The organism is Arthrobacter sp. KKT183 (assembly GCF_055657625.1).
On the sequence record NZ_CM145770.1, the window covers coordinates 2796047 to 2852372 of the forward strand.

Below are 56326 nucleotides of genomic sequence, written 5' to 3' on the forward strand. Positions count from 1 at the left end.
GAACGACGAGGGCACGGCCAGCGACGGCAAGACCGCCTAGGCCGGTACGTAGGCGGTCTTGCGTAGCGCTCAGGCAAAGCCTTGTGGGCTACCTGACACGGCTGCGGGTTGATGTTCCCTGACAGCCGCGGCACAGTGTTCCCGAGATGGTGTCCCGTTTCCACTTCCATGTCACCTATTTGACGGTCTGTGCAAAGATTTGCACAACAGCCCTTGGTCTGGATAGTCAGAATGACTACGCTGAATGAAATCCTTCCGACAATAGTGGTCAATCTGACCAGCCCCCACCTGGAGAGCTCCGCAGACCGATGAACAAGGAACCGCGCCACACCAGAGATGCCATTGACCGGGCTGTGCTCGAGGCACTCGACGCCGAGCCTCGGATGACCATTCTCGCGATCGCCCAGCGGACGGGCCTGGCCCGAGGCACCGTCCAGGCCCGCCTCGACCGATTCGAGCGTGAAAGAGTCCTCAGGCCGCACAACGTACGGATTGATCCGGAGGCACTGGGCATGGGAATTTCCGCGCATGTCGCTGCCGAGCTGGATCAGCACCGCATAGACCTCGCTGTTGAGGGACTGCGCGCCATTCCAGAGGTCATCGAATGCCTTGCGCCTGCCGGCGAGACAGACCTGCTGTGCCGCGTGGTGGCCCGGGACCCTGACGATCTCTACCGGGTGTCCGAGGAAATCCGCCTGTGTCCGGGAATCCTGCGGACCAGGACCAGCATGTTCCTGCGCCAACCGATTCCCTACCGGATGGCGCCCCTGCTGAGGGCGATCGCGGGTTAGCAGGCATCCTCCCGCCATTGTGCGGTAAACACTCCGCGGGCAGTGGGCGCCGGCCTCCGCAATCGTCGGTCAACCATTCGGTTGATGTCGCTGTCGCCCGGCGCGGCTAGGGTTGCTGTATGCGAGACCCCGCGAGCACGGCCGGATACATGGCCGCTCCAACCGTCCTGCGGATGCTCCGGATCACCCTTCACGCCGGTTTCCTGGCACTGCTTCTGGTGGGAGTGGCGGCGACCGCAAGTTCCGAACCCGGCCCGGCAGTCGTGTATCCGGTTCTTCTCTTCTCCCTGTGCCTCGGCGGACTGTACCTGGCCGGAACCATCAGCGAGAAGCGGGCCGCCAAGCGGCAGGTGGTGCCGCCGTCGTCGTCGCATGGAACCCGCTACGCCCGGTTCTGGCTGGCCGGAGTCACCGGGCTCTGGATTGTCCTCATGGTGCTCAGTGCCGACTTCTCCTGGCTGGCATTCGCCCTCTTCTTCCTGCACCTGCACCTGCTCAGCACCAGGCATGCAGTGGTTGCGATCGTCCTCCTGACCGGCGTCGTCATTGCGGCCCAGTGGAGCCGCGAGGGAGAGCTCCAGGCGCCGATGATCCTCGGTCCGACGTTCGGTGCGGTCTTCGCGGTAGTCATGACGATCGTCTACCAGAGCCTCTACCTGGAGGGCGTCAACCAGCGGCAGGCGCTCGAGGAGCTCCGGCGCACCCGTTCTGAGCTTGCACGGACGCAGCACCAGGCCGGAGTGCTCACTGAACGGGAGCGTCTGGCCCGGGAAATCCATGACACGCTGGCGCAGGGCCTGTCCAGCATTGTCCTCATCTCACGTGCAGCCGAAGCCTCACTCGAAGCCGGGGCAACGGATACGACGCGGGAACGCATTCGCACGGTGCAGCAGGCGGCGTCCGACAATCTTGCGGACGCGCGCCGCTTTGTGCGCGGGTTGAGTGCGGCTGAAGGTGATCCCGAATTCCTCGTCGGCAGCCTGCGCAGAACCTGCGCAAGCGTCGAACAGCAGGCAGCAGCCCAGGGCACCAGCCTGCGTTGCCGGTTTGAGATTGACGGCACACCCGTCCGGATGCCGGCTCCGTACGAGGTTGCTCTCCTGCGTGCCGCGCAATCGGCTCTGTCCAACGCCCTGCAGCACTCAGGGGCGGGCACCGCCGTCGTCACGCTCACCTTCGTGGGCTCAGAGGTAACGCTCGACATCTACGACAACGGCAGGGGGTTCAATGTGGATGGTGCACTTGAGTCTGCGATGAAGCGGACAGATGGAACCGGATTCGGGCTGAGGGCCCTGCGGGAGCGGATCAGCGCCTTGGGCGGAGTTCTTGACATCGAATCCGAGGCAGGTGAGGGCACCGTCGTCGGCATCCGTTTGCCCCTGCTGCCGTTTGATGACGGGACAGCGGATGACTGAGATCCGCGTACTTCTGGTGGACGACCATCCGGTTGTCCGGGCCGGCCTGAGGGCAATGCTCAACGACTTCGACGGCGTCTTCGTGGCCGGAGATGTGGCTGACGGCGCTGCCGCCCTGGCAGAAGTACAAAAACGCGCGGCCCTCGGTCACCCGGTGGATGTTGTCCTCATGGACCTCCAGATGGGCGAAGGCATGGACGGAGTCACGGCGACGCGGAGCATCCGCGCGCTGGCTGACCCGCCGCAGGTGCTGATCCTGACCACTTATGACACCGACGCGGACATCATCGCTGCTGTGGAGGCCGGAGCCGGCGGATATCTGCTGAAAGACGCTCCGCCGGAAGAAATCCGTCGAGCGGTGCAGTCCGCGGCCCGCGGACAGACAGCGCTCGCACCGGAAGTAGCCGCGCGTCTGATGGGCCGCATCTCAAGCCCGACGACGTCCCTGAGCGCCCGCGAGATCCAGCTGTTGGAACTCCTTGCCACCGGCATGCCGAACCGGCGTATTGCCAAAGAGCTGTTCATCAGCGAGGCAACCGTGAAGACGCATCTGGTCCATATCTACGACAAGCTCGGCGTGGACAACCGCACCGCCGCCATATCAACGGCGAGGCAGCAACGCATCATCAGGAGCTGAAGGCGTAACTTCGCGTTGGATCAGACTCCGGCGTAGCTGTGCAGTCCCGAGAAGTAGATGTTGACGATCGTGAAGTTGAAGACGATGCACAGGTAGCCGACAATCGAGAGCCAGGCCGCCCTTGTCCCGGTCCAGCCACGGGTTGCCCGGGCGTGGAGGTAACCGGCGTAGACCACCCAGATCACAAAGGTCCAGACTTCCTTGGTGTCCCAGCCCCAGTACCGGCCCCAGGCCTTCTCCGCCCAGATTGCGCCCGCCATGAGGGTGAAGGTCCACAGCACGAACGCGATCGCGTTGATCCGGTAGGAGAGATTCTCCAGGCTCAGCGCGGAGGGAACCAGCCGCATGAACGGCAGCCGGTCTTCACCGCCGGAGGCGAGACGTGCAACCCGGCTGGCCTGGATCAGCTGAAGTACGGACATCGCGAAGGTCAGGGTGAAAAGGGCGGAGGCAGCAACGGCCACGGACACGTGGATGATGAGCCAGTAGCTCTGCAGCGCAGGCACCAGGTTAGCCACCGGCGTCGGAAATCCAATGGTGGCCGCGCACAGCATGACTACCACGAGGCCAATCACGAAGGTTCCGAGGAAGCGCAGGTCCTTGCGGGTGAGCACCAACAGGAAGACGACGGCGACCACCAGCCCGCCGGTGGTGCAGAACTCGTACATATTGCCCCACGGCACGCGGCCAGCGGCAACGCCGCGGGTGACAACAGCTACTGCATGGATCACCGCAGCAACGATGGTGAGCGCGACGGCGATGCGGGCGGCGGAGCGTCGCTCTCCCTGATAGTCCATGGCGTCGTCGGCGGTTGAGCCCGTTGGAGCGCCGTCAGCGGATGCCTTTCCGCGCTTGCCTCCGGCCACGGCGCCAGCAAGCACCAGCTCCCGGTCCTTGGCGGATTCCGCGAGACCGGCTTCAATCTCGCGGATGCGCCGGCTGCTCTTGACGAGGTCCCAGGTGAACGCGAGGAATCCCACTGTGTACGCCAGGGCAGCGAGCAGCATGAAGAGCTCGCTGTACTGTCCCAGGGTCTGGTTTATGTTCTGCATCAGTTGTCCTTACCGCTTCCGGGCGCTGACGCCCCCGCGTGCGCTGTCTCATTCTCGTCGTCTTCGGTGCTGTCTGCCAGCCAGCGTTGCCGGAGCAGTTTTTCGATCGCTGCCCCTTCGCCCGCCAGACGGTGGTCTTCACCGCGCGCCAGCAAGCCGTACTCGACCGTGATGCTGCCGTCAGTGCGTGTGCCGGTGGCAATCCAGACCCTGCGTCGGCCGATGAACAGGGACGCGCTGAGCCCGGCAAGCGCAAGCGAGGAAAACACCAGGGCGCCCAGCTCAGCCGGGTCATGCGTGATGTCCAGGGCTGCATAGCGGCGCAGCCCGTCGAAGGTGATGGAGCCCTTGCCATCGGGCAGTTCGAACGTTTCCCCGGCGTCGAGCACAATGCCGCCCGCCTCGCTGTTCCGGCTGTTCAGCTCGGTCAGGGTGTCCGTGTCCAGAACGTAGACGTTCTGCGGATTTCCGTCGTCGAGTCCGAGGTCACCGTAGTAGGAATTGAGGTTCAGCTGCGGAAGGAAGGGGTCCGGGTCGCGGGAGAAGGAGACGCCGTTCTCGTCTACTGCTGCGGTGGGCAGGAAGAACCCGACAAAACCGAGCTGGTTCGGCTGTGCGTCCGGTACTTTCAGCACGATGAGGGAGGTGAAGAGTCCGTCCTGTGGAATGGACACAACAGGTCCCTGGTGCGCAATGTTGCCCTCGCCGTCACGCACCGTAATGACGGGGGCGTAGCCATTGCCTACCAGGTACACGCTGGTGCCGCCGATGGTCAGCGGTTCATTGACCTTCAGGATCTGCTCTTCCGGTTCAGCCCCCGGAGCGGTCCTGGTGGTCATGGTGGCGGTGAAGTCGATGGGCTGGCCGTAATGCGTGAGCTGCCGGTCAAACTGCACCTCGAAGTCCTCGAGCGTGATCGAATACGGGTCCAGGTTGTCTTCGGAGAAGTTGGTGCCCGGCGTGAAGGAGTCATAACCCACCAGCGTGTTCACGAAGGTCTCACCCTCGATCAGGATTTTCTGCCCCCGGTATCCGAACAGCCCGCCAACGGCAACGGAAACCAGCACGCCGATGAGGGACACGTGGAACACCAAGTTCCCGAGCTCCTTCAGGAATCCCCGCTCTGCGCCGACGGAGGGTCGCGCACTGTTTTCATCTCGCACATCCACCCGGTAGCCGCGCTTCTTCAGCACAGCTGCGGCGTCGACGACGGCGGCACCCGCCGAGACGGGCCGCTCCCCTCCCTGGCCGCTGGGCTGGGACTGTTGCGCGGCCGGCAGGACGAATGTCCCGTGAGCGGGCATCCGCGAGAGCCTGCTCGGAGTCCGGGGCGGCTTCGACCGCCAGGCACGGCCGTGGACCATCGCGCGCGGGATGACGCACCCGATCAGTGAGATGAACAGGAGCAGGTAGATCGCTGAGAACCAGACGGACGAGTAGACATCGAACAACTGGAACCAGTCCAGAATGGGTCCGGTCTCCGGATTGTCCTGAATGTACTGGGTGACGACTGCCGGGTTTGCCGGGCGTTGCGGGAAGAGCGAACCGGGCACGGCGGCGACCGCCAGCAGGAGCAGCAGGAAGAGGGCTGTACGCATACTCGTCAGCTGAGTCCACATCCAGCGCACGGTGCCGAGGAATCCAAGAGCGGGCAGCGCGACGCCGTCTTCTCGCTCCTTCGTTGCCATGGAGTCTTCCTTTGGTTTAGCCATCAGTTGTTCAGATCGGTAACGTCACGCCGCCGAGCCACTGCTGAAGCTCGTTGATCCACAGGTTCCAGACACCGGACGCCATGAGCACGCCGACCAGTATCAACATTCCGCCGCCGGTTCGCTGCAGCAGCAGCCGGTGGCGTCGGAAGAATTTCATGGCTCCCATCCCCCGCCGCAGTCCGAGCGCGATCAGCAGGAAGGGCAGTCCCAGGCCCAGGCAGTACACGAAGGTGAGGAGCGCGCCTTTGGCGGCACTGGCGCCGTCGTTGGAGAAAGCCAGCAGTTGCACGGCTGAGAGCGTGGGCCCGATGCAGGGCGCCCAGCCAAGACCGAAGGTGAGGCCCAGCAGCGGCGCACCCCAGAGGCCGCTCGGTACGCGGGCGTGGAGCTTCCGGTCCTGTTGGAACCAGGAGAATCCGCCCATGAAGACGATGCCGAGCACAATCACCACGAGTCCGAAGATCCGGATCAGCCACTCCTGCGAGCCTGCCAGCCAGGCTCCCAGCTGACCGAAAAGCGCTCCGTACGCCATGAACACTGCGGAGAACCCGACGACGAACAGCCCGATTCCCGCGACCATCCGTCCACGCTTCTGCTGCTCCAGATCCACACCGGTGAGTCCGCTGACGTAGCCGAGGTAGCCGGGCACCAGCGGCAGCACACACGGTGATACGAAGGACACCAGGCCTGCGAGCAGCGCCACGGGCAGAGCAAGGAGCATTGAACCGTTCAGGACCGTATCGGCAAAGGCATTCCCGGCCGGCGCGAGGGCCATAGCGGCACCGAGTGGGAGGGAAGCGGACACAGCCACTACTCGGCCAGCGCGGAGTCAATGAGTGCGCTGAGGGTTCCCTTGTCGGCCAGGCCCAGTATGCGGGCCGAAACGCGGCCCTCCTTGTCAAGCACGAGAGTTGTCGGCACAGCCTGCGGCGGGACGTGGCTGGTCATCGCCAGGAGGACCCCGCCGTCGGAATCGTTGAAGCTGGGGTAGGGAATGCCGAAGTTGCGCTCGAAGGCCTCGGCGTTCTCCTTGCTGTCCCTGATGTTGACGCCGTAGAACTGCACATCCTCCGACTGGTACTCCTCATGCAGCGCAACGAGGTCCGGAGCCTCTTCCCGGCAGGGTGCGCACGCTGCGTACCAGAAGTTCAGTACCGTCACCTCTCCTGGCCACGCGGATGAGGAAACAGTTTCGCCGTTGTAGAGGGTCCCCTCGATCTGGACGGGTTCACCGCGTTCGGCAACGGCGTACTCGGTGACGGAACCGTCGCCGGCAATGTAATTCTTGTTGCTGCCCTCGGCCGCTTGCTGGGCCAGCGGGTCCTGTGCAGCACAGCCAGAAAGGACAACGACGGCGGCAATCGCCGACGCGGCAAGGCACATCAGTGCGCGGCCTGGCCGGCGGCGCGGGGCGGCTTCAGTTTGAGTCACAACGGCTTCCACGAGTTCTACAACGTGTAGTAATTGTATTACGCTCCCGGGATGTTCTTCGCGCGCGGCAATAGATCAGCACAGGGCTCCTCATACCGCACGCCAGTGAGCTGGTCGCCGTCGAAATAGAGGGAGGTTACGGAGCTCAACGTGCATTTACGCTGGCGCGGATCATGCCACAACCGCCGGTTCTCGGCTGCCAGCCGCGCAACCCAGATGGGCAGCTGATGGCTGACCATGATCGCCTCGGCGTCCTTGCCGCCGGAAGCTTCCAACGCCGCGCGCCGCGCATCATGGACAGCGGACATGACGCGCTCAACCTGGGCACTGTACGGCTCACCCCAGGATGGAGTGAACGGGTTTCGCAGGGACTTCCAGTGCCGGGGGTGCTTGATCTGCTGGGCGACCTGCGCCATCCCCTCGAACCGGTTCTCCGCCTCGATGATGCGCTCATCGGTTACAACGGTGAGGCCGAGCTCACGAGCTGTCGGTTCAGCGGTCTCCTGTGCGCGCGTGAGGGGTGAGGCGACGAGATGCACGATGTCGGCGCCGTCGTTCCTGCGCTCCGCAAAGTAGCCCGCAACCCGCTCGGCCATCTCACGACCGAGCTCTGACAGATGGAACTCGGGCAGGCGGCCATAGAGGATCCCGTCCGGGTTGTGGACTTCGCCGTGGCGCACGAGGTGAACGGTGGCTGAGGGCATGTCATCAAGTTTCGCATCCCTCGCGCCAGAGGGCTAAATCGGCCGGCGACTGGTTGTCGGAAGAGGCGGTAGAGAAAAATATTTGAAGATTGAAGCAATCTCTGGAATAAAAGATGCAAATGCATGTTTATTAGAGGTACACGCTCGTTCGGTCGCCTCGGCCGCACACCAACCCAAAGCACGACAGATCAGGAGAAACATCATGGCTATCCCCACCGGACTCACTCAGGGCACCTGGAACTTCGACGGCTCGCACAGCGAAGTGGGCTTCAGCGTCCGCCACGCCGGGATCAGCAAGGTACGCGGGAACTTCGACACCGTCGACGCCACCCTGCAGGTTGGATCCTCACTCGAGGATTCGCAGGTCACCGCAACCATCAAGACCGAATCCTTCAACTCGAACGATGAGAACCGCGACGCCCACGTTCGCGGCGGCGACTTCTTCGACGCTGAGCAGTTCCCCGAGATGACTTTCGTGTCCAAGCGGGTCGAAGGCGCCGGCGAGACCTACAAGCTGATCGGCGACCTGACCATCCGCGGGATCACCAAGGAAGTTTCCATCGATACCGAGTTCAACGGTGTTGCTGTTGACCCCTTCGGTGCCACCCGCGCTGGATTCTCCGGCCAAACGGTCATCTCCCGCAAGGAATTCGGCCTGACCTGGAACGCAGCTCTTGAGGCCGGCGGTGTTTTGGTGGGCGACAAGGTGACCATCAACCTTGACGCCGCTTTCGTGGCACCCTCGGCCAACTAGGCTCTTTGCTCACGAATCCCTTCGAGGGGGCGTGCCGGCTTTCCGGCACGCCCCCTCGTTTCTTCTGTCCTGAAAGCCCGACGGCGAAAGCTTGACGGCGGTACGCTGAGCGCATGAGTACGCCATCACACGATCCTTCAGAACGCGATCCGCACCAGCTCTCCGGAACTGAGTCACTCAATCCCAATGAGCCCGGACCAACACAGAACTCCGGTGCGGGCCTCTCCCCCGAACCGCAGAAACCTGCATCTCCATACTCCTACCAGTCGGCCCAGCCCGCAGGGTATGCCTACCCGAGTGCAGCCCGCATGCCTGAACAGGCGCGGCCGCCCCTCCCCAAGGAAGTCAATCTGGCTTTTTGGCTGATCATCGCCGCTGGGGTTCTCAACTTCATCACCACCCTGATGGGATCAGGCACCACGGGTGGGCCGGCGGGAGCAGCTGCAATCGGTGTCGGCATCGGGATCGTTGTCGGCATCCTTACCACCGGCGTATACGTACTGCTGGCCGTCTTCATCCGCAAGGGACACAACTGGGCACGCATAACCGCCACTGTTCTTGCGGGTATTTCGGTTCTGCTCATGATCATGAGTTGGGTGACGCTCGCCGCGCTGCAGGGCAACGCTGAAGTCCAGGCGCAGCTGGGTGGGGAAAGCCTGCAGCCAAGCGGATTCTCCATCGCGCTGAACGTGCTCGTGGTGCTGCTTGGCGTCGCCGGAGTTGTGCTGTGCTGGCTCAAGCCGTCCAACGCCTACTTCAAGCGGCAGCAAATCACGCACTAGCGCGCAGAAGCTTGCTGGACCGGCCCTACTGGGCCGCGCGGGCGCTGGAACCGGCATCAAGATCCGGATCCTGCGCCCGCTGTGCGTGGTAAGCGAGGATCTGCAGCTCCGTGGCCATGTCCACCTTGCGCAGCTGCACCCGGTCAGGAACCTGCAGCACTACCGGCGCGAAACTCAGGATGCTTGTCACCCCGGCCGCAACAAGTTCATCGCACAACTGCTGTGCAACGCCCGCTGGTACCGCGAGAACAGCCATATTGGCGCGCGTCCTGTGAAGCACGGTTGCCAGATCCTCCACTGGGCTGACGCGCAGCCAGCCGACCTCCGTACCGACGATCATCTGATCTGCGTCGAACAGCGCGACCACCTCGAAGCCCCGCGACTGGAACCCCGAGTACCCGGCGAGCGCACGCCCGAGGTTTCCGGCTCCGACGATGGCCACCCGCCAGTCCTGGGTCAGTCCCAGGGCTGTGGAGATCTGGCTGTTCAGGTACTGGACGTCGTAGCCGACACCCCGCGTGCCGTAGGAACCCAGGTAGGAGAGGTCCTTGCGGAGCATGGGCGAATTCACGCCCGCCGCGTCTGCCAGTTCCTCCGAAGACACTCGTTCAATCCCCTCCGCCAGAAGGGAGTTGAGGGCGCGCAGATAAATGGTCAGGCGGGCGAGCGATGCAGGCGGAATTTGCCTGCCCTGCTGATCGCTCGCGGCGGACCGTAATCCGGGAAGCTCCGACATGGTCACTGGTTCATCTCTCCGTTATTTGTTCGCCGGCGGCCTGAACTGCTCCGCCCGCCCGCCGGAGGATGACGGCGGGATAGTCCCACTTTAGGTCCCTGGTGGAAGCCCTCAAAGTCAGGAGGGCGCTGAGCACAACGGCTCAGATGAGTAGCCTGCGCAGGCGCGCTTCGTCGATTGTCCAGAAGTCCCGCTGGACCCCGTCGAGAAGCAGAACCGGCACCTCTTCCGAGAATCGTTCCAGCAGATCGGCGTGATCGGCAATCGACTCTTCCCGCCAAAGCACGCCCAGTTCGGCAGCCACGCGGCTCACTGTCTCCCGGGCGGCGTGACAGAGGTGGCAGTCCGGCCTCGTCACCAACACGAGGCCCGTGCTCCATTCCGCGACAGGCGGTTGGGTCTGCTGAGTCATGGTCCACAAGCTTACTGGCCGCGGGCTCCGTGCAGGTCGCCATTACGGAACGCCCTCGAAGCGTGAAAAATCGGCTGGTTGCTGTGGGTGTCCGCGGACACGCTGAACGCCAACCAGTGATTAGACTCGTGCTATGTCCGCAGCCAGCCTCCGACCCGCAGTCGAGCCCGGGTCTTCCACGGAGACTGTGCCTGCCGAATCTTCTCCGCTGGGCGGACCGGCCGGGGAAGCAGCATTTTTCGACGTCGACAACACGATGATGCGCGGCGCCAGTCTCTTCCATGTGGCGCGCAAGATGTACCAGCGGCGGGCTTTCACGCTTCGTTTTGCCGCAGGGCTGGCCTGGAAACAGCTGCGCTTCGTGATGCGCGGCGAGAACATGACCGACATCCATGCTGTCCGTGATGCCGCTCTTGCCTTCGCTATCGGCATTGCGCATGAAGATGTGCTGGCCCTTGGCGAAGAAGTCTATGACGAAATGATCGCGTCGAAGATCTGGCCGGGAGCGCGTGCCCTCGCGGAACAGCACCTCCGCAACGGGCGCCGCGTCTGGTTGGTCACGGGCACTCCCGTCGAAGTGGCCAGCGTGATCGCCAACCGGCTTGGGCTCACGGGTGCACTCGGCACTGTGGGAGAGGTCTCTGAGGGCTTCTACACAGGCAAGCTCGTGGGTGAGTTCCTCCACGGGCCGGCAAAGGCCACGGCCGTCAACGAACTTGCCGGGAAAGAGGGCCTGGACCTGTCCCGCTGCTGGGCGTACAGCGATTCCTACAACGATGTGCCACTGCTCAGCATTGTTGGCCACCCGGTCGCTATCAACCCTGACCATCGCCTTCGCAAGCACGCCCGTGACTCCAACTGGCCAATCTATGATTTTCGAAGCGGCCGCCGTGCGGCAACATTGGGGCTCAAGGCAGCAACGGGAGCCGGTGCGATCTACGGCCTGTGGCGCGGCTTCACCCGCATGAGAGGCTAGTCCTTAAATGCAAAACCGGTCCGCCTCACTGGCGGACCGGATGCGATGCTACTTCTTGTTGCGGCGCTGGTGGCGGGTCTTGCGAAGCAGTTTGCGGTGCTTCTTCTTCGCCATCCGCTTGCGGCGCTTCTTGATTACTGAACCCATAGAGTCCTCACAAACTATTCATTCCGGTTCCGGACAACCTCTACCGCATGAACTGCGGCAGGGGCGTTCGAATCTGACAAAAGACGCACATCGCGGTGACGTACATCATGCGGCCGCACATACGACCGTCTACGCAAAACGCTTCTTAACAGAGTACCCGCTCAGACCGGTCTTCCTGACCGGCACCATCCGCGACCCTAGCCTGTACCCGACTCACCCTCCACGGATGCGGAGCGCAGATACTGTTGCACAGCGGATTCGGGCACCCGGTAGGAACGCCCGAACTGAACCGCCGGCATGTCCCCTGAGTGCACCAGCCGGTATACGGTCATCTTCGATACCCGCATCACTTCGGCAACTTCCGCAACTGTCAGGAAGCGCACGTCGGAGAAGTTGCTGCCGCTCGCCATCTCACCACTGTCCTTTTCTCTGGAGCTAACCCTGAGATGGGCGCCCACCGCACTTGATGGAACGCCGGACGGCGTGTCGCCTTGAGACCTGAGGATTATCCGTCTAAGGAGATACTCTAGTGGTTCCTGTGACCAAAGTGAAAGCACGCCACGGTCACGAAACGCCACCCTGACGACGACGGCGCGAACCTCTCGCGAGATCGCCAAGCACCGATGCCGTAACACCCCAGCCCATGCAGGCGTCGGTCACGCTCTGGCCGTAGGCAAGTCTGCCTCCAGCTGTCACATCAAGTTTCTGCGCGCCCTCTACGAGGAAACTTTCCAGCATGACGCCGGCTATGGTGCCGGAACCGGATACTGCATCCGCAAGTTCCCGGGCGACGTCCGCCTGCCGCCGATGGTCCTTGCCACTATTCGCATGGCTGGCATCCACGATAAGGCGCTGGTTCTGACCTGCCGCAGCAAGCGCGGCAGAGGCGTGCGCAATGTGGGCGGGGCTGTAGTTCGGGCCGTCGGATCCGCCGCGAAGGATCAAATGGGTGTCCGGGTTTCCGGTGGTCGAGACGAGGGCTGCGCGTCCGCCCTCATCGACCCCCAGGAAGGTCTGCGGTGCACCTGCGGCAGCGCAGGCGTCGAGTGCCACCCTGACGCCACCGTCGGTTCCGTTCTTGAACCCCACGGGCATGGACAGGCCGGAGGACAGCTGGCGGTGGATCTGGCTCTCGGTGGTCCGGGCGCCGATTGCACCCCAGCTGATCAGGTCCGCAATGTATTGGGGGCTGATCGGCTCGAGGAACTCGGTGCCAAGTGGAAGTCCCAGGGCGGCAACCTCTTGAAGGAACCTACGGGCCGTTCGCAGGCCGGCGGCAATATCATGGCTCCCATCCAGGTGCGGGTCATTGATCAACCCTTTCCAACCCACCGTGGTGCGGGGCTTTTCGAAGTATGCCCGCATAACCACCAGCAAATCTTCGCGGTGCATTTGCGCGGCGTCAGCCAGCATGCGCGCGTACTCGATACCGGCGTCGGGGTCATGGATTGAGCAGGGACCGACGATGACGAGCAGGCGATCATCCACGCCATTGAGGACTGCCCGGATTTCTTCGCGCGAGCGGCGGATTGATGCTGCAACGTCGGAACTGACAGGGAGTTCAGCGAGAACTGCGGCGGGCGTGGGCAGCGGATCAATGCTGCGGACATTGAGATTGGAAGAGGCTGAAGTAAGGGTTTTCATGGTCCCAGCTTTCGAAGGTGGTTCTCCGGCGGGGCTGTCCTACAGAACCCGCCGTGGAAACGACGAAGGGCAGGAAACGTGTCCTGCCCTATTGGCTCTGAAGGTGTTGGTCAGCGTGTCAGGCCGCAGGCTCCTCCAGAGCCAACGCAAAATACGCATACCAACGGGTTGTCATGAAACGAGGTTAGACGGCGCCAGCTGAATTGTGAACTTTGGTATCGGTATGTGACGGCTGACGCTGAAAGTTCTCCAACGCTGAAAGTTTCCCACATCCCCTTTCTTTCGAAAATATATTCTAATAGAATGAAGTATGAGCCTGACAGCCGCACTCGACGCCCTCCCCGGCGAACGGCTGCGCGCTCTCCCAGCCTTCGGATTCGATGATCCGGCCGGTTGCTCCGAACCTTCGATCAGCGAGCTGAAGCAGCTCCTTGCCGCGTACACCTCGCGTTTGGTGGCCGAGTTCGCGGGAATGGGACAGGATAAACTCGCCGAGCATTTGACCGGAATCGAGGATCTGTCCCGGACGGTCGAGTACCTTCAGCTCGTTGCGGCAACGGCAGTGGATCGCAGCAGCGCCGCAGCGGGCGGCAAGCCCACCGACACCAACAACACCACGACCGACGACGACGGGACCCCCACCGGTGGTGGTGTCGGTTTCGCGTTCGGTTTGTCCGGTCAGTCCGGTGGGCGTTCGGCCTACCGGTGCACCGCCGGATACCTGCAGGACCGGCTACGGATCAGCAGAAGCGAAGCCAACCGCCGGCTCCGCCTCGGCGCGAAACTCATCCCCCGCACCACACTCACCGGAGAACCCCTACCCGCCGCCTGTGCACACCTCGCAGCGGCGGTCTCAGCCGGAGTGGTGTCCGGCAAAGCAGCCACCATGATCAGCAGCGCACTGGACCGCGCACAGTTCACCACCGAACCAGCCGTGCTCAACACGATCGAAGCCCAACTCACCGCCAGCGCCACCCGCTTCGATCCCGATTTCCTCACCAAACTCATCGGCCGCGTCGAAGCACACCTGGACCCCGGCGGACCGGAACCGAGCGAGAAGGAACTCACCGCCCGCCAAGGCGTATTCCTCCGCGGCAAAAAACGCGGCCTCCACCTACTCGACATCGCCGCCACCGATGAACAATACGAATACCTCACCACCATCATGAACACCGCCACCAACCCCCGAACCACCAACCCCGGAGACAGCGGAAGCGACGCCAGCACCAGCGGCGGAGCGGGTGGCGACGGCCACACCAGCGACAGCAGCACCAACGGCGAAGCGGGCGGCGAACAGTCCGAAGCACCCGCCGAGACCAGGACACGGGCACAGCTGCTCCTGGACGGACTCGTCGGAGTCTGCCAGATAGCCTTGGCCACCGACAAGCTACCCGCCACCGGCGGGCAGCGGCCGCAGGTACTCGTGACCATCGACTACCAAACACTCCTCGGCGGCCTCGAAACCCGCACCGGAGTGTTTTCCCCCGCCACCGGTACGTCCACCGGCACTTCTGCTGGCCCATCCGCCACCGGACCGTCGACCGGCGCCTCTTTCTCCTCAGCCGGCGGCGCTTCGCTCGCCTACACCGGGCCCGTCAACGCACGCACAGCCCGCAAAATCGCCTGCGACGCCGACATCATCCCGGTCGTCCTCGGCGGACAAGGCGAAATCCTCGACCTCGGCCGCACACAACGGCTCTTCACAGCCAAACAACGCAAAGCCCTCATCGCCCGAGACCAAGGCTGCGCCTTCCCCACCTGCACCATGCCCGCCCACTGGACCGAAGCCCACCACATCCAACCCTGGTCACACGGCGGAACCACCAGCACCGACAACGGAATACTTCTGTGCAGCCACCACCACCATCTGATCCATCAAAACGAATGGACCATCCAGATACGGGACCGCCTCCCCTGGTTCATCCCACCCCCACACCTCGACCCACACCAACAACCCCAACGCAACCACTACTGGACACTCTGCTGAACAAATCGCGCGCACTTAGCCGGACGTCTCAGGCAGCAGGGACAGCTGAAACGACTAGTGCCGGCGAGCCCAAATCCCCGCGCCCTGAACAGTCAGCAGGTAAGCAGAAGGCCGTGGGCACGGAGCACCCACGGCGGCTACTCCTTGCGGCGGCGCAGCTTCGGAAACTGGGACAGAAGGTCGGCAGCGCGTTCGGCAGCTCTGCCGACGGTCCGCCCGAACGGTTGAGCGCCATCGATGGGAGTAACGCCCGGCCCTACTGAGACCAGCGCATCGAGTTCCGGTTCCAGGACGGCTGGCGGGAGCGAGGAGTTGACCTTCTGAGCGGGCAACTGGAACTCGGCAAGCCAGGAGGCAACGGTGAGCAATGGCTCCGGCTCGAGTGAATAAAAGCGCTTCTGGCCCTGCGCCCGCATGGTGACAAGCCCTGCTTCCCGCAGAACTTTGAGGTGCTTCGAAACTGTGGGCTGGCTCACTTCAAGCTCTAGCACCAACTCACCCACCGCTTTGTCCCCGTCCCGCAATGAGCCCAGAATCTGGCGGCGGGTGGCTTCGGCGATGACCCCGAACACATCATCCATGACCATCCCATTACCATATCCGTATATGTCGAAAGCGGCATCCCTCGGTTTCCCACAGGGGTTGCTGGCAGCAGCCGTGCGTCAGCCAACACCATCCAGAGGGTCAATCGAACCAGGTCAATCGAACCAGGGATCCAGCCCGTGAAGCGGAAATACGGCTTTGCGTGTTGCCATGATCGACCGGTCCAAATTCTCGTTTGGGTCAAACCCGGCTTCCCACGACTGCCACCAGGTGTCAGAGCCATCACCCATTAAGGAAGGTGCTTCGCGACCAAAGCGCTCGGCGACATACGTCCGCCACGGGGCGGGTACCGGCGTCGTCAGTGTGATGTCGGCACCGGCTGCCACCGCCGTAAGGAGGGTCCACGAGCGCGGCACAACCGAAGTGATGTTGTACCCGCCGCCACCGGTCGCGATCCAACGGCCGTCACAGTGCTGCGAGGCGAGATCGCGAACCGCTACCGCTGCGGCATGCTGGGCATCGACGGTGATGCGCAGGTTGGTGAGGGGATCGTCCACGTGACCGTCGCAACCGTGCTGACTGACGATCACCTCAGGCGCGAATGCGGCGGCCAGCTGCGGCACAACGGCATGGAACGCCCGCAGGAATCCGGAATCCCCGGTGGTAGTGGGCAGCGCGACATTGACCGCGTACCCGGAAGCCGACGCACCGCCGATCTCGTTTGGGAATCCCGTTCCCGGAAAAAGGCTCATGCCGGTCTCGTGAAGCGAGATGGTCATGACGCGTTTGTCATCCCAGAAAATCTCCTGGGTCCCATCTCCATGATGAGCATCGACGTCGATATAGAGCACGCGTTTCACACCGGCATCCAGCAGCCGTTGGACCGCTGCAGCGGCATCGTTGTAAATGCAGAACCCGCTTGCCCGGGCCCGGCCGGCATGATGCATTCCCCCGCCGAAGTTCACGGCATGCTGAACGGTGCCGGACAGGACTGCATCAGCTGCAGCAAGAGAACCGCCAACCAATCGGGCACTGGCGGAATGCATTCCGGCGAAGGCAGGAGTGTCGTCAGTTCCAAACCCCGATGTGCCATCGCAGGCCTCGGGATCCTCGTCCGCCGCCTTGACGGCTTGCACATACGAGGCGTCATGGACCGTCCGTAGACTGGCTTCATCGGCCACATCCGGAACCTCCACGGAAACCTGCGGAAGGTCGAACAAACCCAGCTCGCGAATGAGTCGGGCAGTCAGCTCAAGCCGCTGCGGATTCATGGGGTGATGGGCACCGAAGTTGTACGCGAGCATGGATTCGTCCCACACCACTCTCGTTGCAACGGCGGGAACGGAGCTACTGGCCACTCAAGCAGGCTACGCGATCCGGACCCGTCCTGCCCACGGCGCAGGAGTGGAAGTGATTTACTACTCGAAGGACTCAGCAGGAGAAACGGAGCGGATCAGCAAGCATGGCACGAACACACCCCTCCTGGTTAGGAGGGGAAGACCAGGTTCATCTGCAGCTGCTTGGCCGGGCACGCGACTTCATCGACAGCGTAGTAAACAGTTCACCGGCACGCGTTGCGCTGTTGGTCTTTGCCCTGGTTGTCCTCATTTTCACCGGATTACTCAGCCTCCCGTTCGCCAGCAGCACCGGCGAAGTCACTCCCCTGCACGACGCCATGTTTACAGCGGTCTCCGCAGTGTGCGTAGTGGGACTGACTGTGGTGTCCACGGCAGCCCACTGGTCGTTCTTCGGTCAGTTGATCATCCTCATCGGCATCTTCGTCGGCGGGCTCGGAACCCTCACCCTCGCCTCGCTCCTGGCACTGGTGGTCAGCAAGCGGCTCGGCGTCCGCGGCAAGTTACTCGCGCAATCCGCATTGAACAACGCCAGCCGCCTCGGTGAAGTGGGCACACTGCTGCGAATCGTCATCACCACCTCCGTCGTGGTGGAACTGGTGCTTGCGCTGGCCCTGATCCCGCGCTTCATAATCCTCGGCGAACCGTTCTGGCTAGCAGTCTGGCACGGATTCTTCTACGCCATCTCGGCTTTCAACAACGCCGGATTCACTCCGCACTCGGACGGCCTGGTGCCCTACGAAACCGATCTCTGGATCCTCATTCCGCTGATGATCGGTGTGTTCGTCGGAAGCCTCGGATTCCCGGTCATCCTCATCCTCGTCCAGTTCCGCCACCACGTCCGGAAGTGGAGCCTGCACACCAAGCTCACCATCAACGTGTCCCTCATCCTCGTGTTCGCCGGTATGGTGCTGTGGGGGCTGATGGAATGGTCCAATAGCCGAACCATCGGCGACCTGAGCGGCAGCGACAAGGTGATCAACGCGCTCTTTGCCTCGATTATGACCCGCTCCGGCGGCTTCAACCTGGTCGATCAGGGACAGATGGAGCCGACAACGATGCTCCTGACTGACGCCCTCATGTTTGCCGGAGGCGGGTCGGCCTCCACGGCTGGCGGCATCAAGGTCACAACCATCGCCGTCATGTTCCTCGCGATCCTCGCCGAAGCCCGCGGCGACTCGGACGTCAGCGCTTACGGACGGAAGATTCCGCAGGGCGCCATGAGGGTGGCCATCTCTGTCATCTTCACCGGCGCAACGATCGTGCTCATCGGCACGGGCCTGATCCTGTGGATCTCCGGAGAGGAGCTGAACCGGGTCCTCTTCGAGGTCATTTCTGCTTTCGCAACCTGCGGGCTCAGCACCAACCTCAGCGCCGAACTTCCACCGGAAGGAAAGTACGTGCTCTCGGCCCTCATGTTCGCCGGACGCCTCGGAACGATTACCGTTGCTTCTGCGCTTGCCCTGCGGCAGCGCAGCACGCTCTACCACTACCCCGAAGAGAGGCCGATCATTGGCTGACAGACCAGCACACAATGCGCCCGTACTCGTGATCGGGCTGGGACGATTCGGCTCAGCCACGGCGGAACAGTTGGTGAAGCAGGGCCGTGAGGTCCTTGCGATCGAGAAAGACCAGCAACTGGTTCAGAAGTGGTCGGGCACACTAACCCACGTGGTGGAGGCCGACGCCACCAATATCGACGCGCTTCGCCAGCTCGGCGCACAGGAGTTTCCCGCCGCCGTCGTCGGTGTGGGAACCTCCATTGAGGCAAGCGTCCTCATCACCGCCAATCTGGTGGACCTCAATATTGACAACCTCTGGGTCAAGGCCATCACACCCTCACACGGCAAGATACTGAAGCGCATCGGCGCCAATCACGTGATATACCCCGAAGCCGACGCCGGGCAGCGGGCCGCTCACCTCGTGGGCGGGCGGATGCTCGACTTCATCGAGTTCGACGACGGCTTTGCCATCGTGAAGATGTACCCGCCGAAAGAAACGCAGGGCTTCACCCTTGGCGAATCGGCGGTGCGCTCAAAGTACGGGATCACTGTGGTCGGTGTGAAGTCACCCGGTGAGGACTTCACCTACGCCCGGCCGGAAACTAAAGTGACCAGCCGCGACATGCTGATCGTCTCGGGACACGTGGACCTCCTCGAGCGCTTCGCCGCCCGCCCCTGAGTGCCTGCCTACCGCCCGTCCGGCTACCGCTGAACGATCAACCGCCGAGTTCACGGGTGATGGCAGCGGCACGCTCAGCTGCCGCCCGGGCGCCCGCAGCCACGATATCCGGCAGGCCCTGCTCATCGAAGGTGGCAATCGCGCGCTCCGTTGTTCCGTTCGGGCTGGTCACTGCCGTGCGTAGTGCCGTTGCGTCAGCACCCTCCTCCGCAAGCATGAATCCGGCACCGGCCACGGTCTCGGTAGCGAGCAGCTTCGCGAGTTCCTCATCGAGGCCGAGCTTGACCCCGGCGGCCGCCATTGCCTCGGCAAGGTAGAACGCGTACGCCGGCCCGGAGCCGCTCACCGCAGAAAGGGCATCGACCTGCTCTTCCGGGATCTCGACGACGGTGCCCGCGGCTCCCAGGACGGTGCGCGCCTGCTCCATGAGCTCGGGCGTCGCGCTGGTGCCGGCGGAAATGGACAGCACGCCGCGACCAAGACTCGACGGCGTGTTGGGCATGCTCCTGATGACCGGCTGGCCCTCCGGCAAAGCCGCCTCAAGCATGGCGAGGGAGATAGCAGCGGCAACACTGATCACCACCGTGCCCGGCTTCAGTGCCGGTGAGATTTCCCGTGCCAGGTCAAGGATGCCAACTGGCTTCACCCCCAGCAGTACGACGTCGGCCTTGGCCGCCGCTGTGCGGTTGGCATCCGGGTCCTTCACTGATGACAGAACGGACACGCCGTTCCTTCGGGAGAGATCGGCCGCCTTCTCAGGATTTCGTACAGTGGCGGTCACCTGCGCCGGAGAAAGCCCGGCGGCAAGCAAGCCCGCCAGAATTGCGCCATTCATGGAGCCGCAGCCTAGAAAGGAAATGTGCTGTGGGATGTTGATAGCCATCGGCCCATCGTGTCATGAGGAAGTGATTCCCAGCATCCTCACAGCCTGCATGGGGCTGAATATCCAGAAATAGCAGTACAGTCGTTATTACCTCATAAAGGTGCGAGTGATGAGACCGGGCTCTCCCTGGCTCGGTCTGTGCCGGTGAGCCGCAGCAGTGTTTCCCCCAATCACGCTGCGGCTCACCGGCACACTTTTTTGCTCACTCGACCGGCCCCGCGTTAATGTACTTGCGCTCAATGGGTCCCCAAACGCACATGGCCAACCCCAACAGAGGGCATGGGTTCATCCGCTTCAAACATGAGAGTGTCGAAGCGGCGGAGGATCAGGCCTTCCCTCAGCGCCCAGGGGCAGATATCCATCTCGGACACATTGAAGATTTCAAACGCTGCCTCAGCCACAAGCGCACCGGCAAGAACCTGTCGGGCCCGCAGCTCGGACACCCCGTCCAGGTTTGTCCGGTCCGCCGCTGACATTGCTTCCAGACGCTTCGCCCACAGTGCAAGATCCTGCAGACGCAGGGTACGGCGAACAAAGGGTCCGGCCGCCGACGGCGCAGCCCCGGCGATGCGGGCCAGGGATCGAAAGGTTTTCGACGTCCCGGCAACCAGATGCGGTGTACCGAGACGGGCGAAGCTGGCCGCCGGTTCCTTGAGGGTCTGCCGGATGTGCCTGCGCAGATTTTTGACGTCGAGGGGCGCAGGCGGGTCACCGGGCAGCCACTCACGTGTAAGGCGCCCCGCACCAAGTGGGACCGAGCGGGCAACTTCAGGAAGTTCGTCGCGGCCCATCGCCATTTCAAATGAACCCCCGCCGATGTCCAGGTTGAGGAGCGACCCAGTACTCCAGCCATACCAGCGCCGCACCGCCTGGAAGGTCATGGCCGCTTCCTGGTCACCGGAAAGCTCCTGCAGGACCACGGAGGTCTCCGCCTCAACGCGACGAAGCACGTCCTCGCCGTTCCCCGACTCGCGGATGGCCGAGGTGCAGAACGCGAGAAAATCCTCTGCGCGATGATCGGTTGCAAACGCACGAGCCTCGCGAATGAAACCGACCAGTTCCGCTTGCCCTTCGTCGCTGATCAGTCCCTCTGCGTCGAGGTAGCTCACCAACTGGAGCGGACGTTTGTGGGATGCATAGGGCACGGGCCGCGCCCCCGGATGAGCATCCACGAGAAGTAGATGCACTGTATTGGACCCGATATCGAGGACGCCTAGCCGCATACCCCCATTATGTCGCGCGCCGGTTCCGCCGGCTCAACCGTCAGCCGAGCCGGCGTCGGAGATTGGAACTACTTGCGTGCGGTGGCCTTGCGCTTCGCGGGTGCGCGGCCGCCGGACTTGCGCGGCGCCGGTCCCTTTGCCCGCTTCTCTGCCAGCAACGCCACAGCAGTTTCCCGGGTCAGCTCCTCGATGGCAGTGGACCTCGGCACGGTGATGTTCGTGACGCCGTCCGTAATGTACGGGCCGAACCGGCCTTCCTTGACGACAATGGGCTTCTCCGACACGGGATCATCGCCGAATTCGGCCAGCGGCGGCGTCGCAGTGCGCCCGCCGCGCTGCTTCGGCTGGGAGTAGATTTCAAGCGCCTGCTCCAGCGTGATCGTGAAGATTTCCTCTTCCGAACCGATCGACCGGGAGTCCGAACCCTTTTTCAGATAGGGCCCGAAGCGTCCGTTCTGGACGGTGACCTCATGACCTTCAGCATCCTTACCGAGGACGCGGGGAAGATTCATCAGCTTCAGCGCTTCCTCAAGAGTGACCGTCTCAACGGTCATCGACTTGAAGAGCGATCCGGTGCGCGGCTTCACCTTGACGGGCTTCTTGGGTGGCTTGGGCTTGCCGTTCTTGTAGTATTCCACCGGCTGGTTGGCCAGGTCCTCGGCAGTGGGCTCGGGAATGAGCTCGATTACGTAGGGGCCGTAGCGACCGTCACGCGCCACGATGGTGCGCCCGGTTTCGGGGTCCGTGCCAAGGACGCGTTCCTCGGACGCTGGAGTGTTCATCAGCTCAACGGCCTTCTCCGCCGTCAGCTCATCCGGAGCGAGGTCCTCGGGCACGTTGGCCCGCTGCGGCTCGGTGCCCTCGGGCGCATCAGCGGGCAGTGGCTTCTCCAGGTACGGGCCGAACTTGCCCACGCGCAGGATGATGCCCTCGGCAATTTCGACCGAGTTGATGCGGCGTGCATCGATTTCCCCGAGGTCGTTCACGATCGTGCTTAGCCCGGTGTCCTTGCGGTCCCCGTAGTAAAAGGAGTTGAGCCACTGGACGCGGCTCTCCTCGCCACGCGCGATGCGGTCGAGGTCTTCCTCCAGTGCAGCAGTGAAGTCATAATCCACATAGTCGTGGAAGTGCTCCTCGAGCAGGCGGACCACGGAGAACGCGATCCAGCTCGGCACCAACGCCTGTCCGCGCGTTCGGACGTATCCGCGGTCCATGATGGTGGAAATTGTTGCCGCATAGGTGGAGGGTCTGCCAATACCGCGTTCCTCCATCAATTTCACCAGCGACGCTTCTGTGTAGCGCGGCGGCGGGGAGGTTTCGTGACCGATGGGCTGGATAGCTTCGGCGCCGAGGGCATCGCCCGTGGTGAGGTTCGGCAACCGGCCGCCCTGTCCGGACTGATCGGTCCCGCCTGTTGCGTCATCCTCGTCCCGAGAAGCGTCCCTGCCCTCCTCATAGGCGGCCATGAAGCCGCGGAAGGTGATGACGGTACCGGAGGCCGAGAATTCCGCGTCCTTGCCATCGGGCGTATGGGCCCCCAGGCGTACCGACGCCGTCGAACCCTTTGCATCCGCCATCTGGGAAGCGACGGTGCGCTTCCAGATCAGCTCATAGAGTTTGAACTCGTCACCGTGCAGTTCCTTGGCCACCTGGGCGGGTGTGCGGAAGGAGTCACCGGCCGGACGGATGGCCTCGTGGGCTTCCTGCGCACTCTTGGACTTTCCCTTGTAGACGCGGCGAGCATCAGGCACGAACTCGGGACCGTAAAGCTCCGAGGCCTGCCGTCGCGCGGCGTTGATCGCCTGATCGCTCAGCGCCGCAGAGTCCGTACGCATATAGGTGATGTAACCGTTCTCGTACAGGCGCTGGGCAACCTGCATGGTGACCCGTGATGAGTAGCGAAGCTTGCGTGCGGCTTCCTGCTGCAGCGTCGAGGTGGTGAAGGGCGCGGCGGGGCGGCGCGTGTACGGCTTGGTGTCAACCGAGCGAACCTCGAATGCGGCCTGCTCAAGCCCTTCGGCAAGGGCGGTAGCGGCTGCCTCGTTCAACACAGTGACGTTCTGCGACTTCAGTTGACCGAGGTCACTGAAGTCCTTGCCTGTGGCAACCCGGGTGCCGTCCACGGAGATGAGTTTCGCGCTGAAGGACTCGCCCTTCGAAGTGTCTTCCGGCGAGAACGTACCCGTGAGATCCCAGTACGACGCCGCACGGAATGCCATACGCTCACGTTCACGCTCGACCACCAGACGGGTGACTACCGATTGAACGCGCCCAGCAGACAAGCCGCGCGCAACCTTGCGCCACAGCACCGGGGAGATTTCATAGCCATAGAGCCGGTCAAGAATTCGACGCGTTTCCTGGGCATCAACCATTGGAATGTCGAGATCGCGCAGCTCCTCCATGGCACGCTGGATGGCCTCACGCGTGATTTCCGGAAAGGTGAGCCGGTACACGGGGACCTTCGGCTTCAGTACCTCGAGCAGGTGCCAGGCGATAGCCTCGCCTTCCCTGTCACCGTCAGTTGCGAGGTACAGCTCGGTGGCGTCCTTCAGAGCCGCCTTCAACTCGGCGACGCGCTTCTTCTTGTCTGCCGATACTACGTAGTACGGCTCGAAGTCCTTCTCGAGGTCCACCGCAAACTTGCCGAGCGAGCTCTTCTTCAGCTCCGCGGGCAAGTCCGACGGTTGGGGCAGGTCCCGGATGTGTCCCATCGATGCTGCGACTTCGAAGCCCTCGCCGAGGTAGCCGGCAATCGTCTTGACCTTGGTTGGAGACTCGACGATGACGAGCTTCTTGCCGGGCTTTTTGTCCGTTGCCTTAGCTGGCACTTCACTCCTCGATACAGGTGCTTCTTAAACAGCAGAACAACCGCTCATTGCGAGCTGAATATTCGAATTGGTGGGCGTCCTGCCCTTCTCAGTATGCGGTACGCCTACCTGCACTAGGGTAACGGCTTGGCTGGAGACACCGGTTCGGGGACGAGGAAGCCGTCCGCAACCAGGTTGCGCACCTCGTCCAGCAGTGCAGCAGCGAAGGCGTCGTCGTCGCGGTCCAACAGCGAAGCAAGGGCGCCGATGATCTGGCCGGCGGTGAGGTCGCCGTCGCACGCTGACACGAAACCGGCCAGCTCCGTGCTGAGCAGCGTGGTGCGTCTGAAGCCCGCGCCCTGCCGCAGCAGGATCACGCCGGGATGCTCAGCGCCCGGACGCTGGTGCCGCTCTTCCGTGACGTCCCCGGCGACGAGCAGGTGCTCGTCGACAAGGTCGCGGCAGTTTCCGAGCCAGTCATGCCGTTCAACCGCTGCGACGAGATGCGGTCCGATGGGCTGTTCGAGCTCGTGAGTGATTTCCTCGAACCGGCGGAGCGTCGCCGGTCCTCCGGCGTTCCGCAGCCACACCATGCCAAAGCCGATGTGCTCGACGGAACGGGAGGCGAAGTCGGCGAGGTAGTCGCTGAAGCGGTCGGCGAAGCGGGTCGGGTTCCGGTTCTCGGCAGCATCGCGCAGCCACGTCTCGGCGTAATGGGTGGGCGTGAGCTGTTCCCGCTGAACAATCCAGGCGTCTGCGGTTTCCGGCAGCCATCCCGCTAACCGGCTCTGCCAGGTGAAACCGTCCGGGATCTCCCAGTTTCCCAGGAGCTGCGCCGATCCGCCCGGGATCAGAACGGATGGAAGGTCGCGGATCAGGGAGGAGACGATGTCGTCACCAGCGAGGCCGCCGTCCCGGTAAGTGAATTGCTCATCCCTGGTTTCGCCGGAGTGGCGCGGTGTAATGACAAACGGCGGGTTGGATACCACCTGGTCGAACGTCTCGCCGCTCACCGGCTCCAGCAGACTGCCCCGCCGAAGCGAAACCCGGGCCTCCAGGTTTTCCGGATCGATCCCCAGTGCCGCAGCGTTGAGCAGCAAGTTGAATCGCGTGACTGCGAGCGCGCGTTCCGAGACGTCAGTCGCTGTGACGTGCTCCGCGTGCGCCAGGAGGTGGAAGGTCTGAATTCCACAGCCGGTGCCGAGGTCCAGCGCGCGTTCGACCGGCGCGCGTGTTGCGAACTGGGCGAGCGTCAGCGACGCCCGGCCGATCCCGAGCACATGGTCGGTCCGCAGGACCCCGGGCCGGACGTGGGAGCCGAGGTCCGAGGCTACCCAGATTCCGCCTCCGGTGTCTGACGAGTAGGGGCGCAGGTCGATCAGGGCGCGGAGACCGCCGTCGTACTCTTCAACCAGTCCCAGCGAGCGCAACCCGCCCGCACCAATTGACGGAAGTGCGCCGTCCAGGACGGCCGTGGGCAGCGCCTCGCCGAGCAGGAAAACCAGTACGACGGCGGCAAGCCGGCTTTCTGTGCTGTCCGGTCTTCCGGCGCTGTCCTCCCCTTCGCTGCGCTGGGCGGCGCGTGCGGCCAGGAGAGCGGGAACCGTTTGGTCCCGCTCCAGCGCGGCGTAGGCATCAGTGCCCACGAGGTCTGCCACGCCGTCGACCGTGTAGTTCGCCGCGGTCAGGTCCGCTGCGAGACTGTTCAGCAGACTCTGGTCATCGCTGCGCGGGGTCTGAGGTACTGCGGCAATGATCGACACGGAGCAAGCCTATTGGGCCGGACCCTTCCATGCTGTTTACTGAGCGCATGGGAACTCAACCGCGGCGGGTAGCGCTCGCAGTCTCCGGCCTTTTCGTTGCCCTGATGACCAGCGCCTGCACGGCGGCCGAACCGGAGGTTGATCCGTCCTCGGTGGACCTGGAGTCCTGGTCACAGTCAATGTTGGGGACGGAGCGCGGAATGTCCTTCGCCGGCGGGCACCAGGGGGACGCGGCGAGCGGCGGATCCTTCTATGACGTCGAACCAGGGTGGTACGAGTTGACCATGGCGTGTGCGGGCGGGGACGCGATGGCCCTGGAACTACTTGCAGACGGAACAACTATCAGCAATGGCACCACGAGCTGCGACAGCCCGGCAGTGACAGCGCATCTTGAGCTTCGTGCGGCGGCGGACGAGCTCACCCTCCGCGTGACCAACTCCGGTGCGGAAATGGTGTGGACCGCGGGGCTGATCCCCGGCGGGAAGCCGGCAGAAGCGCCGTAGCGTTCCGCAACATCTGTCCGTCGCGTACCATTGCTCCATGCTTACCAGCCAGCGATTTACCAGCCCCCGGCCGCCTGTCGGCCGTGAGGGCTATCCGCTGTACGTCTTCTAGCAGCCAGGTCCGCACGGTGTCCGCGGCCGGGGGTTTCCTCCACCCCCTCCTTAGACACTTCCCGAAGGACCGACCATGTACCTTTCCATCCCCCAGCTCACCGCCGCCCTGTCCATCCGTGACCTCACCGATCCGGAACAGGGACCTCACGCGCTGCAGGACCTGCTCGACGGCGTCATCACTTCGTTGACGCGGGCCTGGAGCATTCCCGCCGAGCTGCAGCGAACCACTGGCCTCGTTGCCACGACGGACAACTACGACCGGTTGGGCTACGCCCCCGACGACGTCACGCGGGACGCCCGGTACTCACGCCATGCCAGCCCAACGGTGATGCTCCGAAGCCATACGTCCGCCGGGATCCCCGCCGTTCTTGACTCCCTCGCGGACATCGAGCAGCCGTACGATCGGCTCCATGTCCTTCCGGGCCTGGTTTACCGCCGCGACGCCGTCGACCGCACGCACGTAGGCACACCGCACCAGGTTGACCTATGGCGCTTGAACGCGCGTGGGCTGCTGGGTGAGGCTGACCTGCGTAGTATGGCCGCCGCCGTTGTCGAGGCAGTCCTGCCCGGGGCTCGCTGGCGAACCGTTCCCGCCAACCATTCCTATACGTCGCACGGCCTGCAGATCGACGTAGAGACGCCCGCCGGCTGGCTCGAACTGGCTGAGTGCGGCCTCGTGCGGGCAGGGATCCTCCGCAACTCGGGACTGGATCCGCGTCGCTGGAGCGGCCTCGCGCTCGGAATGGGACTGGACCGGGCGCTCATGCTGCGAAAGGGCGTGGATGACATCCGGCTGCTGCGCTCACCCGACCCCCGTATCGCCGCTCAGATGCTGGATCTTCAACCATGGCGCCCCGTCTCCCTCATGCCGGCTGTCCGCCGCGATCTTTCGATTCTCTGCTGTCCAGACGCAGACGAGGAAACGCTGGGAGATGCGGCCCGGGAAGCGCTCGGTCCGGAGGCGGAGGTCCTGGAGTCGCTGGTGATCCGCGCCCGCACGCCGGTGGAGCAGCTTCCGGCTGCCGCCGTCGTCCGTCTTGACGCCCAGCCGGGGCAGGTGAACCTGCTGATTCGCCTGACGCTGCAGGCACTGGACCGGACACTCACCGATACCGAAGCTAACGCCCTACGGGATCGCGTGTACCTCGCGCTCCACGAGGGACACGTGCTTGAGCTGGCGGCCGGGTGAGAGCTGGGGAAAGCCGGCTCAGCTCAGGCGGCGCCCACTGCGGTGGCTTCCGCCTCGTCCGTTTCGCACCCCTGCGGGCAGCGAAGCGTGGCGGGGTCGGAGGCACACTGGGAGCAGTACAGGGTCAGGTTCCGGCAGCTCAGGTTGGAACAGTTCTCGAACTTGTTGGTGGGCGCGGAGCAGCGAACGCACTTGCCGATCGTCTTGGCATCCTTGCTGAACTCTACGTGCATGCGCTTGTCGAAGACGTACAGCGAGCCTTCCCAGAGACCCGCGTCCCCGTACGTCTCTCCGTAGCGCACAATGCCGCCCTGAAGCTGGTAGACCTCGCTGAATCCGCGGTTGACCATCAGGCTGGAAAGCACCTCACAGCGGATGCCCCCGGTGCAGTATGTGACCACCGGTTTGTCCTTGAGGTGGTCGTACTTCCCGGAATCGAGTTCGCGCACGAAGTCATGGGTGGTGTTCACCTCCGGGACAATCGCGTTCCGGAACTTGCCGATCTGCGCTTCGAGGGCATTGCGGCCGTCAAAGAAGACGACGTCGTCGCCGCGTTCGCTGACCAGCTGATGCACCTGCTCCGGCTTGAGATGGGTGCCGCCGCCCACCACGCCGTTTTCATCCACCTTCAACTCCCCCGGCGCGCCGAAGGACACGATCTCCTCGCGGACCTTGATGCTGAGCCGGGGGAAGTCTTCCGCCCCGCCCTCGGACCATTTGATGTCCATCTTTTTGAACGCCGGGTACTCGCGGGTTGCCTTCACGTACTGCTTGACGGCGTTCAGTTCCCCGCCGACGGTGCCGTTGATGCCGTCCTTGGAGATGAGGACGCGGCCGCGGAGTCCCAATTTTTCACACAGGGCGCGCTGCCAAAGCCGCACCGCTTCGGGATCGGACAGCGGAGTGAACGCGTAATACAGGACAATCCGGTTCATTGACACGCATTCAAGGGTACCGGCAGGCCGCCCGCGAGGTCTCAAATCGGCAACCTCTTTCCCGGGCTATGTCTTTACGGTCTGGTCCCCACTATCGTTCAGGCATGGGAGCCGCTCTTTCCGATCAACTTGTCCGCACCTGGGTTTTCGGCTGGGCAAAATGCCGAGGCTACACGCCGCAGGAGAACGGGAGCAGCCTGTCCGTTCTGCTCACGGACCAACAGAACCACCTCGAAACCATCGTCTATGAGCCCACGATCGGAGAATTGCTCGAGCTCGCCGGAGAGACCCGCGAAGATCCGCTTCGTGTGCTGACCGTCGTCACCAACCGCGCGCAGGAACTCCTCGAAGCCGCGGCTCCGCTCGGTCTTCGGGTCACGGACCGCCAGCAGGCTCTGATGTGCGCAGAGATGGACGGCCAGGATGTCGAAGCCCCCCGGCCACCGGACGACGAGTTCAAACTCGAGCACATTCGCGAGGATGACTGCAGGCGTGTTTCGGTGACCGTGAACGGTGAGGAGGCTGCCCGGGGTTCGGTGGCCAAGCAGGATGAACACGCAGTCTACGACCGCATCATCACGTCTCCGCAGCACCGGCGGCGGGGCCTTGGCAGCTTTGTCATGCGCGCGCTGACCGCCGACATCCTGGAAGACGATGTTGAAACCGGCCTGCTGATGGCATCCGAGGAGGGACGCCAGCTGTACCAGTATCTGGGGTGGACGCACCTGGCTGATGCTTTTGTGATCCGCCGCTGATTTGTGCCGGGGTGACAAACTGGGCAAGTGGCTGCCCATGATTCCCTGATTCCGCTGCTCGGCGGAGTTGATCCTGAGCAGCTCGTTTCTGTCAGGGAACTTCCTGCCCGCGACGCAGTGCACAGCCCGTGGCCGGCATGGGTGCACCCTGAGGTGGTGGAGGCCTATCAGGCCGGGGGAATAGTAGAGCCCTGGAAGCATCAGAGTGCTGCGGCGGATGCCGCCCATGCGGGGTCCCACGTCGTCATTGCCACGGGTACTGCCTCGGGCAAGTCTCTGAGCTATCAACTGCCGGTCCTTGACGCCATCCACCGTTCGGCACTTGAGGAGAGAGTGTCGCTTGAGCCGACCGGCGCCGTCGCGCTGTATCTTTCGCCGACAAAAGCGCTGGCCGCTGACCAACTCTCAGCCATCTCCTCTCTGGGGCTGGCTACGGTCCGCGCAGATACGTACGACGGCGACACCGACTCCGGTGCGCGTCGCTGGATCCGCGACCACGCAAACCTGGTTCTGGCGAACCCGGACATGCTTCACTACGGCATCCTGCCGAATCACACCTGGTGGGCAAGGTTTTTCCGGCGCCTTACCTACGTGATCGTGGACGAAGCGCATAGCTACCGCGGTGTTTTCGGTTCCCACGTCGCCAACCTGTTACGCAGGTTGCGACGCGTCTGTGCCTACTACGGCGCGGACCCCGTGTTCATCGGGGCCTCGGCGACATCGGCTGCCCCCGCGGAGTCCTTCGGCAAGCTGATCGGCACTCCAGTTCAGGCGTTCACCGAGGACACGTCGCCACACGGGTCGACGACGGTGGCTTTCTGGGAACCGCAGCTGACCGATCTTCGGGGCGAGAACGGCGCCCGGCAGCGCAGGACCGTCATTGCGGAAACCTCCGATCTACTGGCCAATCTGGTTTCTGCGCAGGTTCGGACCATTGCCTTCATCAAGTCCCGCCGAGGTGCCGAGAGTATCGCGGCAAATACCAAACGGCTGCTGAGCGAAGTGGATCCCACGCTGCCGGCGCGCGTCGCGGCCTATCGGTCAGGGTATCTGCCCGAGGAGCGCCGTCAGTTGGAGGGTGCGCTGCGGTCCGGCCGGTTGCTCGGTGTGGCGAGCACGTCCGCGCTGGAGCTGGGGATCGACATAACAGGTCTGGATGCCGTCCTCGTGGCGGGCTGGCCGGGGACCCGTGCGTCCCTGCTGCAGCAGATCGGGCGGGCCGGGCGGTCAGGTCAGGACGCGCTCGCCGCCTTCGTGGCCAGCGACGATCCGCTGGACACCTATCTGGTGCACCATCCCGAAGCGGTGTTCGACGTTGGTGTGGAGGCAACGGTCTTCGACCCCGCCAACCCCTATGTGCTGGGACCGCACCTCTGTGCAGCAGCGGCGGAACTGCCGCTGACGGTTGAGGACCTTCCCCTCTTCGGGGAAACGGCTCCTGCCCTGCTGGCTCAGTTGGTGGATCAGGGGCTGCTGCGCAACCGTCCGGCAGGGTGGTTCTGGACGCACCCGCAGAGTGCTGCCGGCATGGTGAACCTGCGGGCGGACGGCGGCGGCCCGATCAATATCATCGAGAGCGAAACCGGCACCGTTCTTGGAACCATGGATTCACCGCAGAGCCACTATCAGGCTCACACGGGCGCCGTCTATGTTCATCAGGGCCAGAGCTACGTGGTGGAGGAACTGAACGAACAGGATCACTGCGCCATAGTGACCCGTTCCAATCCCGACTACTACACACAGGCCCGGGACGTCACGCAGATTGAGGTGATTTCCGAGCTGCGCAACACCTCGTGGGGCCCCATCCGGGTGTGCTTCGGGGAGGTCAAGGTAACCACCCAGGTGATCTCCTTCCAGCGCAAGGCCTTTGTTTCGAACGAGATCCTCGGGGAGGAACCGCTGGAGCTCGGTGCGCGGGATCTCTTCACGAAGAGCGTCTGGTTCGAGTGCGATAACCGCCTGCTTGAGAGCAGTGGGATCAGCGCGGCTGACCTGCCGGGCGCTCTTCATGCCGCTGAGCATGCCGCGATCGGTCTGCTGCCGCTGGTCGCCTCGAGTGACCGATGGGACATCGGCGGAGTGTCCACTGCGCTCCATGCTGATACCGGGCTCCCCACCATTTTTGTGTACGACGGCCATCCGGGCGGCGCGGGCTTTGCTGAACGGGGTTTTGAGGCGGCGAAGACCTGGCTCGGTGCTACCGCTGAGGCCATCCGCTCGTGTGAGTGCCACACCGGTTGCCCCTCGTGTGTTCAGTCTCCCAAGTGCGGCAACCGCAACAACCCGCTGAGTAAGCACGGTGCACTCACCCTGCTCAGCATGCTGCTGGCGCAGGCCCCGGACGGGGAGCCTGCGCCAGGCAAGGACATGTCGGGCGGGCAATCCTCCTTCCACTAGGGATCTGATGACGGTGGACCGGCTCGGGCACGCCCCGATGCCGGGGGAAGCGCGGGAATGGAATCGACCTCGGTGGAAATCCGCACGATGTGTCCTGATTCTCCCTCGATCACGCATCCCGTCAGCCGGGCGTCCTGGAGGGAAGCTACTTCGGCGGCTACCGCGCACGGGTTCCCGTCTCGGAGCCCGCGCGCAGCATCAGCCCCCGCAAGCGCTGACAGGTCCGCGGCCGTAGCTGCCCTCGAGCCCGCCACTGACGCCTGCGCAAACAGGACTACAACTGAGAGCAGCAGCAGGGCAGCCAAGGCGACGCCGGTCATCAGGACGGTGCCGGATCCAGCTTCCTTGCCTGCACGAAGACCCATCATTCCTGCTCCGGCAGTGCAACTGCGCGGGCTGAGAGACTAACGTCGAGCAACTCCAATACAGGCACATCCACCGCGGTGTTGACGGTGACGGTGCTGGTGGAGCCGTTGGACTGGACCGCGATATCCGCCTGCTCACCGGCAATCCGCCGGACTGTTCCCTCGACGACGTCCGAAGACTCGCCGCGCATGATCTCGCGGGCCCCGGCCCTCGCCGCTTCCTCAATCCGCAACTGGGACAAGCCGAGTGCCGCAGCACCGAGCACGACGGCCAGCAGAACCACCACAGCCGGAAGTGCTACTGCCACTTCCGCCGTAACGGCCCCTGCTTCTTTGGGCTGCGCTACCCGCGGTCCAGTCCGTTCCACGCCGGTCAGCCGAAGCTGAGGGCGTTGGTGATCAGCGACATGAGCATGCCGCGGATTTCCCCGCTGGAAAGGACTGCGACCAGGAGCGCCGCGAACCCCACGGCGGCGAGGGTGGCGATCGCGTACTCGGCGGTTGCCAACCCTGCCTCGGACCGCATCAGCGCACGCCGTGTACGGCGGTTGGCCGTGACGGGCTCGGGCCGCAGTGACGTCACTGTGGCAAGTGGCCTCGCTCCGCCGGGGAATTTCTGCGGGCCGCTGGTCCGGGTTGTTGCTGCGCTGTGGGCTGTTGCTGCGGTGGGGGCTGTTGCTGCGGTGGGAGCTGTTGCTGCGGTGGTGGAACGTGTCATGACGACTCCTTGGTTGACGGATTCCGGTTTGATCCTGGCTGGCGATTCAGCGGCTGCTGAACCGTCCGGACCGCTTCAGCGGCTGATTCGAGTCTTTCGCGCTGCCCGTCGGCAGGCCCACCGAGATACCGGTAAGTGGAAAAGTGCAGCACTTCCCTTCGGTTGTGGAGCACGACACCAGCGGCACGGCAGCGGCAGCTGCGGCGATGGTGGTGGGCACTGCGGCGGGAGGGCAACGGTGGTAAGCGATGCTCGTGGCCGCGGCGATGTGGCGACCGCCGCTACGTGAAGGCCGGAAAGAGGCCGACCAGGATGGGAATGACGCCGAGGCAGACGAACGCGGGCAGGGAGCAGAGACCCAGGGGCACAACGAGCCGCACGCCGAGAGCAGCAGCGCGCTGCTCTGCTTCCCGGTTCCTTCTCCGTCTGAACTGTGTTGCGTGGGCGGTGACCACCGCAGCCGACGGCGCCCCCGTGGTTCCGGCGAACCGCAGGGCATTTCCCAGTTCTTGGGCCGCCCTGACGTCCTTTGTGTGCGGAACCGCCGCCCACGCGACGTCCCAGGAGGCTCCGAGGTCCAGTGCCGTCTTGACGGAGGTCAGGGCAGCGCCTGCCGGTGCTGATGCTGACCGGGCGAGGACGTCGAGACCGCGCTCCAGGGATGAGCCGACCGCAAGCATGGACGCCATCAGGTCCATCATCAGCGCTGGATCATCCAGCCCATCATCCCGAAGCCTCCCCGCACCACCCGGTAGCGGACTTGCCGGATAGGCGCTGAGGGGCGGGGATCGATGCAGGACCCAACAGGCAACGAAGAGCGCAGCGGCGATGAGTGCACCGGTCATATGGGATCGCCTTCGGCTGTCCGCACCAGCCTGCTCGACCAGAGCCGGCCCATGATGGTGAGCACGCATCCTGCACTGAGTGCTGCGACGCCCGGCACCGAACCGAGAAGGACAGCGAGGGGATCCACTCCAATGAGGTAGCCCACCGCGAACCCGAACAGCGGAAGCCAGGAAAGTAAGCGGACCGTGGCTCTGGGTCCGGCGAGCGCCGTATCGCGGGCAGCATCAGAGTCCAGCTGCGATTCGCGTTGCACTGCGTAGCGGGCAAGTACGGCCGCGAGGGGCGCTCCACTGCGCTCGGCCACCTCGAGACAGGCCGCCAGGTCCTTCCACAGTGTCCGCAGCGCCGTGTCCCTGCTGCGGGTGGCTGCCTCCCGCAAAACCTCCGGAACACTGAGTCCGAGCTGGGCAGCCTGATGGGCTGACCACAGCGCGGGTTTCACCGCGGACGAGAAGGCCGTTCCGGTACTGCCGCCATGGACGCTGAGTGCATCTCCCCACAACTGGGAAGGCGTCCGTCCAGCCTGAAGCAGGCCGGTCAACTGATGGATGAACAAGGGGATTTCGTGTGGATCAGTCTTCAGCGGACGCCCCCGAGAGAGAGGCCGCAGAAGCGCACCCACCTTCCTGCGCCCCCGGCCCTCGTTGCGCGGGGAGCGGCGGGGAAACGCCAGGACCCCGCACGCTGCGAAGAGCAGGCAGGCAATCAGTACTCCGCTCATTGTCAGCGGCCCCGCTCGAGCTTCAGAGCCAGCGCCTCCCACGCCGGCCCACGCTCCGATACCGCTCCCCGTCGCGCGAGCGCAGTTCTGACCACCAGATCACCGCCGGCGGTCCTCTCGAGGACGCCGACCTCCGAGACGGTGCGGCCGCTGCCTGCCCGGACGACGTGGACGATGACGTCGAGGGCGTTAGCCGCCTGCTGCGCCAGGGGCTGCGCTTCCATCCCGGCCAGGGCTGCGAGCGCGGAAAGCCGGGCAGGAACGCTCGCCGCAGAATTTGCATGAATTGTTCCACCGGCGCCGTCGTGCCCCGTGTTCATGGCTGCCAGAAGTTCGCGGACCTCGGCGCCGCGGCACTCGCCGACAATCAGTCTGTCCGGCCGCATCCGCAGCGCCTGACGTACCAGTTCAGCCAGATCCACGGATCCGCTGCCCTCAAGGTTCCCGTGCCTGCTTTGGAGTCCGATGGCATGGGGATGTGCAGGACTGAGTTCAGCGGAATCCTCGACCGTGACCAGGCGTTCATTGGACCCGCTGAGCGACAGCAGGGCAGCGAGCAGGGTTGTCTTCCCCGTACCCGTAGCGCCGCTGATCAGGAAGTTCAAACGCTTGCTCACGATCCCTCGCAGTACCGAGGCCATCTGAGCATCCAACGCCCCGGAGGACACGAGCTCGTCGAAGGAATAGTGCCTCTGCCGTTGGATACGGATGGAGAGTAGTGTCCCCGTTGTGGAAAGCGGCGGGAGGACGGCGTGCACCCGGAACCGGTCCAGCCGCACATCAACGCAGGGGTTGCCGTCATCAAGCCTGCGACCGCCCGCTGCAACCAGGCGTGTGGCAAGTGCGCGCACATCAGCATCGCTGGAGAAGGTGAGATCCCTGCGCTGCAAACCGCCGCCGCTGTCAACCCAGACTGCGCCTGGACCGTTGACCAGGATGTCCGTGACTTCCGGGTCCTCCGCGAGCCGCTGTAGTGGTCCCAGCCCCTGCAACTCAGCGCGGACGCGGTCGAGGGTCCGGAATGCGCCCTCGGACCCCAGTAGGCGCCCGGTCGACTGGACTGCGGCAGCGAGCCGGGCTCCGGTGACGGGCTCTGCTTCATTGAGCACGGCGTCCCGTACCTGCGCAACCATGGCGGCGTCTGCCGGCAGGGCATCAGGGCGGACACGGCGGGCTCTGACCTGCTGATTCATGCGATGGCCTTGTTCGCCCCGGGAAGCACCGTGTCGAGGACTGAGCGGGCGCAAGCCCGCACGGCGCGATGCCTTGCCAGATCCAGTACCCTCCCCTGGTTTTCGCTGCCGACGGCGGCACGAAAGTAAGGCAGATACCCGGCGTTCGGCACACCGATGGCATCTGCCACCCGATCCGGGTCGAGGTCCGGGCCCAGCGGACCGCGGACGAGGGCCCGGACGGGCAACGGCTGCAGCTGCGCGACGAGCGCGCGGGCAGCCGAAATAGCGCGGACACGGCCGGGTACAACGATGAGGACGCTGTCACAGTACGGAAGCAGTGATCCGTCAGCCGACCATCCTCGCGCAACGTCTACCACCGTCAGATTGAACGCTCCCCGCGCCGCCTCCATAATGGGAGGTACTGCTGCTGATGCGAGAATTCCCGGAGCGGGCGGCTCGGTGCCCATGGACAGCAGCGAGAAGCCGCCGAGCGACGGCAGCGCATGAATCAGCTGTTCCGGGTTCAACGTTCCGCGGACTTCGCCAAGATCCGGCCACCGTACGCCCGGCACGGATTCACCGCCGAGAGAGAGCTCGAGCCCACCACCGAAGGGATCACCGTCCACAAGGAGCGGGTGCAGTTCCCGTGAGACCGCGGACGCAGCCAACCAAACACTGATTGTGCTGGCACCTACCCCGCCGACGGCCCCCAACACACCGACGACCGTTCCCTCATCACGGACGCGCTGCAGCATGCCCAGATGCTCAGCCAGCCAGCCGGCAGCCTGCGGAAGGATAGCCACGCGATCGGCATTGCACCGCGAGGCAGCCGTCCACGCTGCCGCCTCATCACTGTCAAGACCAACGACGATCACCGCGCAGCCCGAGACAGCATGCCGCGCACTGTTGCAGTCCAACAGCACGACGGCGGGACGTAGCGCCAGCGCCTCGCCCACCGTTGAAACACTTGTGAGGGCAAGCCCCGCAGCAACCGCCACGCGCGCCACCTCATCGCGGACGCGTTGTGAGGAGGTGACCAGCACGACGGCGGCCGATTCAGCTGCTGGGATCCACGAAGACATACGGCCAGCCTGCCCTCCAGAGTGCACCGGGTCATGCCCGTGGCGGCGTATGTGGATATCTTCAGCAGAAGTGGAGGAACTGTGGGCAACGGCCGGAGCCTCCTGGTGGCCGCCAACGAAACCGCGGGCGAAAAGGTGGGCAACAATAGGAGGCGTGTATATCGTCCTTGCACCGCCGTCTGGCGGGCAGCGCCTGAGCGGAGTGGACGATGCCCAGGCAGCGTTTGTACCGGTGGACTCAGCTGGAGCGCCCACGGCAGACGCCGTCGTCGTTCCTGCAATGAACATCGAGGAGACCGTCCGGGAACTGGAGCGGCCGGGAATCCGCTGGGTGTGGGACAGCACACGCACCTGGTACCCGCGCATGCTCGCCGCAGGCGTCACCGTTGAGCGTTGCCACGACGTCGCACTCAGCAGGGAGATACTGCGCCACTCCCCCTCCTGCGCAGGAACGGAGTACGGCAACCGCCTGCAGTCCCGCCCCGATGAAGCCGAGGACGCGAACCCCGCCCGGGTGCTGCCGCCCGTGGCAGCGTCGCCTCTCCAGGGCAGCCTGTTCGAGGCGGCACAGCCTGCCGGCGGCGCAGACGCACTTCAGGTAGCGGCGGAATTCGCTGAGCAACAGCAAGCGCTCAAAAACAGCGACCGACCAGCACAGCTGGCCCTGCTGGTCGCAGCTGAGTCCGCCGGCGCACTCATCGCCGCCGAGATGGAGTTTCACGGCATTCCGTGGCGCGCAGACCTCCACGACGAGCTGCTCACCTCCCAGCTCGGGCCCCGCCCGCGGGAAGGCCATCGACCTGCAGAGCTTGAGCGCCTGGCGGCTGAACTGCGCGGGGCTCTAAACAATCCCCGGTTCAACCCGGATTCTCCGCAGGAACTACTGCGCGCGCTGCACCGGGCGGGCATCGAAGTGTCTTCGACAAGGTCCTGGGAACTCCAACGCCACACACATCCCGCCATTGCGCCGCTGCTGCAGTACAAGAAGCTTTCCCGCCTCCTCACCGCCAATGGCTGGACCTGGCTGGACACCTGGGTACATGGCGGCAGGTTCCGTCCCGAGTACATTGTCGGAGGGAGCATGTCGGGGCGCTGGGCGTCCAATGGCGGCGGTGCCCTGCAGATTCCGCGGCAGGTACGTGATGCCGTCCGCCCGGACCCGGGCCATGTGCTGATTGTCGCTGATGCCGCGCAACTTGAACCACGGGTACTTGCTGCGCTCGGCAAGGATTCCGCACTGGCGACGGCCGGCCGCGGGCTGGACCTGTACCAGGGCATTGCAGACCAGGGCTTCGGCGGCGACCGCGCCAAGGCCAAACTTGCGATGCTCGGAGCTATGTATGGCGCCACCACCGGTGAATCCGGCCGTCTGATGCCCCAGTTGACCCGCACCTACCCTCAAGCAATCTCCGTGGTTGAGGCAGCAGCACGAACCGGCGAGGCGGGCGGCGTCGTCGCAAGTTTCCTCGGCAGGGGCTGCCCTCCGCCGTCGGAACGGTGGCTCGCCGCTCAGCGCACCAGCAGCGCCGCCGAGCAGCAACGCGCTGATTCCCTCGCTCGATCGCGCGGCCGCTTCACACGCAACTTCGTGGTCCAGGCCACTGCCGCGGAGTGGGCACTGTGCTGGCTGGCGGAATTACGACGACGGCTACGGGCCGGAGCTGCCGACTTCAACAGTGCGCACATCGTCTTCTTCCTGCATGACGAGGTGATGCTGCATGTCCCGGCCGAGCTGGTCGACCGGGTATCGGCGATGGTCACCGAGGCTGCTCGGTCCGCCGCGCACCTGATGTTCGGCCACATCCCGGTGGAGTTCCCGGTGAACGTTGTGGTGGTGAACTCCTACGCCGATGCGAAGTAGCTGGACGGCAAAGTAGCGGCGAAATAACTGGATGACCGCCAGCTAGAGAGGCGCGTCCCGCTCCCGGGTCTCGTCCCAGGGCTGGGCCCAGCCCAGTCCGTCAAAGAGCCGTGACAGCAGGAGCCCGGTGAAGCCCCAGATGGTGATGCCGTCGATGGTGAAAGCAGGCGTGCTGTGCTTGCGCCCGTTACGCCTGACCACCGCCGTGAAGCGCACCTCGTCCGACAGCAGGTCCGCTACCGGCGCGCGGAACACATGTGATGATTCCGCGTGGTCCACCACGCGCACCGGGGTGGGAGACGCCCACCATCCGAGCACCGGCGTCACTAGATAGTTGCTGACGGGCAGGCCGACTACCGGCAGCGCGCCCAGGATTTCCACACCTACGGGATCCAACCCGGTCTCTTCCTCAGCCTCACGCAGGGCTGCGGCGGCGGGACTGGCGTCGTCGTCGTCGATTTTCCCGCCGGGGAACGCCACCTGGCCGGGATGGCTGCGTAAGGTTCCCGCGCGCGTCACGAACAGGACATCAAGATCGTCGGGGACGGCAGCGGAGTGGGTCCTGGCGGGTCTGTCGTCGAGGTGTCCAAAGAGGATAAGGACCGCGGCAGGCCTCGCGGTTCCCAGGTCGATCCCGCGGAGCTGCCAGGACTCGGTGGTTTCCGCGCCCGGGCCGATGGGGGCTGCCCGTTCGGCGAAAGCTTTCAACTCAGCGTAAGCGCTCATGCGCTCAACGTGTGCCCGGCAGCCAGCAGCTCGGCGCGGGACGCGCCCTCCAGCATGCGGCGGTGAAGCTCCTCGCGACCGGGGGCCAGCTCATACTTGAGCAACTTCCGTGCCTTCTCCGGATCCACCTCGCCTTCTCCGTAGGAGGGGCAGAGCGATGCCACCGGGCACGCACCGCACGCCGGCTTCTTGGCGTGACAGATGCGGCGGCCGTGGAAAATCACCCGATGGGAGAGCATGGTCCAGTCCTTCCGCTCGAAGAGCGCGGCGACCTCGGACTCCACTTTCACCGGGTCATCCTCCGTGGTCCAGCCGAATCGCCGGGACAGCCGGCCAAAATGGGTATCGACCGAGATCCCCGGAATCCCGAAGGCGTTCGCGAGGACCACATTGGCGGTCTTGCGGCCCACACCCGGAAGCGTGACGAGGTCTTCGAGACGGCCGGGCACGTCTCCGTCGAATTCATCAACGATTCTGGTGGCGAGAGCGAGAAGGCTCCTCGACTTGGCCCGGAAGAACCCTGTGGGACGGATCATGTCCTGGAGCTCATCTTCAGCGGCTTCAGCGAGGCTGCGTGCGTCGGGGTAGCGGGCCAACAGCGCCGGTGTGGTCAGATTGACACGGACATCCGTGGTCTGGGCGGACAGGACCGTTGCAACCAGCAGCTCGAACGGGTTGCGGAAGTCCAGTTCCGCAACGGCGTAAGGGTAGGTTTCGGCCAGAATCCGATGAATCTTTCGTGCGCGGCGCTTCAGTGCAATTGGAGATACGTCCACGCCGACCCGTCCTTCCTCGTAGTTCCTACCGGCCCGTTGCTATCCCTCGGTGGGGGCCCGCTCGATGTTCCGCAGATCCCTCATGACGCCAACACGGCCGGTGCGCTTGTCCTGAACGAGGAACTCGTGTCCGCGGTCCTCGATGCCGACTTCCCAGTCGCCGGGCTGAAGTACGAACAGCGGCGCGCCCGTCTGCTCGTCAACCACTGAACGGGGTGTCCCAACGGCGAACCAGAAAGCCTCAAGCATGGGCTCGTCCTCATCAGCGTCACGGGTAGCCGAGATGGATTCCGTACGGCGATGAGAGGAGTGCTCATCCCCAGTGTCGTTAGAGCGCTGCGCAACGGGGTGAGCCGCCGTTCTGTCCGGCGTGGTTCCCTCGATCCTGGGTTGCGCGGCGGTAGCTGCCGGCGCGGCGGACTCCGTTGGCGCGACAGAGGCAGCGAGTGCAGAAGACGCAGCGGATCCAGCGGTACCCGCGGACTCCGCGTGCGTCCCGGAAGGAGCGGTCGCTGCGGACGTCGCCAAATCCTCAGCGCCGGAATCTGCCGGCACGGCCGGGGCGGGAGCGGCGCCGGACTGCGCTGCTGGTTCCGTGGCTTCAGGAGACGCCGCTGCAGACGTCTCAGCGTGCGCTGCAGAGCCCGCGGTCTGACGTGCTGAATCTTGCACCGGATCCTGCTGCGCGGAAGGTTCCTGTCCGGAAGGTTCCTGCACCGAGGGACTTTGGGCGGCACCCGATCCCTGGCCAGCTGCATATCCCGCGACGGCGTAACCGGCACTGTATCCGGCGCTGCTCGGGCCACTCGCAGTTGATTCCCCTGAGGAGGACGGGCTGTGCCAGCCGCTGACCTTCTCCGCCGGGACCGGCTTGGGCGGGCGCTGCTTCGCGGGCAGCGCTTCCCTGGCAATGGGATGAGCGGACGACGACGGACGGCCGGCGAAATCGGGCCTGAACAGGCCAATATGCGGGCCGCCGACGGTGGCCACAAGGAATCCGACCGATCCGAGCAGAGCAATCAGCGCACCGATCTCGAACGTCGTGACCGTCTGAAGGAAGAAAAACGCTGCGGCAAAGGCCGCCGCAACCGAAGCGAACTGGTCAACGGAGAGAGAACCGACGCGCAGCCGCTTGCTGCCCTGGCGGCGGGCCACCAGCAGCGCCAGGGCAGCGACGGGCAGGAGAATGCCGATACCCAGGAAGAAGAGGGAGAACGTGCGCCACAGGTTGACGCCGTCAACGAACGGCAGGATGGTTCCGACAAACATCACCAGCACGGAGACACCGATGACGGTTTCACGCAGGGTGAAGGGGCCGGCTACCGCCTCGGGTCCGTGTTCGGTAGGTCCGGCGGACGGCGAAACATCAGCAGGGGTTTCGGACCTGCCGGATTGCTGCACCGGCGAGCTGTGCGCGGTGTCTGCGCCGCCGTCGTACTGGCGCTGTTCGGTCATGTCTGGATTCTCCGTTTCAATAACGGCGGTGGGTGCCGCAGTCGAAGGTGCCGAAGGCGTTGAGCCGGATTCGGATTTCTTTGACAACCCTAGTCAACGCCCACTTCCTTTCCTACCAATGATGGGACATGTCGGGTCCGCGCGCCCACCGCTCACCGCAGAATCCGTGCCTTTCGCATCTGCTGTGTGACCGGTGGCACACGGTTTGGGGGAGGTCGCCACTACTGTGGAACACAGCACATTCGCGGGCCGACTGAGTCTGTTCAAGCCCGCCTGAAGTACCGATTGGCCGAAGGGGCTCACAATGTCTGAAGACACCCGGATTTCCACTGGTGACGCGTTTGAAAATCTGCTTCACGAGGAACGACGCTTCCCGCCGAGCGAGCATTTCGCTGCCCATGCCATTGCCACGGCCGAACTGTATGAGCAGGGCAAGGAAGGCCCTGGATTCTGGGCACGCCAGGCTCGGGAACTACTGACCTGGCATGAGGATTTCTCGCAGGCCCTGGACTGGTCTGAGGCTCCCTTCGCCAAATGGTTCGTCGGCGGGAAGGTCAACGCCGCCTACAACGCGCTTGACCGCCATGTTGAGCAGGGCCGCGGGGACCGCGTTGCCATCCACTTCGAAGGTGAGCCGGGTGACACCCGCACGTACACCTACGCTGAGCTCACCACCGCAGTGAAAAAGGCTGCCAACGCCTTCGAATCGCTCGGGGTGGCGAAGGGCGACCGCGTGGCGGTTTACCTGCCGATGATTCCCGAGGCAGTCATTACCATGCTGGCCTGCGCCCGTATCGGCGCCGTCCACTCGGTGGTCTTCGGCGGATTTTCGGCCGACGCCCTCCGCAGCCGGATTGACGATGCCGAAGCCAAACTGGTGGTCACATCCGACGGCACCTACCGCCGCGGCAAGCCCAGCGCCCTCAAGCCCGCCGTCGATGGCGCTCTTGAACGTCCCGGACACACCGTCGAGAACGTGGTGGTGGTTAAACGGAACGGGGAGCCGGTCGAATGGACCGAGGGGCGGGACACCTGGTGGGATGACGTCGTGGGGACGGCATCGGATGAGCACACCGCTGAAGGGCACGATTCAGAGCATCCGCTTTTCATCCTCTACACCTCCGGCACCACCGGAAAGCCAAAGGGCATCCTGCACACCACGGGCGGCTTCCTCACGCAGACAGCGTTCACGCAGAAGTACACCTTCGACCTGCACCCCGAGACCGATGTCTTCTGGTGCACCGCGGACATCGGCTGGGTTACCGGCCACAGTTACGTTGCGTACTCACCGCTGGTGAACGGCGCTACCCAGCTGATGTATGAAGGCACGCCTGACACCCCGCACCAGGGCCGTTGGTGGGAGCTGATCGAGAAGTACAAGGTCTCCATCCTCTACACCGCTCCCACAGCCATCCGCACCTTCATGAAGTGGGGACGGGACATCCCGGCCAAATTTGATCTCTCCTCCATCCGGGTCCTCGGCTCGGTCGGTGAACCCATCAACCCCGAAGCGTGGATGTGGTACCGGGAGATTATCGGCGGCAACGGCGGACGCTCGGATACCCGCGCTCCGATTGTGGACACATGGTGGCAGACCGAAACCGGGGCGCACATGGTGTCCCCGCTGCCCGGGGTCACGGCGTGCAAGCCCGGGTCTGCGCAGGTGGCAATGCCCGGCATCGCCGTGGACGTGGTGGACGAGATGGGCCAGTCGGTGCCCAACGGTTCCGGCGGCTACCTGGTGATCCGTGAACCGTGGCCCGCGATGCTGCGCGGAATCTGGGGAGACCCGGAGCGGTTCAAGGAGACCTACTGGTCCCGCTTCGACAACATGTACTTCGCCGGAGACGGCGCCAAACGCGATGAAGACGGCGACATCTGGCTGCTCGGCCGCGTGGATGACGTCATGAATGTCTCCGGGCACCGGTTGTCCACAACGGAAATCGAGTCCGCGCTGGTGAGCCACCCATCGGTGGCGGAGGCTGCCGTCGTCGGTGCCTCTGATGAGACCACCGGTGAGGCTGTGGTTGCGTTCGTGATTCTGCGCGGCTCCGCAGCTCAGGACGACGACGTCGTTACCACCCTGCGCAATCACGTTGCCAAGGAGATCGGGCCGATTGCCAAACCCCGCAATATCCTGGTGGTGCCCGAACTGCCCAAGACACGCTCCGGGAAGATCATGCGCCGCCTGCTCAAGGACGTGGCGGAAGGCCGCGAGGTCGGCGATGCGACCACGCTGTCGGATCCAACGATCATGCAGCAGATCGCCGCGTCGCTGCGGAAGTAGCGCTCGCGCCTGACGATTACGCCAAAGGCGGGCTGAGCGCCGGATTGCCACCCTCAGGGGAGGCGGTCCGGCGCCTGCAGTGTGAGGTGCGTCAACCGGCACTGTGACCTTGCCCGGGAAAGCTGGCCGCGCCAGGGTCGCGGCGAGGACAATTCTGAAGCGTGTCCACCTCTACCGCACCCCGCCCGACGCCGGCCACCCGCCCAGGAATGGCCCGGAAGACCGCCGCTGCGTCCTTCGTCGGAACCGCCCTTGAGTCCTATGACTTCTACGTTTTCGGCACTGCAGCCGCGCTCGTGTTCAATGAGGTCTTCTTCGCCGCCCAGGACCCCCTCGCGGGCACTCTCTCGGCGTTCCTGATCTTCGCGATGGGCTTCGTGGCCCGCCCGCTGGGAGCCATCCTCTTCGGTCACCTCGGCGACCGGATCGGCCGGAAGAAAACCCTCATCTGGACCATCCTGCTGATGGGCCTGGCTACGGGTTCTGTGGGGCTCCTCCCTGATTACAGCGTCATCGGCGTGTGGGCGCCCATCATCCTCACCGTGCTGCGCCTGCTCCAGGGTTTGTCGCTGGGCGGCGAGTGGGGCGGATCCATCCTGATCGCCACGGAGCATGCCAGCCCTCGGAAGCGCGCCCTGTACGCGGCCATTCCCCAGCTCGGCTCGCCCGTGGGCACCATGCTGATCTCGCTGATCTTCCTCATCCTCGCGGTGACCGTACCGGACGTCATGACCACGTGGGGCTGGCGCATCCCGTTCCTCCTTGCGTTCCCGTTCCTCGCCGTCGCGCTCTACCTGCGCCTGGCAATCGATGAGACGCCGGTCTTCCGGACCACCAAAAAGGTGCGCGTACCGCTGGTGAGCGTGCTGCGCTCCCAACCGGTCGCCGTCGCCGTTGCCACGGCGTCCGCCGTCCTCGGGATCGGCTCCTACTTCCTCATGGTTTCCTACACGCAGGCCTACGGAACCGAGCGGCTGGGACTATCGCAGGAAACAGTGCTGAACGCGGCGCTCATCGGTTCGCTGCTGCAGCTTGCAACCATCCCGGCCTTCGGCTGGCTGGCCATGAGAATCGGGTCGGCGAAGGTCGTGGCCGGCGGGGCAATCGGCACCGCGCTGATCGCTTTCCCGCTGTACTGGGTCATCAGCATTGCGGACGCTCCGCTCTACGTTGCCGCGATCCTGCTCGGCGGAATCCTGCCCACCGCAAGCTGGGCAGCGCTTGGCGGCCTGATGGCGGACCTCTTCGAACCGAGCACCAGCTTCACCGCGCTGTCCTTCTCCTACAGCATTGCCGCGATCGTGGCCGGTTTTGCGCCGTCGATCACGCAGGCATTCGGTGCGGCGACAGACGGCGCATGGTGGCATCCCGGCGTCGTGCTGGCTCTCATGAGCCTCGTGACCGTTGCCGGCGCAACGGCGGCAGCACGCCTCCGCCGGCCTGTACCCGCCCTCGACTGACGCCCGCCAAACGGCGGGTCCACCGCCTGACGAATCAGGCATAGTTAAGCCATGGCGACCACTACCCTCCTGATCCTCAACGGCCCCAACCTGAACCTGCTCGGCACACGGGAACCTGAGGTCTACGGCTCCCACACGCTCGACGACGTTGAGAACCTCTGCGCCTCCGCCGCCGGTGCTCACGGGTGGGCCGTCAACTGCAGGCAGTCGAACCATGAGGGTGATCTTGTCGACGCCATCCAGGGCGCTGCCGGAACAGCAGACGGAATTGTTCTCAATGCCGGCGCCTACACCCACACCTCGGTAGCGCTGAGGGACGCAGTCAGCGCGGTGGGCCTGCCGATCGTCGAGGTGCACATCAGCAACGTGCACCGCCGGGAGGAATTCCGGCACCAGTCCTACCTCTCCCCCGTGGTCGATGCGGTGATTGTGGGCGCCGGCGTGGACGGCTACCGGATGGCCATCGACCACCTGGTGCGCAAACTGACGCGCCATGACCTGATGCAGGGCGGTTATGAGGGACGATAGAGCTATGACGGAAATCACCTCTATCGACGACGTTGTCGATGACGCCAAGAATGCCCCCATGCTTCAGGTGAAGAACCTGGCAGTCAGCTTCCGCACCACCTACGGCGAGGTACACGCCGTCGAGGATGCGAGCTTCACCCTCCACCGCGGACAGACGCTGGCCATCGTGGGCGAGTCGGGTTCGGGCAAATCGACGACGGCGATGGCCTGCATCGGCCTGCTGCCCGGCAATGGGCGGGTCACCAGCGGAAGCATCCTCTTCGAGGGCAGGGACCTCGTTCCCCTTCCGGAGTCCGCGATGCGCACCATCCGCGGCCGGGCTATCGGCCTGGTGCCTCAGGACCCCATGTCAAACCTCAACCCGGTCGCGAAAATCGGCACCCAGGTGGCGGAAACCCTGCTGGTGCATGGGCTCGCGGACAAGAAGAACGTCAAGGAACGCGTGGTCGAGGTGCTCTCCGCTGCCGGCCTGCCCGACGCCGCGGACCGCGCCAAGCAGTACCCGCACGAGTTCTCCGGCGGCATGCGCCAGCGCGCGCTGATCGCCATCGGGCTCGCGTGCCGTCCGCGCCTGCTGATCGCCGATGAGCCGACCAGCGCCCTCGACGTCACCGTGCAGCGCACTATCCTCGACCAGATCGACACGATGACCGAGCAGCTCGGAACCTCGGTGCTGCTCATCACCCATGACCTCGGTCTGGCCGCGGAGCGCGCGTCGGAGCTCGTGGTGATGCACCGCGGCCGTGTAGTTGAAACCGGTCCCGCTGCCCACCTCCTCAACGATCCCAAACACCCCTACACGCAGTCACTGGTCCGGGCCGCACCGAGCGTGGCGGCGGTCCGCCTCCGTCCGGGCGCCTACCACGAGGACGCCGCGAAGCGCACCGCTGTGGCGCAGGCAGCCTTCGAGGAGCACCAGGCGGACGCCGACTCCGTAGACGAGGCCGCACCGACGAACAACATCGTCGAAATTCGTGACTTGACCAAGATCTACAAACGCCGCGGCAGCTCCGAAGACTTCTATGCCGCAAAAAACGTCACCCTGGACATTCCACGCGGGCAGACGGTCGCCATCGTGGGCGAGTCCGGCTCAGGCAAGACGACGACGGCGCGTATGCTCCTGAAGCTCATCGAACCCACCTCGGGCACCATGAAGTTCGACGGCATGGACGTGGCAACCCTGGACAAGGCGCAGCTCGCCGATTTCCGCCAGCGCGTGCAACCTGTCTTTCAGGATCCGTACTCCTCACTGAACCCCATGTTCACCATCGAGCGGATCGTTGAGGAACCCCTCAACGCCTATAAACGCGGCTCGAAGAAGGAGCGCGCTGCCCGCGTACGCGAGCTCATGGACCAGGTGTCCCTGCCGCACAACGCGCTGCGGCGTTACCCTTCGGAGTTGTCCGGCGGCCAGCGGCAGCGCGTCGCCATCGCCCGGGCCCTCGCGCTGAAGCCGGAACTGATCGTCTGCGACGAGCCCGTCTCCGCCCTCGACGTGCTGGTGCAGGCACAGATCCTCAGGCTTCTGGGTGACCTCCAGTCCGAGCTGGGCCTGAGCTACCTGTTCATCTCCCACGACCTCGCTGTTGTGCGGCTCATCTCCGACTACGTCTGCGTCATGAAGGACGGCGAGCTGGTTGAAGCGGCGAGCTCCGAGGAAGTCTTCCAGAACCCGCGCCACCCCTACACCCGGAAGCTCCTGGCTTCCATCCCGGGCAACGAACTCAATATCGCCTGACCCCTCCTCCGAGGGCCCTTCTGTGGGAACTTTTGCGCACCTCCGGCGACTTCTGACGCCCAGAAGCCGCCGGAGCTGCACAAAAGTTCCTTAACGTACGACGGCGGCCGGCCACCTTCGCTTCGAAAGGTGACCGGCCGTCGTCGTACTTTTTCCTGAAAGATCTACTTCTGGCGGGTCTTCGGGTCCAGCGCTTCGCGCAGCGATTCGCCCAGCAGGGTGAATCCGAGCGCAGTGATGGCGATACACGCACCGGGCAGGAACGCCAGGTATGGATCCGAGGCCAGCTCCCGCTGTGCGTAGGTCAGCATGCGGCCCCATTCGGCTGTCTGCGGAACCCCGCCGCCGAGCCCCAGGAAGGACAGGGCAGCGGCGTCGATCACGGCTGTCGCAAGGGACAGTGTCGCCTGCACGATCACCGGCCCCACGCTGTTGGGCAGCAGGTGGCTCATGGTGATGGTGCGCTTGCTCAGGCCGAGCGTCTGCGCTGCCAGGATGTAGTCCGAACCACGCTGCGAGAGCATGGATGAACGCAGCAGGCGCGCGAAGATCGGCAGCTGCGAGGCACCGATTGCGATCATCACCGCGTAGGGCCCCTGTCCCAGAATGGCCGCGATACTGACGGCGAGGAGCAGGTTCGGGACGGACAGCAGAATGTCCACGAAGCGCATGATGACGCTGTCCACCCAGCCGCCCAATCCACCGGCAAGCAGCCCGAGCAGCATTCCGCCGGCCAGGCCGATCGCCGTCGAGATGACGCCGATCAGCAGCGACGCCTGCGCCCCCCAGATCAGTTTGCTGAGCACATCACCACCGAAGCGGTCGAGGCCCAACGGGTACTCCGCGAGTTCGCCGGGTCCGGGGATGTTGGTCGGGGTGATTTCCGTGCGCCCGGGCAGTGCTTCCCCGCCGTAGGGTGCAAGGATCGGCGCCAGCGCGGCGACCAGGAGGAACAGCCCGATGATGATCGCGCCGGCAATCGCCTGCGGGTTTCGGCGCAGCCGTCGGAACGCGTCTTTCCAGAGGCCGGTGCCGCCGCCCTCGGCGAGGCTCGGATCAGTGGTCGGAGAAGTTGGCCCGCCCGCGGCGGGAGGCAATACTGTGCTCATTGCACACGCACCCTTGGATCGATGACGGAGTACGAGACGTCAACCAGGAGGTTGATCAGGGCGTACAGGATCGCGATGAAGATGACGAAGCCCTGCAGCACCGGATAGTCCAGTTCAAAGATGGCGTCGCGGAGGAAACTTCCGATGCCGGGGAAGGCGAACACCGTTTCGGTGAGGACCGCACCTGAAATGAGCAGGCCGGTCTGCAGGCCAATGGTCGTCACGACCGGGAGCATCGCGTTACGCAGGATGAACCGGCTTCGGATTGTTCTTTCCATGAGGCCCTTTGCGCGGGCCGTCCGAACGTAATCGGCGTTCTGCACTTCCAGCACCGAAGCGCGCGTGATGCGCACAATGATGGCCAGCGGGATGGTTCCCAGTGCGAGCCCCGGAAGGATCAGGTGCTGGAAGGCGTCCCACGCGGCGTCGTACTCGCCCGTCAGGATGCCGTCCAGCACATAGAAATCCGTGACGTGCGTCGCGTTGATGCGCGGATTCTGGCGTCCATCCGGCGGCAGGATGGGCCACTGGATGGCGAACAGGTACTTGAAGATGAAGGCCAGGAAGAAGACCGGAACAGTGATGCCGATCAGGCTGAGGACTACCGAACCATGATCGACAAGCTTGCCGTAATGGCGGGCGGCCATATAGCCCAGCGGGATACCGACGCCGATCGCGAAGATCAGCGCCACCACGCTCAGTTCAAGCGTGGCCGGGAAGCGTGTTGCGAACTCTTCCAGTACGGGACGGCCCGTGATGATCGAGGTGCCGAAATCACCCTGCAGCAGTTTACCCATGTAGGTGAAGTACTGGAGGAGGATCGGTTCGTCGAAACCGTACAGTTCGTTGACGCGGGCGACCGCTTCCGGGGTTGCCCGCTCGCCCAGCAGGGCTGTTGCAGGCCCGCCCGGCAGGCCTCGAACCCAGAGAAAAAGCAGGACCGAAAGTCCAAACAGGGTCGGAACGAGCAGGGCGAGGCGTTTACCAATGACGCGAAGCACGAGGTCCTTTCAACAGTGTGGCATCGAGTGGACGAGAGCAAACAAAAGCGGAGGGACCGATGGGCCGGTCCCTCCGCCAGAGTTGTTACTCGTTCAGTTCGATCATGTTGAAGACTTCGTCATTGACGGGGCTCGCCGGGTAGGAATCTACCCGCGGAGCGAACGCCAGGGACGGCGCCGGGTGCGCCAGCGGAATCGCCGGGTTGAACTGGGCGATCTGCTCGTTGATCTCCTCGTACGTGGCGGTCTGCTCCTCGCGGTCAGTCATGCCGCGAGCCTCGCTGAGTGCGTTGAACAGTTCCGGATTGTCGAAGCCGAACTCGGGCTTCTCCTGGCCGAAGAAGACGCCGATGAAGTTGTCGGTGTCGTTGTAGTCGCCGGTCCAGCCGAGCAGGTGGATGCCGTGGTTCTCGGTGCCCTGGATGCGGTCGAGGTAGTCAGGCGTCCAGACATCCGGCGCCGGGGTGACCGTGATACCGACGTCCTTCAGCTGGTCGCTGAGGTTCGTGAACACCTGCTCCGGAGTAGGCATGTACGGGCGGGAGACGTCAGTCGGGTAGTTGAACTGGACCTCGAAGCCGTCCGGGTAGCCGGCCTCGGCCAGCAGTTCCTTGGCGCGCTCAGGATCATACTCGTACGTGGTGATGTCCTCGTTGTAGCCGTCCACAACATCGGGGATGAACTGGGTGGCCAGCTGGGTTCCCTCGGGCAGCGTCTGGTCGATCAACGCCTGCTTGTCGATTGCGTGGTGGATGGCCTCGCGGACCAGCGGATCACTCAGCTCTTCGACGGCGTGGTTGATGCCGAGGTAGAGGATGGTGAACGGATCGCGCGGAACGATCATGAACCCTTCCTCCTCAAGAACGGGAATGTCCGCCGGGGAGACGAGGTCGAAACCGTCGACGGTTCCGGCCTGCAGCGCCTGGGTGCGTGCCTGCGGGTCATCGATGATGCGGAAGATGACCGTCTGGACGTCGCCCTGCTCGCCCCAGTACTCCTCGTTGGCGGTGACGGTGAGGTCTGCGCCGACGTTCCAGGAGTCAAACTTGAACGGACCGGTTCCCACCGGGTGGCCTTCCGCGTACTCGCTCAGCTGGGGAGCTTCGGAGGAACCTCCGATGTCATCGGCGTTGAACTCCTGCAGCGCGGTGGGGCTCTGCATGGCGAATGCCGGCAGGGACAGAGCGGGGATGAACCCGGCAAACGGCTTGGCAAGCGTGACGGTGGCCTCGAGGTCCCCGTTCACTTCGCAGGACTCATACACCGCAGCGTCCGGCGAATCAGCGAAGCCGCGGAACAGGTTGTTGTAGTAGTAGGACACCGACGGCGCCTGGGCCAGACCGGTGAAGTTGTACCAGCGGTCAAAGTTGAAGCAGACGGCTTCGGCGTTGAACTCGGTGCCGTCGTGGAAGGTCACGCCTTCCTTCAGCGCGAACGTGGTGGACAGTCCGTCCTCGGATGTTTCCCATGATTCCGCCAGCAACGGTGCCGGGTCTGCCGTGCCCGGCTCGACGCCTACAAGGCCCTCGAAAATCTGCCGGCTGACGCGGAAGGACTCGCCGTCGCTCGCGAAGGCGGGGTCAAGCGATGCTGGGTCGGACGAGGCCGCGAAGACGAAAGTCGAGTCGACCTCGCCCTCCGCCGCTGCGCCGCCGTCCTCTTCACGCTGGCTCTGGACGCAGCCGCTGAGCAGCAGAGCGCTGATTGCGGCGCCGGCAGTAATGGCGGCAGCGCGCTTCTTTGTGGGATGCGTCCCCCGCGCCGATGTGCTTGTGAACATTAAGTGCTCCTGATGATCTGTTACCTGGCGGACACGTCACTGTGCCCGGGCGGCGCACGGGCAGGCCGTGTTGCCTAATGTGACGAGCCTAACTCCCAGCGCGGGCGCATGCAGTATTTCCCGCCAGCAAGCGATCACGATTTGGTTAAGCGCCGGCACTTCCTAGCGTTCGGTGCACTGCCCGGCGGACACGGTTTCACTGAGCGCTGCTGCCTGTTCGACGACGGGACGGAGCTCCCCCAGTGTCAGCGCGTACCCCACTGGCACATCAGCCGTGGATTTCGCAAAGATGACTCCGGCGACGCGGCCCTCCATGTCCAGGAGCGGTCCGCCGGAATTCCCCTGCTGAACGTTTGCGGCGAGCGTGTAGACGTCGATCGCCGTCGGGTCAGCACCGTAGATATTCTCGACAAGGACGTCGGACCGGTTCTGGATGCTTGCCGGCTGAACCTGGAACGGCCCGCCCGCTGGGTATCCGGCGAAGGCCGCGGTGTCCCCGGTTTCGAGGTCCTCCCCGAGTGCAAGCGGCGCGCGGTCCAGGCCGTCCACAGCGATCACGGCGATGTCCCTCACCGGATCGAAATAGACAACGCTTCCCGGCACTGCGCCTGCACCGGGAACCTCGACGACCGGCTGGTTTACCCCTGCTACCACATGGGCGTTGGTCACTACCCGACCCGGCGCGACGATGAATCCGGACCCGGTTTGGTTCTGGCCGCACTGGTAGGCGGTTCCGGCGATGCGCAGGACCGATTGGGATGCGGTGGCGAGCGCCGGTGTGTCCACTGATGCATCCGGTACCGGAGCCGGGCTGGCCGGCGCCACACCCTCAAGAAGCGTGGGTATGCCGTCAGCAACGGCAATGGAGCGGATCTGCGCCATCCAGGCACGAACGGGCGACGGCGTCAGGGTGTCAATACTGCCGAGCACCTTCGACGATGCGATTGACTGGGAAAGGAAGGGCACGCCCATGGTGCTGATGCTGAAAGCCAGCATGGCAAGTACCAGCGCGGCCACGACGACATTGGTGGCCCCTCCCAGAAGGCGGTCGATGACGCGCACGGGAGCTGACCCGGCCCTGCTGCTGAGCGCGCGTCCCAGTCCCGCGCCGAGTGCCTGCCCGATGATGACCAGGAGCAGGGCAGTGGCGATCACCGCCGCGAGCCGCCAGGAGTCCTCGGATACCGACGCACTGACCAGCGGTATGGCGAAGAAGGCGGCCACTGCGCCGGCCGCGAACCCGATGATGCCGCCGAGGGTGACCAGGAAGCCGTTCTTCAGCCCGGCAATGAGGTAGCCAATCAGCATCAGCACCAGGATGATGTCCAGGAGTGTAAAACCGAACACGCCACTCCCTTTCCAGGAAGCGCTGCACTTCCCATGCTGAGCTTTGATTCTACGGTCCCGCGCTGACAGTCCGCCGGGAAGGATTGGAGTGATTTCCCCTACCCCGTGGGCGAACATGCGTGTAGCAGGTGTCACAACGTCCTTGCGTACGGCAAGATGGGAAAAGACGGGAAACTGGCTGGTTCTGCATCATACAGAGGAGATTTCATGGATATCGAGGTACTGCGCAGGGCGCCCCTGTTCGCTTCACTGGGCGACGAGGTGTTTGCGGCGCTCACTGACGAGCTGACCGAAGTGGACTTGTCGCGCGGCGCATCGGTCTTCCGGGAAGGCGATCAGGGCGACCAGCTGTACTTCATCGTCTCCGGCAAAATCAAGCTTGGCCGTACCGCACAGGACGGCCGCGAGAACCTGCTGGCAATCCTCGGCCCCGGTGAGCTCTTCGGCGAAATGGCCCTGTTCGATCCCAGCCCCCGCACCGCCACGGCCACGGCTGTGTCCGAGACCCGCCTCGCCGGCCTCAAGAACGAGAATCTTCGTGCCCTGCTGGAAACCCGCCCCGAGGTGTCCGCCCAGCTGCTGCAGGCCCTGGCCCGCCGGCTGCGCCGCACCAACGAATCCCTGGCGGACCTGGTCTTCTCCGACGTACCGGGCCGCGTGGCCAAGGCACTGCTGGACCTCGCGGACCGCTTCGGCCGCCCTGCCACTGACGGCATCCTCGTAGCCCACGAACTGACCCAGGAAGAACTCGCGCAGCTTGTCGGCGCCTCGCGTGAAACCGTGAACAAAGCGCTGGCCGAGTTCGTCCAGCGTGGCTGGCTGCGCCTGGAGGCGCGCGCAGTCGTCATCCTGGACATCCAGCGATTGCGTCAGCGCAGCCGCTAGCCCCCCTTTGGGAACTTTTGTGCAGGTCAGGTGACTCCGCCCGCCGGGAAGTCACCGTAGGTGCGCAAAAGTTCCTGGAAGTGGGGCCGCACCTCCCTCCTGGAATTTTGCGCAGGTCAGGCGGGTCTACGGTTTGGGAACTCACTAGAGGTGCCCAAAAGTTCCTGGGATCCCGGGCGCCATCCCTGCCGGAGGAGTGCCTTCTTGACCTTCGCGACGACCAGCCAGCCGCCCTCCGGCAGGTCAAGGCGGTTCAGTTTCACCTGCGCCCACTCAACCTCTGCAACTTTGGCATCTCTGGCCATATCCTTGGCCTGCTGTTCGGGCGTCAGGTGATGCTCGCCGTCGTATTCGATGCAGACCCGGAACGCCTCGCAGCCGAGGTCCGTCCAGGCAACGATCACCCCGTTTGCGTCCCGTAGCGGACAGTTCACCGAGAATTCCGGCAACCCTGCGTCCTCCAGGATCAGGCGCACCAGACTCTCCGGTGGCGAGTCGACGCCGACGCGAAGCCGATCAAAAGCTGACCGCGCCTTCTGTATGCCCCAGCTCCGTCCGTGTGTTGCGATGAACCGCTCCAGGTCCCGTTTCGGGACCATTGGGATCCTCGGCGGGCCGAAGGAGCGGGTGTGTTCGCTGATGATCTGGTCACCGGCAACCACCAGGTCCTCGAGCGGTAGCACCGTTGCCAAATCCAGCCAGGTTCGGGCGAGCGACGTCACAGGCAACCCGTCGATCTCAACAACGTCTCCTTCGGAGATATCGAGGCGATGGCCCTTGACTCCCTTCCTGCGCGGTCCGGCTGTCTGTCTACCACGGGACAAGTGCACCTGCTCGTGGGAAATCCAGTGCGGTAGGTGTATCCCGTGAATCTCTGCGGCGGTCGTATGCGAAACGAAACTCCCCGGCAGCAACTCCACGTAGGGTCGGCAGCGCGATAAAACGGGTTGGATAGCGCCGACGGGCACGCGCACTTCCCGGCTGGGGGTGGTCAGATCCTTCGCGCGCGTTCGGCTGATCGACAGGTCAGCGCTGAGCGCTGACCGCAAGGTGAAGGACCGTCCAACCAGTTCGTCGGGCAAGGGAGCGCGTTTGGGCATGTTCTATCTCAACGCATTCCCGAATCCTGTGCGCCGACTATCCACAGACGGTAACTTCTGCGCAGATCACGTGGATTCCGACGCCGGGAGGTCACCGTAGGTGCGCAAAAGTTCCGGATTGAAGCTGGACGACGGCGGCTACCGGCCGCGCTGCTCCGAGCCTTCCGTGGCGGTTGAGCACTCGACCTCGATCTTCGTTTCACCCTCGGCCTCAACGAGCCGGGGGGAGAAGACCTTCATCGGCCGCTTGTGGGAAAGATAGGCGATGCAGCCGCGCGAGGAGCCGATCTTCTCGAGGATGAGTTCAACCGCGGGCACAGTCAGTTCACTCAGCCCCCGGCCGACGGTGTTCGGCTGGTTGACTTCATCGCCGAGGGAGGTGGTATTGCGCTGCATGATCTCCTCGGCAGACCACCGCCACTGGCCCCATACGCCCTTGCTCGCCAGCAGGGTGGGCTCCTGATTTACCGGCTGCGCCGCAGCAAAGTACCGCGTGTCAAAACGGCGATGGGCAAAATCCGGACTCAGCCAGGCGGACAGCGGCTTGATGAGGTCGGTGCGCAGACCGAGCCCCCGCTTCGCGAGGATCTCCGCAAACGTCCTGTCACCGGCGGCGATTGCTTCACGGGCTTCCATCCACTGCGGGTGGCGGGTGCCCTCGACAAGGCTCGATGCGTCCGGGCCGGCGAGCAGCACGCCGGTCTCCTCGAAAAGTTCGCGGATCGCGGCAATCACAAATCGCCGCGCAACATGATGATCGTCGGTTGCCAGCGCCGCTGCCCAGTGGGCAGGTGAGGGGCCGAACCAGGTGACCGGTTCGTCGTCGTTCTCCTCCACGCTGCCGCCGGGGAAGGCCACCACGCCAAGCGGTGACTCCCCCCGACGGTAGGAGAGGTACACCTCGGTACCGACCGGAGCGTCACGGATCAACACGACCGACGACGCCGGACGCGGCTTCATTGGGGTGCGCTCGCCGTGATCAATCCAGCTGCGGGCGGCACCCTGCTGCTCTTCCGGGACTGGGAAGAGCCTGGTGCTTGAACGGTTCACGGTGACTAGATGAACTCCGCGATAATCTCGACTTCTACCGACGCATTCAATGGTAGTACCGCAACCCCGACGGCGGAACGCGCGTGGGCGCCGGCCTCGCCGAAGACCTGCCCCAGCAGCTCGGACGCTCCATTGATGACCCCGGGCTGGCCCGTGAACGTGGGATCCGACGCGACGAAGCCCACCACCTTGACGATCCGGCTGATGCGGTCGAGGTCTCCGATCTGGGACTTCACAGCCGCGAGTGCATTGACTGCGCAGACGGCCGCAAACTCCTTGGCCTGCTCGGCTTCTATATCACTGCCGACCTTGCCTGTAGCTGGGAGTTCACCATTAATAAACGGAAGCTGCCCGGAGGTGTAGACGTAGTTGCCGGAGACTACTGCGGGAATGTAGGCGGCCACCGGAGCGGCCACCTCGGGGAGGGTGATCCCGAGATCCTTCAGCCTGCTCTCTACCGCTGACACTGCTTCATTGGCGCTGGTCAC

At 64.3% G+C, this 56326-nt stretch carries 55 protein-coding genes (2 of these 55 cut by a window edge); 20 read left to right on the forward strand and 35 right to left on the reverse strand.

Annotated elements, in window-relative coordinates; genetic code table 11:
* The 4 genes from ACZ2GY_RS13285 to ACZ2GY_RS13300 form a co-directional block, all read left to right on the forward strand.
* Positions 1-40: the 3' end of a PLD nuclease N-terminal domain-containing protein gene (locus ACZ2GY_RS13285; protein ID WP_346027297.1), read on the forward strand. The gene continues 347 nt to the left of window position 1, outside the view; only the last 40 of its 387 coding nucleotides appear in the window; the start codon falls outside the window, past its left edge; it ends in the stop codon at positions 38-40.
* A 268-nt stretch (positions 41-308) separates the two neighbouring features.
* Positions 309-791: an Lrp/AsnC family transcriptional regulator gene (locus ACZ2GY_RS13290; protein WP_277357728.1), complete on the forward strand. Its 483-nt coding sequence runs from the start codon at positions 309-311 to the stop codon at positions 789-791.
* A 119-nt stretch (positions 792-910) separates the two neighbouring features.
* Positions 911-2206: a sensor histidine kinase gene (locus ACZ2GY_RS13295; protein WP_277357729.1), complete on the forward strand. Its 1296-nt coding sequence runs from the start codon at positions 911-913 to the stop codon at positions 2204-2206.
* The gene (locus tag ACZ2GY_RS13300) at positions 2199-2843 is read left to right on the forward strand and encodes a response regulator (RefSeq protein ID WP_277357730.1); all 645 of its coding nucleotides are present in this window, start codon (positions 2199-2201) and stop codon (positions 2841-2843) included. The genes ACZ2GY_RS13295 and ACZ2GY_RS13300 overlap by 8 nt, the downstream gene beginning before the upstream one ends.
* Positions 2844-2863: 20 nt before the next feature.
* Here ACZ2GY_RS13300 and ccsB read toward each other — a convergent pair whose 3' ends face one another.
* The 5 genes from ccsB to ACZ2GY_RS13325 all read right to left on the reverse strand — a co-directional run bounded on the left by ccsB (position 2864) and on the right by ACZ2GY_RS13325 (position 7742).
* A complete protein-coding gene (gene ccsB, locus ACZ2GY_RS13305) occupies positions 2864-3895 on the reverse strand; it encodes a c-type cytochrome biogenesis protein CcsB (protein WP_277357731.1) in 1032 nt (343 codons plus the stop codon).
* Positions 3895-5583 (reverse strand): cytochrome c biogenesis protein ResB, encoded by a 1689-nt coding sequence (gene resB / locus ACZ2GY_RS13310; protein WP_471672101.1) that lies wholly within the window; start codon positions 5581-5583, stop codon positions 3895-3897. Before resB ends, ccsB begins: the two co-directional genes overlap by 1 nt.
* A gap of 31 nt (positions 5584-5614) precedes the next feature.
* A complete protein-coding gene (locus tag ACZ2GY_RS13315) occupies positions 5615-6382 on the reverse strand; it encodes a cytochrome c biogenesis CcdA family protein (RefSeq protein WP_056546421.1) in 768 nt (255 codons plus the stop codon).
* Positions 6383-6417: 35 nt separating this feature from the next.
* Entirely contained in the window at positions 6418-6990 is a 573-nt protein-coding gene (locus ACZ2GY_RS13320; RefSeq protein ID WP_277357786.1) for a TlpA family protein disulfide reductase, read from the reverse strand.
* A gap of 86 nt (positions 6991-7076) precedes the next feature.
* On the reverse strand, positions 7077-7742 hold the full coding sequence (locus ACZ2GY_RS13325; protein ID WP_277357733.1) for a histidine phosphatase family protein: 666 nt from the start codon (positions 7740-7742) through the stop codon (positions 7077-7079).
* 202 nt (positions 7743-7944) lie between these two features.
* Between ACZ2GY_RS13325 and ACZ2GY_RS13330 the strand changes: the two genes are divergently transcribed.
* Together ACZ2GY_RS13330 and ACZ2GY_RS13335 are read left to right on the forward strand one after the other, a co-directional pair.
* Positions 7945-8496: a YceI family protein gene (locus ACZ2GY_RS13330; RefSeq protein ID WP_277357734.1), complete on the forward strand. Its 552-nt coding sequence runs from the start codon at positions 7945-7947 to the stop codon at positions 8494-8496.
* A 113-nt stretch (positions 8497-8609) separates the two neighbouring features.
* Positions 8610-9278: a hypothetical protein gene (locus ACZ2GY_RS13335; protein WP_277357735.1), complete on the forward strand. Its 669-nt coding sequence runs from the start codon at positions 8610-8612 to the stop codon at positions 9276-9278.
* A gap of 25 nt (positions 9279-9303) precedes the next feature.
* Here ACZ2GY_RS13335 and ACZ2GY_RS13340 read toward each other — a convergent pair whose 3' ends face one another.
* A complete protein-coding gene (locus ACZ2GY_RS13340) occupies positions 9304-10014 on the reverse strand; it encodes a redox-sensing transcriptional repressor Rex (protein ID WP_277357736.1) in 711 nt (236 codons plus the stop codon).
* A 142-nt stretch (positions 10015-10156) separates the two neighbouring features.
* Positions 10157-10426: a glutaredoxin family protein gene (locus tag ACZ2GY_RS13345; protein WP_471672103.1), complete on the reverse strand. Its 270-nt coding sequence runs from the start codon at positions 10424-10426 to the stop codon at positions 10157-10159.
* A gap of 133 nt (positions 10427-10559) precedes the next feature.
* On the opposite strand from ACZ2GY_RS13345, the gene ACZ2GY_RS13350 reads away from it, so the two are divergent.
* A complete protein-coding gene (locus ACZ2GY_RS13350) occupies positions 10560-11402 on the forward strand; it encodes an HAD family hydrolase (protein ID WP_082565809.1) in 843 nt (280 codons plus the stop codon).
* 48 nt (positions 11403-11450) lie between these two features.
* Here the strand turns inward: ACZ2GY_RS13350 and ACZ2GY_RS13355 are convergent, their stop codons facing one another.
* From ACZ2GY_RS13355 to ACZ2GY_RS13365, 3 genes are all read right to left on the reverse strand, one after another.
* Positions 11451-11549, reverse strand: coding sequence for a 30S ribosomal protein bS22 (locus tag ACZ2GY_RS13355; RefSeq protein ID WP_003792170.1), 99 nt, complete (start codon positions 11547-11549; stop codon positions 11451-11453).
* Between the two features lie 197 nt (positions 11550-11746).
* Positions 11747-11959: a helix-turn-helix domain-containing protein gene (locus ACZ2GY_RS13360; RefSeq protein ID WP_056543520.1), complete on the reverse strand. Its 213-nt coding sequence runs from the start codon at positions 11957-11959 to the stop codon at positions 11747-11749.
* Positions 11960-12113: 154 nt separating this feature from the next.
* Positions 12114-13193 (reverse strand): 3-deoxy-7-phosphoheptulonate synthase, encoded by a 1080-nt coding sequence (locus ACZ2GY_RS13365; protein ID WP_471672104.1) that lies wholly within the window; start codon positions 13191-13193, stop codon positions 12114-12116.
* 310 nt (positions 13194-13503) lie between these two features.
* Between ACZ2GY_RS13365 and ACZ2GY_RS13370 the strand changes: the two genes are divergently transcribed.
* Entirely contained in the window at positions 13504-15180 is a 1677-nt protein-coding gene (locus ACZ2GY_RS13370; protein WP_471672105.1) for an HNH endonuclease signature motif containing protein, read from the forward strand.
* A 137-nt stretch (positions 15181-15317) separates the two neighbouring features.
* On the opposite strand, the gene ACZ2GY_RS13375 is transcribed toward ACZ2GY_RS13370, so the two are convergent.
* The gene (locus ACZ2GY_RS13375; protein ID WP_346027305.1) at positions 15318-15767 is read right to left on the reverse strand and encodes an ArsR/SmtB family transcription factor; all 450 of its coding nucleotides are present in this window, start codon (positions 15765-15767) and stop codon (positions 15318-15320) included.
* A 111-nt stretch (positions 15768-15878) separates the two neighbouring features.
* Complete coding sequence (locus ACZ2GY_RS13380) at positions 15879-17027, reverse strand: acetoin utilization protein AcuC (protein ID WP_346028021.1); 1149 nt, start codon at positions 17025-17027, stop codon at positions 15879-15881.
* Positions 17028-17185: 158 nt separating this feature from the next.
* On the opposite strand from ACZ2GY_RS13380, the gene ACZ2GY_RS13385 reads away from it, so the two are divergent.
* Positions 17186-18598, forward strand: a complete 1413-nt coding sequence (locus tag ACZ2GY_RS13385) for a TrkH family potassium uptake protein (RefSeq protein ID WP_277357740.1) — start codon at positions 17186-17188, stop codon at positions 18596-18598.
* Positions 18591-19259: a potassium channel family protein gene (locus ACZ2GY_RS13390; RefSeq protein ID WP_056543507.1), complete on the forward strand. Its 669-nt coding sequence runs from the start codon at positions 18591-18593 to the stop codon at positions 19257-19259. Before ACZ2GY_RS13385 ends, ACZ2GY_RS13390 begins: the two co-directional genes overlap by 8 nt.
* Before the next feature lie 37 nt (positions 19260-19296).
* On the opposite strand, the gene proC is transcribed toward ACZ2GY_RS13390, so the two are convergent.
* The 4 genes from proC to ACZ2GY_RS13410 form a co-directional block, all read right to left on the reverse strand.
* Positions 19297-20130 carry a pyrroline-5-carboxylate reductase gene (gene proC, locus ACZ2GY_RS13395; protein WP_277357788.1) on the reverse strand — a complete coding sequence of 278 codons (834 nt, stop codon included), beginning with the start codon at positions 20128-20130 and terminating at the stop codon, positions 19297-19299.
* Positions 20131-20378: 248 nt separating this feature from the next.
* The gene (locus ACZ2GY_RS13400; protein WP_277357741.1) at positions 20379-21365 is read right to left on the reverse strand and encodes a Ppx/GppA phosphatase family protein; all 987 of its coding nucleotides are present in this window, start codon (positions 21363-21365) and stop codon (positions 20379-20381) included.
* 68 nt (positions 21366-21433) lie between these two features.
* Complete coding sequence (gene topA / locus ACZ2GY_RS13405; protein ID WP_277357742.1) at positions 21434-24193, reverse strand: type I DNA topoisomerase; 2760 nt, start codon at positions 24191-24193, stop codon at positions 21434-21436.
* 113 nt (positions 24194-24306) lie between these two features.
* Positions 24307-25935, reverse strand: a complete 1629-nt coding sequence (locus ACZ2GY_RS13410; protein WP_471672106.1) for a DUF7059 domain-containing protein — start codon at positions 25933-25935, stop codon at positions 24307-24309.
* Positions 25936-25982: 47 nt separating this feature from the next.
* On the opposite strand from ACZ2GY_RS13410, the gene ACZ2GY_RS13415 reads away from it, so the two are divergent.
* Both ACZ2GY_RS13415 and srmL read left to right on the forward strand, forming a co-directional pair.
* Complete coding sequence (locus ACZ2GY_RS13415) at positions 25983-26438, forward strand: hypothetical protein (RefSeq protein ID WP_471672107.1); 456 nt, start codon at positions 25983-25985, stop codon at positions 26436-26438.
* A 187-nt stretch (positions 26439-26625) separates the two neighbouring features.
* A complete protein-coding gene (gene srmL, locus ACZ2GY_RS13420; protein ID WP_471672108.1) occupies positions 26626-27741 on the forward strand; it encodes a PheS-related mystery ligase SrmL in 1116 nt (371 codons plus the stop codon).
* 23 nt (positions 27742-27764) lie between these two features.
* Here the strand turns inward: srmL and trhO are convergent, their stop codons facing one another.
* Positions 27765-28682, reverse strand: a complete 918-nt coding sequence (gene trhO, locus ACZ2GY_RS13425; RefSeq protein ID WP_471672109.1) for an oxygen-dependent tRNA uridine(34) hydroxylase TrhO — start codon at positions 28680-28682, stop codon at positions 27765-27767.
* Positions 28683-28780: 98 nt separating this feature from the next.
* Here trhO and ACZ2GY_RS13430 point away from each other — a divergent pair, with 98 nt between their 5' ends.
* Complete coding sequence (locus ACZ2GY_RS13430) at positions 28781-29431, forward strand: GNAT family N-acetyltransferase (protein ID WP_277357746.1); 651 nt, start codon at positions 28781-28783, stop codon at positions 29429-29431.
* A 27-nt stretch (positions 29432-29458) separates the two neighbouring features.
* On the forward strand, positions 29459-31828 hold the full coding sequence (locus tag ACZ2GY_RS13435; RefSeq protein WP_471672110.1) for a DEAD/DEAH box helicase: 2370 nt from the start codon (positions 29459-29461) through the stop codon (positions 31826-31828).
* Here the strand turns inward: ACZ2GY_RS13435 and ACZ2GY_RS13440 are convergent.
* From ACZ2GY_RS13440 to ssd, 7 genes are all read right to left on the reverse strand, one after another.
* Positions 31825-32196 carry an Rv3654c family TadE-like protein gene (locus tag ACZ2GY_RS13440; RefSeq protein WP_277357748.1) on the reverse strand — a complete coding sequence of 124 codons (372 nt, stop codon included), beginning with the start codon at positions 32194-32196 and terminating at the stop codon, positions 31825-31827. The two genes, ACZ2GY_RS13435 and ACZ2GY_RS13440, sit on opposite strands and share 4 nt — an antisense overlap.
* Complete coding sequence (locus ACZ2GY_RS13445) at positions 32193-32561, reverse strand: TadE family type IV pilus minor pilin (protein ID WP_277357749.1); 369 nt, start codon at positions 32559-32561, stop codon at positions 32193-32195. Before ACZ2GY_RS13445 ends, ACZ2GY_RS13440 begins: the two co-directional genes overlap by 4 nt.
* 5 nt (positions 32562-32566) lie before the next feature.
* Entirely contained in the window at positions 32567-32911 is a 345-nt protein-coding gene (locus ACZ2GY_RS13450; RefSeq protein WP_471672111.1) for a DUF4244 domain-containing protein, read from the reverse strand.
* 281 nt (positions 32912-33192) lie between these two features.
* Positions 33193-33756 (reverse strand): type II secretion system F family protein, encoded by a 564-nt coding sequence (locus ACZ2GY_RS13455; protein WP_471672112.1) that lies wholly within the window; start codon positions 33754-33756, stop codon positions 33193-33195.
* Positions 33753-34478 carry a type II secretion system F family protein gene (locus ACZ2GY_RS13460; protein ID WP_277357752.1) on the reverse strand — a complete coding sequence of 242 codons (726 nt, stop codon included), beginning with the start codon at positions 34476-34478 and terminating at the stop codon, positions 33753-33755. Before ACZ2GY_RS13460 ends, ACZ2GY_RS13455 begins: the two co-directional genes overlap by 4 nt.
* Positions 34479-34480: 2 nt before the next feature.
* Positions 34481-35671, reverse strand: a complete 1191-nt coding sequence (locus tag ACZ2GY_RS13465) for a TadA family conjugal transfer-associated ATPase (protein ID WP_277357753.1) — start codon at positions 35669-35671, stop codon at positions 34481-34483.
* Positions 35668-36735: a septum site-determining protein Ssd gene (gene ssd / locus ACZ2GY_RS13470; protein WP_471672113.1), complete on the reverse strand. Its 1068-nt coding sequence runs from the start codon at positions 36733-36735 to the stop codon at positions 35668-35670. The genes ACZ2GY_RS13465 and ssd overlap by 4 nt, the downstream gene beginning before the upstream one ends.
* A gap of 154 nt (positions 36736-36889) precedes the next feature.
* Here ssd and ACZ2GY_RS13475 point away from each other — a divergent pair, with 154 nt between their 5' ends.
* On the forward strand, positions 36890-38596 hold the full coding sequence (locus ACZ2GY_RS13475; RefSeq protein WP_471672114.1) for a bifunctional 3'-5' exonuclease/DNA polymerase: 1707 nt from the start codon (positions 36890-36892) through the stop codon (positions 38594-38596).
* A 42-nt stretch (positions 38597-38638) separates the two neighbouring features.
* On the opposite strand, the gene ACZ2GY_RS13480 is transcribed toward ACZ2GY_RS13475, so the two are convergent.
* The 3 genes from ACZ2GY_RS13480 to ACZ2GY_RS13490 are packed head-to-tail and all read right to left on the reverse strand — an operon-like array spanning position 38639 to position 41553.
* Positions 38639-39322, reverse strand: coding sequence for an NUDIX hydrolase (locus tag ACZ2GY_RS13480; RefSeq protein ID WP_471672115.1), 684 nt, complete (start codon positions 39320-39322; stop codon positions 38639-38641).
* On the reverse strand, positions 39319-40098 hold the full coding sequence (nth, locus tag ACZ2GY_RS13485) for an endonuclease III (RefSeq protein ID WP_471672116.1): 780 nt from the start codon (positions 40096-40098) through the stop codon (positions 39319-39321). The genes ACZ2GY_RS13480 and nth overlap by 4 nt, the downstream gene beginning before the upstream one ends.
* Before the next feature lie 39 nt (positions 40099-40137).
* Positions 40138-41553 carry a hypothetical protein gene (locus ACZ2GY_RS13490; protein ID WP_471672117.1) on the reverse strand — a complete coding sequence of 472 codons (1416 nt, stop codon included), beginning with the start codon at positions 41551-41553 and terminating at the stop codon, positions 40138-40140.
* Between the two features lie 304 nt (positions 41554-41857).
* Here ACZ2GY_RS13490 and acs point away from each other — a divergent pair, with 304 nt between their 5' ends.
* From acs to ACZ2GY_RS13510, 4 genes are all read left to right on the forward strand, one after another.
* Entirely contained in the window at positions 41858-43840 is a 1983-nt protein-coding gene (gene acs, locus ACZ2GY_RS13495) for an acetate--CoA ligase (RefSeq protein ID WP_471672118.1), read from the forward strand.
* Between the two features lie 161 nt (positions 43841-44001).
* Complete coding sequence (locus ACZ2GY_RS13500; protein WP_346027321.1) at positions 44002-45300, forward strand: MFS transporter; 1299 nt, start codon at positions 44002-44004, stop codon at positions 45298-45300.
* A gap of 51 nt (positions 45301-45351) precedes the next feature.
* The gene (aroQ, locus tag ACZ2GY_RS13505) at positions 45352-45828 is read left to right on the forward strand and encodes a type II 3-dehydroquinate dehydratase (RefSeq protein WP_346027322.1); all 477 of its coding nucleotides are present in this window, start codon (positions 45352-45354) and stop codon (positions 45826-45828) included.
* 4 nt (positions 45829-45832) lie between these two features.
* On the forward strand, positions 45833-47566 hold the full coding sequence (locus tag ACZ2GY_RS13510; RefSeq protein ID WP_471672119.1) for an ABC transporter ATP-binding protein: 1734 nt from the start codon (positions 45833-45835) through the stop codon (positions 47564-47566).
* Positions 47567-47730: 164 nt separating this feature from the next.
* Here ACZ2GY_RS13510 and ACZ2GY_RS13515 read toward each other — a convergent pair whose 3' ends face one another.
* The 4 genes from ACZ2GY_RS13515 to ACZ2GY_RS13530 form a co-directional block, all read right to left on the reverse strand.
* Entirely contained in the window at positions 47731-48675 is a 945-nt protein-coding gene (locus tag ACZ2GY_RS13515; RefSeq protein ID WP_056543438.1) for an ABC transporter permease, read from the reverse strand.
* Positions 48672-49676 carry an ABC transporter permease gene (locus ACZ2GY_RS13520; protein ID WP_056543435.1) on the reverse strand — a complete coding sequence of 335 codons (1005 nt, stop codon included), beginning with the start codon at positions 49674-49676 and terminating at the stop codon, positions 48672-48674. The genes ACZ2GY_RS13515 and ACZ2GY_RS13520 overlap by 4 nt, the downstream gene beginning before the upstream one ends.
* 85 nt (positions 49677-49761) lie before the next feature.
* Positions 49762-51456, reverse strand: coding sequence for an ABC transporter substrate-binding protein (locus ACZ2GY_RS13525; RefSeq protein ID WP_277357764.1), 1695 nt, complete (start codon positions 51454-51456; stop codon positions 49762-49764).
* A gap of 162 nt (positions 51457-51618) precedes the next feature.
* The gene (locus tag ACZ2GY_RS13530) at positions 51619-52803 is read right to left on the reverse strand and encodes a MarP family serine protease (protein ID WP_346027325.1); all 1185 of its coding nucleotides are present in this window, start codon (positions 52801-52803) and stop codon (positions 51619-51621) included.
* A gap of 207 nt (positions 52804-53010) precedes the next feature.
* Here ACZ2GY_RS13530 and ACZ2GY_RS13535 point away from each other — a divergent pair, with 207 nt between their 5' ends.
* On the forward strand, positions 53011-53688 hold the full coding sequence (locus ACZ2GY_RS13535) for a Crp/Fnr family transcriptional regulator (RefSeq protein ID WP_026544229.1): 678 nt from the start codon (positions 53011-53013) through the stop codon (positions 53686-53688).
* 116 nt (positions 53689-53804) lie between these two features.
* Here ACZ2GY_RS13535 and ACZ2GY_RS13540 read toward each other — a convergent pair whose 3' ends face one another.
* Positions 53805-54788, reverse strand: a complete 984-nt coding sequence (locus ACZ2GY_RS13540) for a hypothetical protein (protein ID WP_471672120.1) — start codon at positions 54786-54788, stop codon at positions 53805-53807.
* Positions 54789-54926: 138 nt separating this feature from the next.
* On the reverse strand, positions 54927-55838 hold the full coding sequence (locus ACZ2GY_RS13545) for an NUDIX hydrolase (protein ID WP_346027327.1): 912 nt from the start codon (positions 55836-55838) through the stop codon (positions 54927-54929).
* A 5-nt stretch (positions 55839-55843) separates the two neighbouring features.
* Complete coding sequence (locus ACZ2GY_RS13550; RefSeq protein WP_277357768.1) at positions 55844-56326, reverse strand: RidA family protein; 483 nt, start codon at positions 56324-56326, stop codon at positions 55844-55846.
* On the reverse strand, positions 56323-56326 hold the end of the coding sequence (locus tag ACZ2GY_RS13555; protein WP_157358939.1) for a DUF4177 domain-containing protein. It continues 158 nt past the right edge of the window; 4 of the gene's 162 nt are visible here — the last part of the coding sequence; its start codon lies off the right edge, out of view — the gene reads right to left on this strand; the stop codon is at positions 56323-56325. The genes ACZ2GY_RS13550 and ACZ2GY_RS13555 overlap by 4 nt, the downstream gene beginning before the upstream one ends.

What these genes read in the sequence shown, in the direction of transcription:
- ACZ2GY_RS13290 (WP_277357728.1), top strand. Translation starts at nt 309, where the DNA reads ATGAACAAGGAACCGCGCCACACCAGAGATGCCATTGACCGGGCTGTG.
- ACZ2GY_RS13295 (WP_277357729.1), top strand. Translation starts at nt 911, where the DNA reads ATGCGAGACCCCGCGAGCACGGCCGGATACATGGCCGCTCCAACCGTC.
- ACZ2GY_RS13300 (WP_277357730.1), top strand. Translation starts at nt 2,199, where the DNA reads ATGACTGAGATCCGCGTACTTCTGGTGGACGACCATCCGGTTGTCCGG.
- ccsB (WP_277357731.1), bottom strand. Translation starts at nt 3,895, where the DNA reads ATGCAGAACATAAACCAGACCCTGGGACAGTACAGCGAGCTCTTCATG.
- resB (WP_471672101.1), bottom strand. Translation starts at nt 5,583, where the DNA reads ATGGCAACGAAGGAGCGAGAAGACGGCGTCGCGCTGCCCGCTCTTGGA.
- ACZ2GY_RS13315 (WP_056546421.1), bottom strand. Translation starts at nt 6,382, where the DNA reads ATGGCCCTCGCGCCGGCCGGGAATGCCTTTGCCGATACGGTCCTGAAC.
- ACZ2GY_RS13320 (WP_277357786.1), bottom strand. Translation starts at nt 6,990, where the DNA reads ATGTGCCTTGCCGCGTCGGCGATTGCCGCCGTCGTTGTCCTTTCTGGC.
- ACZ2GY_RS13325 (WP_277357733.1), bottom strand. Translation starts at nt 7,742, where the DNA reads ATGCCCTCAGCCACCGTTCACCTCGTGCGCCACGGCGAAGTCCACAAC.
- ACZ2GY_RS13330 (WP_277357734.1), top strand. Translation starts at nt 7,945, where the DNA reads ATGGCTATCCCCACCGGACTCACTCAGGGCACCTGGAACTTCGACGGC.
- ACZ2GY_RS13335 (WP_277357735.1), top strand. Translation starts at nt 8,610, where the DNA reads ATGAGTACGCCATCACACGATCCTTCAGAACGCGATCCGCACCAGCTC.
- ACZ2GY_RS13340 (WP_277357736.1), bottom strand. Translation starts at nt 10,014, where the DNA reads ATGTCGGAGCTTCCCGGATTACGGTCCGCCGCGAGCGATCAGCAGGGC.
- ACZ2GY_RS13345 (WP_471672103.1), bottom strand. Translation starts at nt 10,426, where the DNA reads ATGACTCAGCAGACCCAACCGCCTGTCGCGGAATGGAGCACGGGCCTC.
- ACZ2GY_RS13350 (WP_082565809.1), top strand. Translation starts at nt 10,560, where the DNA reads ATGTCCGCAGCCAGCCTCCGACCCGCAGTCGAGCCCGGGTCTTCCACG.
- ACZ2GY_RS13355 (WP_003792170.1), bottom strand. Translation starts at nt 11,549, where the DNA reads ATGGGTTCAGTAATCAAGAAGCGCCGCAAGCGGATGGCGAAGAAGAAG.
- ACZ2GY_RS13360 (WP_056543520.1), bottom strand. Translation starts at nt 11,959, where the DNA reads ATGGCGAGCGGCAGCAACTTCTCCGACGTGCGCTTCCTGACAGTTGCG.
- ACZ2GY_RS13365 (WP_471672104.1), bottom strand. Translation starts at nt 13,193, where the DNA reads ATGAAAACCCTTACTTCAGCCTCTTCCAATCTCAATGTCCGCAGCATT.
- ACZ2GY_RS13370 (WP_471672105.1), top strand. Translation starts at nt 13,504, where the DNA reads ATGAGCCTGACAGCCGCACTCGACGCCCTCCCCGGCGAACGGCTGCGC.
- ACZ2GY_RS13375 (WP_346027305.1), bottom strand. Translation starts at nt 15,767, where the DNA reads ATGGTCATGGATGATGTGTTCGGGGTCATCGCCGAAGCCACCCGCCGC.
- ACZ2GY_RS13380 (WP_346028021.1), bottom strand. Translation starts at nt 17,027, where the DNA reads ATGCTCGCGTACAACTTCGGTGCCCATCACCCCATGAATCCGCAGCGG.
- ACZ2GY_RS13385 (WP_277357740.1), top strand. Translation starts at nt 17,186, where the DNA reads ATGGCACGAACACACCCCTCCTGGTTAGGAGGGGAAGACCAGGTTCAT.
- ACZ2GY_RS13400 (WP_277357741.1), bottom strand. Translation starts at nt 21,365, where the DNA reads ATGCGGCTAGGCGTCCTCGATATCGGGTCCAATACAGTGCATCTACTT.
- ACZ2GY_RS13415 (WP_471672107.1), top strand. Translation starts at nt 25,983, where the DNA reads ATGGGAACTCAACCGCGGCGGGTAGCGCTCGCAGTCTCCGGCCTTTTC.
- srmL (WP_471672108.1), top strand. Translation starts at nt 26,626, where the DNA reads ATGTACCTTTCCATCCCCCAGCTCACCGCCGCCCTGTCCATCCGTGAC.
- ACZ2GY_RS13430 (WP_277357746.1), top strand. Translation starts at nt 28,781, where the DNA reads ATGGGAGCCGCTCTTTCCGATCAACTTGTCCGCACCTGGGTTTTCGGC.
- ACZ2GY_RS13440 (WP_277357748.1), bottom strand. Translation starts at nt 32,196, where the DNA reads ATGATGGGTCTTCGTGCAGGCAAGGAAGCTGGATCCGGCACCGTCCTG.
- ACZ2GY_RS13450 (WP_471672111.1), bottom strand. Translation starts at nt 32,911, where the DNA reads ATGACACGTTCCACCACCGCAGCAACAGCTCCCACCGCAGCAACAGCC.
- ACZ2GY_RS13455 (WP_471672112.1), bottom strand. Translation starts at nt 33,756, where the DNA reads ATGACCGGTGCACTCATCGCCGCTGCGCTCTTCGTTGCCTGTTGGGTC.
- ACZ2GY_RS13460 (WP_277357752.1), bottom strand. Translation starts at nt 34,478, where the DNA reads ATGAGCGGAGTACTGATTGCCTGCCTGCTCTTCGCAGCGTGCGGGGTC.
- ACZ2GY_RS13465 (WP_277357753.1), bottom strand. Translation starts at nt 35,671, where the DNA reads ATGAATCAGCAGGTCAGAGCCCGCCGTGTCCGCCCTGATGCCCTGCCG.
- ssd (WP_471672113.1), bottom strand. Translation starts at nt 36,735, where the DNA reads ATGTCTTCGTGGATCCCAGCAGCTGAATCGGCCGCCGTCGTGCTGGTC.
- ACZ2GY_RS13480 (WP_471672115.1), bottom strand. Translation starts at nt 39,322, where the DNA reads ATGAGCGCTTACGCTGAGTTGAAAGCTTTCGCCGAACGGGCAGCCCCC.
- ACZ2GY_RS13490 (WP_471672117.1), bottom strand. Translation starts at nt 41,553, where the DNA reads ATGACCGAACAGCGCCAGTACGACGGCGGCGCAGACACCGCGCACAGC.
- acs (WP_471672118.1), top strand. Translation starts at nt 41,858, where the DNA reads ATGTCTGAAGACACCCGGATTTCCACTGGTGACGCGTTTGAAAATCTG.
- aroQ (WP_346027322.1), top strand. Translation starts at nt 45,352, where the DNA reads ATGGCGACCACTACCCTCCTGATCCTCAACGGCCCCAACCTGAACCTG.
- ACZ2GY_RS13510 (WP_471672119.1), top strand. Translation starts at nt 45,833, where the DNA reads ATGACGGAAATCACCTCTATCGACGACGTTGTCGATGACGCCAAGAAT.
- ACZ2GY_RS13515 (WP_056543438.1), bottom strand. Translation starts at nt 48,675, where the DNA reads ATGAGCACAGTATTGCCTCCCGCCGCGGGCGGGCCAACTTCTCCGACC.
- ACZ2GY_RS13525 (WP_277357764.1), bottom strand. Translation starts at nt 51,456, where the DNA reads ATGTTCACAAGCACATCGGCGCGGGGGACGCATCCCACAAAGAAGCGC.
- ACZ2GY_RS13535 (WP_026544229.1), top strand. Translation starts at nt 53,011, where the DNA reads ATGGATATCGAGGTACTGCGCAGGGCGCCCCTGTTCGCTTCACTGGGC.
- ACZ2GY_RS13540 (WP_471672120.1), bottom strand. Translation starts at nt 54,788, where the DNA reads ATGCCCAAACGCGCTCCCTTGCCCGACGAACTGGTTGGACGGTCCTTC.